Origin of the sequence: Acidovorax sp. SUPP3434, assembly GCF_030159015.1 — a bacterium.
In the GTDB taxonomy this organism is placed as follows: Bacteria; Pseudomonadota; Gammaproteobacteria; order Burkholderiales; family Burkholderiaceae_C; genus Paracidovorax.
In genome coordinates, this window is record NZ_BQXL01000003.1 from 448,414 (window position 1) to 504,137 (window position 55,724).

Annotated in this window: 52 protein-coding genes and 1 tRNA gene (2 of these 53 only partly in view); 29 read left to right on the top strand and 24 right to left on the bottom strand. The window is 67.0% G+C overall.

What is annotated here, in order from left to right; translation table 11 throughout:
• Positions 1-25, top strand: partial view of an NUDIX domain-containing protein gene (locus tag AVKW3434_RS08465; RefSeq protein ID WP_284405476.1) — the final stretch only. It extends 431 nt beyond the left edge of the window; only the last 25 of its 456 coding nucleotides appear in the window; the start codon falls outside the window, past its left edge; its stop codon occupies positions 23-25.
• A 40-nt stretch (positions 26-65) separates the two neighbouring features.
• On the opposite strand, the gene AVKW3434_RS08470 is transcribed toward AVKW3434_RS08465, so the two are convergent.
• The 8 genes from AVKW3434_RS08470 to AVKW3434_RS08505 form a co-directional block, all read right to left on the bottom strand.
• Positions 66-314, bottom strand: a complete 249-nt coding sequence (locus AVKW3434_RS08470; protein ID WP_272565521.1) for a DNA gyrase inhibitor YacG — start codon at positions 312-314, stop codon at positions 66-68.
• Positions 315-327: 13 nt separating this feature from the next.
• The gene (gene zapD / locus AVKW3434_RS08475; protein WP_272565520.1) at positions 328-1,083 is read right to left on the bottom strand and encodes a cell division protein ZapD; all 756 of its coding nucleotides are present in this window, start codon (positions 1,081-1,083) and stop codon (positions 328-330) included.
• Positions 1,084-1,146: 63 nt separating this feature from the next.
• On the bottom strand, positions 1,147-1,767 hold the full coding sequence (coaE, locus tag AVKW3434_RS08480) for a dephospho-CoA kinase (RefSeq protein WP_284405477.1): 621 nt from the start codon (positions 1,765-1,767) through the stop codon (positions 1,147-1,149).
• Positions 1,768-1,771: 4 nt separating this feature from the next.
• On the bottom strand, positions 1,772-2,656 hold the full coding sequence (locus AVKW3434_RS08485) for a prepilin peptidase (RefSeq protein WP_284405478.1): 885 nt from the start codon (positions 2,654-2,656) through the stop codon (positions 1,772-1,774).
• Positions 2,656-3,873 carry a type II secretion system F family protein gene (locus AVKW3434_RS08490; protein WP_272565514.1) on the bottom strand — a complete coding sequence of 406 codons (1,218 nt, stop codon included), beginning with the start codon at positions 3,871-3,873 and terminating at the stop codon, positions 2,656-2,658. Before AVKW3434_RS08490 ends, AVKW3434_RS08485 begins: the two co-directional genes overlap by 1 nt.
• Before the next feature lie 20 nt (positions 3,874-3,893).
• Positions 3,894-5,624, bottom strand: a complete 1,731-nt coding sequence (pilB, locus tag AVKW3434_RS08495; RefSeq protein WP_284405479.1) for a type IV-A pilus assembly ATPase PilB — start codon at positions 5,622-5,624, stop codon at positions 3,894-3,896.
• A gap of 113 nt (positions 5,625-5,737) precedes the next feature.
• Positions 5,738-5,814 (bottom strand) — tRNA-Pro (locus AVKW3434_RS08500).
• Positions 5,815-5,834: 20 nt separating this feature from the next.
• Complete coding sequence (locus AVKW3434_RS08505; RefSeq protein ID WP_284405550.1) at positions 5,835-6,764, bottom strand: polyprenyl synthetase family protein; 930 nt, start codon at positions 6,762-6,764, stop codon at positions 5,835-5,837.
• 256 nt (positions 6,765-7,020) lie between these two features.
• Between AVKW3434_RS08505 and rplU the strand changes: the two genes are divergently transcribed.
• The 4 genes from rplU (at position 7,021) to proB (ending at position 10,019) form a co-directional block, all read left to right on the top strand.
• Positions 7,021-7,332: a 50S ribosomal protein L21 gene (gene rplU, locus AVKW3434_RS08510; RefSeq protein WP_092741307.1), complete on the top strand. Its 312-nt coding sequence runs from the start codon at positions 7,021-7,023 to the stop codon at positions 7,330-7,332.
• 14 nt (positions 7,333-7,346) lie between these two features.
• Positions 7,347-7,604, top strand: a complete 258-nt coding sequence (gene rpmA, locus AVKW3434_RS08515) for a 50S ribosomal protein L27 (protein ID WP_272548923.1) — start codon at positions 7,347-7,349, stop codon at positions 7,602-7,604.
• A gap of 123 nt (positions 7,605-7,727) precedes the next feature.
• Entirely contained in the window at positions 7,728-8,798 is a 1,071-nt protein-coding gene (cgtA, locus tag AVKW3434_RS08520; RefSeq protein ID WP_272565511.1) for an Obg family GTPase CgtA, read from the top strand.
• Positions 8,799-8,879: 81 nt separating this feature from the next.
• Positions 8,880-10,019 carry a glutamate 5-kinase gene (proB, locus tag AVKW3434_RS08525; protein WP_272565509.1) on the top strand — a complete coding sequence of 380 codons (1,140 nt, stop codon included), beginning with the start codon at positions 8,880-8,882 and terminating at the stop codon, positions 10,017-10,019.
• A 55-nt stretch (positions 10,020-10,074) separates the two neighbouring features.
• Here the strand turns inward: proB and AVKW3434_RS08530 are convergent, their stop codons facing one another.
• Positions 10,075-10,782, bottom strand: coding sequence for an RNA pyrophosphohydrolase (locus tag AVKW3434_RS08530; protein WP_272565507.1), 708 nt, complete (start codon positions 10,780-10,782; stop codon positions 10,075-10,077).
• Between the two features lie 91 nt (positions 10,783-10,873).
• Between AVKW3434_RS08530 and AVKW3434_RS08535 the strand changes: the two genes are divergently transcribed.
• Both AVKW3434_RS08535 and AVKW3434_RS08540 read left to right on the top strand, forming a co-directional pair.
• Entirely contained in the window at positions 10,874-12,616 is a 1,743-nt protein-coding gene (locus tag AVKW3434_RS08535; protein ID WP_284405480.1) for a proline--tRNA ligase, read from the top strand.
• Positions 12,617-12,621: 5 nt separating this feature from the next.
• Entirely contained in the window at positions 12,622-13,302 is a 681-nt protein-coding gene (locus tag AVKW3434_RS08540; protein WP_284405551.1) for a lytic transglycosylase domain-containing protein, read from the top strand.
• Positions 13,303-13,337: 35 nt separating this feature from the next.
• On the opposite strand, the gene paeA is transcribed toward AVKW3434_RS08540, so the two are convergent.
• The 6 genes from paeA to hemA form a co-directional block, all read right to left on the bottom strand.
• A complete protein-coding gene (gene paeA / locus AVKW3434_RS08545; RefSeq protein WP_272565502.1) occupies positions 13,338-14,666 on the bottom strand; it encodes a polyamine export protein PaeA in 1,329 nt (442 codons plus the stop codon).
• 116 nt (positions 14,667-14,782) lie between these two features.
• A complete protein-coding gene (locus AVKW3434_RS08550) occupies positions 14,783-15,790 on the bottom strand; it encodes an AAA family ATPase (RefSeq protein WP_284405481.1) in 1,008 nt (335 codons plus the stop codon).
• Between the two features lie 158 nt (positions 15,791-15,948).
• Entirely contained in the window at positions 15,949-16,275 is a 327-nt protein-coding gene (grxD, locus tag AVKW3434_RS08555; protein WP_272565499.1) for a Grx4 family monothiol glutaredoxin, read from the bottom strand.
• A gap of 109 nt (positions 16,276-16,384) precedes the next feature.
• The gene (gene prmC / locus AVKW3434_RS08560; RefSeq protein ID WP_502869044.1) at positions 16,385-17,302 is read right to left on the bottom strand and encodes a peptide chain release factor N(5)-glutamine methyltransferase; all 918 of its coding nucleotides are present in this window, start codon (positions 17,300-17,302) and stop codon (positions 16,385-16,387) included.
• A gap of 44 nt (positions 17,303-17,346) precedes the next feature.
• Positions 17,347-18,453: a peptide chain release factor 1 gene (prfA, locus tag AVKW3434_RS08565; RefSeq protein ID WP_272565498.1), complete on the bottom strand. Its 1,107-nt coding sequence runs from the start codon at positions 18,451-18,453 to the stop codon at positions 17,347-17,349.
• A 102-nt stretch (positions 18,454-18,555) separates the two neighbouring features.
• Entirely contained in the window at positions 18,556-19,854 is a 1,299-nt protein-coding gene (gene hemA, locus AVKW3434_RS08570) for a glutamyl-tRNA reductase (RefSeq protein WP_272565496.1), read from the bottom strand.
• Between the two features lie 73 nt (positions 19,855-19,927).
• On the opposite strand from hemA, the gene AVKW3434_RS08575 reads away from it, so the two are divergent.
• Positions 19,928-20,203 (top strand): hypothetical protein, encoded by a 276-nt coding sequence (locus AVKW3434_RS08575; RefSeq protein ID WP_284405482.1) that lies wholly within the window; start codon positions 19,928-19,930, stop codon positions 20,201-20,203.
• 29 nt (positions 20,204-20,232) lie between these two features.
• Here AVKW3434_RS08575 and AVKW3434_RS08580 read toward each other — a convergent pair whose 3' ends face one another.
• Positions 20,233-20,871, bottom strand: a complete 639-nt coding sequence (locus tag AVKW3434_RS08580) for a LysE family translocator (protein WP_272565494.1) — start codon at positions 20,869-20,871, stop codon at positions 20,233-20,235.
• A gap of 158 nt (positions 20,872-21,029) precedes the next feature.
• Here AVKW3434_RS08580 and AVKW3434_RS08585 point away from each other — a divergent pair, with 158 nt between their 5' ends.
• Positions 21,030-21,995, top strand: coding sequence for a Bug family tripartite tricarboxylate transporter substrate binding protein (locus tag AVKW3434_RS08585; protein WP_284405483.1), 966 nt, complete (start codon positions 21,030-21,032; stop codon positions 21,993-21,995).
• 98 nt (positions 21,996-22,093) lie between these two features.
• Here the strand turns inward: AVKW3434_RS08585 and AVKW3434_RS08590 are convergent, their stop codons facing one another.
• From AVKW3434_RS08590 to ugpB, 7 genes are all read right to left on the bottom strand, one after another.
• A complete protein-coding gene (locus AVKW3434_RS08590; protein WP_284405553.1) occupies positions 22,094-24,553 on the bottom strand; it encodes a DUF3772 domain-containing protein in 2,460 nt (819 codons plus the stop codon).
• Between the two features lie 77 nt (positions 24,554-24,630).
• The gene (gene ugpQ, locus AVKW3434_RS08595; protein ID WP_284405484.1) at positions 24,631-25,413 is read right to left on the bottom strand and encodes a glycerophosphodiester phosphodiesterase; all 783 of its coding nucleotides are present in this window, start codon (positions 25,411-25,413) and stop codon (positions 24,631-24,633) included.
• 117 nt (positions 25,414-25,530) lie between these two features.
• A complete protein-coding gene (locus AVKW3434_RS08600; protein ID WP_284405485.1) occupies positions 25,531-25,893 on the bottom strand; it encodes a bleomycin resistance protein in 363 nt (120 codons plus the stop codon).
• Between the two features lie 8 nt (positions 25,894-25,901).
• Positions 25,902-26,906, bottom strand: a complete 1,005-nt coding sequence (locus AVKW3434_RS08605) for a sn-glycerol-3-phosphate import ATP-binding protein UgpC (RefSeq protein ID WP_284405486.1) — start codon at positions 26,904-26,906, stop codon at positions 25,902-25,904.
• Between the two features lie 42 nt (positions 26,907-26,948).
• Entirely contained in the window at positions 26,949-27,800 is an 852-nt protein-coding gene (ugpE, locus tag AVKW3434_RS08610) for a sn-glycerol-3-phosphate ABC transporter permease UgpE (RefSeq protein ID WP_284405487.1), read from the bottom strand.
• A 42-nt stretch (positions 27,801-27,842) separates the two neighbouring features.
• A complete protein-coding gene (ugpA, locus tag AVKW3434_RS08615; protein ID WP_284393763.1) occupies positions 27,843-28,724 on the bottom strand; it encodes a sn-glycerol-3-phosphate ABC transporter permease UgpA in 882 nt (293 codons plus the stop codon).
• 100 nt (positions 28,725-28,824) lie between these two features.
• The gene (ugpB, locus tag AVKW3434_RS08620) at positions 28,825-30,135 is read right to left on the bottom strand and encodes a sn-glycerol-3-phosphate ABC transporter substrate-binding protein UgpB (RefSeq protein ID WP_272565484.1); all 1,311 of its coding nucleotides are present in this window, start codon (positions 30,133-30,135) and stop codon (positions 28,825-28,827) included.
• A gap of 359 nt (positions 30,136-30,494) precedes the next feature.
• On the opposite strand from ugpB, the gene serA reads away from it, so the two are divergent.
• The 15 genes from serA (at position 30,495) to nudB (ending at position 49,723) form a co-directional block, all read left to right on the top strand.
• A complete protein-coding gene (serA, locus tag AVKW3434_RS08625) occupies positions 30,495-31,724 on the top strand; it encodes a phosphoglycerate dehydrogenase (protein ID WP_284393767.1) in 1,230 nt (409 codons plus the stop codon).
• Between the two features lie 236 nt (positions 31,725-31,960).
• Positions 31,961-35,875: a DUF3683 domain-containing protein gene (locus tag AVKW3434_RS08630; RefSeq protein ID WP_284405488.1), complete on the top strand. Its 3,915-nt coding sequence runs from the start codon at positions 31,961-31,963 to the stop codon at positions 35,873-35,875.
• On the top strand, positions 35,875-36,327 hold the full coding sequence (locus tag AVKW3434_RS08635; protein ID WP_284405489.1) for an HIT family protein: 453 nt from the start codon (positions 35,875-35,877) through the stop codon (positions 36,325-36,327). The genes AVKW3434_RS08630 and AVKW3434_RS08635 overlap by 1 nt, the downstream gene beginning before the upstream one ends.
• Positions 36,328-36,451: 124 nt before the next feature.
• A complete protein-coding gene (locus tag AVKW3434_RS08640) occupies positions 36,452-36,886 on the top strand; it encodes a gamma-butyrobetaine hydroxylase family protein (RefSeq protein ID WP_272565478.1) in 435 nt (144 codons plus the stop codon).
• A gap of 111 nt (positions 36,887-36,997) precedes the next feature.
• Entirely contained in the window at positions 36,998-37,729 is a 732-nt protein-coding gene (gene ubiE, locus AVKW3434_RS08645) for a bifunctional demethylmenaquinone methyltransferase/2-methoxy-6-polyprenyl-1,4-benzoquinol methylase UbiE (protein ID WP_284405490.1), read from the top strand.
• 53 nt (positions 37,730-37,782) lie between these two features.
• Positions 37,783-38,808, top strand: coding sequence for a Tim44 domain-containing protein (locus AVKW3434_RS08650; protein WP_284405491.1), 1,026 nt, complete (start codon positions 37,783-37,785; stop codon positions 38,806-38,808).
• 75 nt (positions 38,809-38,883) lie between these two features.
• Positions 38,884-39,450 (top strand): hypothetical protein, encoded by a 567-nt coding sequence (locus AVKW3434_RS08655; RefSeq protein WP_272565475.1) that lies wholly within the window; start codon positions 38,884-38,886, stop codon positions 39,448-39,450.
• Positions 39,447-41,012, top strand: coding sequence for a ubiquinone biosynthesis regulatory protein kinase UbiB (gene ubiB, locus AVKW3434_RS08660; RefSeq protein ID WP_284405492.1), 1,566 nt, complete (start codon positions 39,447-39,449; stop codon positions 41,010-41,012). Before AVKW3434_RS08655 ends, ubiB begins: the two co-directional genes overlap by 4 nt.
• A gap of 60 nt (positions 41,013-41,072) precedes the next feature.
• Positions 41,073-42,524 carry a high affinity choline transporter 1 gene (locus tag AVKW3434_RS08665; protein WP_284405493.1) on the top strand — a complete coding sequence of 484 codons (1,452 nt, stop codon included), beginning with the start codon at positions 41,073-41,075 and terminating at the stop codon, positions 42,522-42,524.
• A gap of 61 nt (positions 42,525-42,585) precedes the next feature.
• The gene (locus AVKW3434_RS08670) at positions 42,586-42,927 is read left to right on the top strand and encodes an FmdB family zinc ribbon protein (protein ID WP_284405494.1); all 342 of its coding nucleotides are present in this window, start codon (positions 42,586-42,588) and stop codon (positions 42,925-42,927) included.
• Between the two features lie 10 nt (positions 42,928-42,937).
• Complete coding sequence (locus AVKW3434_RS08675) at positions 42,938-43,558, top strand: DUF502 domain-containing protein (RefSeq protein WP_272565470.1); 621 nt, start codon at positions 42,938-42,940, stop codon at positions 43,556-43,558.
• 77 nt (positions 43,559-43,635) lie between these two features.
• Positions 43,636-45,450 carry an aspartate--tRNA ligase gene (gene aspS, locus AVKW3434_RS08680; protein ID WP_284405495.1) on the top strand — a complete coding sequence of 605 codons (1,815 nt, stop codon included), beginning with the start codon at positions 43,636-43,638 and terminating at the stop codon, positions 45,448-45,450.
• A gap of 104 nt (positions 45,451-45,554) precedes the next feature.
• On the top strand, positions 45,555-46,376 hold the full coding sequence (locus tag AVKW3434_RS08685; protein WP_284405496.1) for a CsgG/HfaB family protein: 822 nt from the start codon (positions 45,555-45,557) through the stop codon (positions 46,374-46,376).
• Between the two features lie 225 nt (positions 46,377-46,601).
• Positions 46,602-49,256: a chemotaxis protein CheW gene (locus AVKW3434_RS08690; protein WP_284405497.1), complete on the top strand. Its 2,655-nt coding sequence runs from the start codon at positions 46,602-46,604 to the stop codon at positions 49,254-49,256.
• Between the two features lie 5 nt (positions 49,257-49,261).
• The gene (gene nudB / locus AVKW3434_RS08695) at positions 49,262-49,723 is read left to right on the top strand and encodes a dihydroneopterin triphosphate diphosphatase (RefSeq protein WP_284405498.1); all 462 of its coding nucleotides are present in this window, start codon (positions 49,262-49,264) and stop codon (positions 49,721-49,723) included.
• A gap of 20 nt (positions 49,724-49,743) precedes the next feature.
• On the opposite strand, the gene AVKW3434_RS08700 is transcribed toward nudB, so the two are convergent.
• Positions 49,744-51,483 carry a response regulator gene (locus AVKW3434_RS08700; protein ID WP_284405499.1) on the bottom strand — a complete coding sequence of 580 codons (1,740 nt, stop codon included), beginning with the start codon at positions 51,481-51,483 and terminating at the stop codon, positions 49,744-49,746.
• A 130-nt stretch (positions 51,484-51,613) separates the two neighbouring features.
• On the opposite strand from AVKW3434_RS08700, the gene AVKW3434_RS08705 reads away from it, so the two are divergent.
• From AVKW3434_RS08705 to AVKW3434_RS08725, 5 genes are all read left to right on the top strand, one after another.
• Complete coding sequence (locus tag AVKW3434_RS08705; RefSeq protein ID WP_284405500.1) at positions 51,614-52,354, top strand: endonuclease/exonuclease/phosphatase family protein; 741 nt, start codon at positions 51,614-51,616, stop codon at positions 52,352-52,354.
• Positions 52,355-52,374: 20 nt separating this feature from the next.
• Complete coding sequence (gene clsB / locus AVKW3434_RS08710; RefSeq protein ID WP_284405501.1) at positions 52,375-53,595, top strand: cardiolipin synthase ClsB; 1,221 nt, start codon at positions 52,375-52,377, stop codon at positions 53,593-53,595.
• Between the two features lie 120 nt (positions 53,596-53,715).
• Positions 53,716-54,441 carry a GTP cyclohydrolase I gene (gene folE / locus AVKW3434_RS08715; RefSeq protein ID WP_272565459.1) on the top strand — a complete coding sequence of 242 codons (726 nt, stop codon included), beginning with the start codon at positions 53,716-53,718 and terminating at the stop codon, positions 54,439-54,441.
• Position 54,442: 1 nt separating this feature from the next.
• Positions 54,443-54,865 carry a BLUF domain-containing protein gene (locus tag AVKW3434_RS08720; protein WP_272565458.1) on the top strand — a complete coding sequence of 141 codons (423 nt, stop codon included), beginning with the start codon at positions 54,443-54,445 and terminating at the stop codon, positions 54,863-54,865.
• A gap of 100 nt (positions 54,866-54,965) precedes the next feature.
• Positions 54,966-55,724, top strand: the 5' portion of a protein-coding gene (locus AVKW3434_RS08725; protein WP_284405502.1) for an EamA family transporter. Its footprint extends 123 nt past the window's final position; only the first 759 of its 882 coding nucleotides appear in the window; the start codon lies at positions 54,966-54,968; its stop codon lies beyond the right edge, outside the window.

Below are 55,724 nucleotides of genomic sequence, written 5' to 3' on the forward strand. Positions count from 1 at the left end.
CCCTTCCACGATCAATAAGCTATAAAAATAATAGCTAAACGCCCTAGAAAAATATGCCCTGGGGGCTATTTTTCCCAGGCGCCCGGCGGAATGTGCGGAAGCCCGTCGCCCAGGTCGGGGTCTTGGGTCGGTGGTTCGGTAGGCACGCGGAATTCTTCGCTCGCCCAGGCCCCCAGGTCGATCTGCTTGCAGCGTTCGCTGCAAAACGGTCGGAAGGGATTGCTGGGGCCGTAGAGGCTTTCGCCACGGCAGGCCGGGCACGTCACGTACTTGGCGTTGGAGGGGGCCGGCGAACGCGGCTGAGAACGGCTCATGGTCAACGGGCGCTCAGGCGCACAAGGTCAGTTCGAACGCGGCATCTTCGTTGGCGGCATGCAGCTTGCCGTCGTCATGCTGGCGCATCAGCCGCACGGAGACGATCAGGCGGTTGCCGCTGATCTCCGGGATCAGGTCCAGGGAAGGATCGATGCGAAGGCGCAGCAGTTGGAAGGTGCGGCCCTGGGGCAGGGTCTGCTGGAACTGACCATGGTCCGCGGCCACCTTCTGGGGCACGCCCGAATCACGCAGCAGCTTCAGGAGGACATACAACGACTCCGCCAGGGGGGCGAGGGTGGTCGCCCAGGCTTCCAGATCCTGCTGGCGCTGCTGGGGGGCATGGTGCTGCCAGGCGTAGTAGGCCGGCAGATCGAAGCCGCACGTTCCCCCGGGAATGCCCACCCGGCTGCGGATGCTCATCAGCCAGTCGTTTTCCGCCAGGGCTTGGCCTGCCTTGCCCGTCTGCGCATTCAACCCGGCAAAGCACCGATCGAGCTGCGCGATGATGCCGTCCAGAACCGCTTCGGAAATCGAAGGGTTGCCCCGATAGCCATCCAGCTGGTGCTTCTGCTTTTCCAGATCCTTGAGCACATCCGACTTGAGATCGGCGCGCGCCGCGACATCCATGATTTCGAAGACCGTCACCAGTGCGTAGTGGTGGTCCAGAGGATGCTGGCGCGGAATCAACTCACCCAGGCGGCGAAACAGCTGCTCGAGCCGCAGGTAGGTTCTCAGTCGTTCGTTGAAGGGATATTCGTAAAGGATCACGCTGCAGGGTTCCTGGGGCACACGGCTGGCGCTGCCAGCTTCGCGCGTCCGATATGCCGGGCATCATAGCCCGAACCGCTGGGCGATCTGAAGGACGTCAGCTCGCAACCCTTGCAGCGAGATCCCGTCGTTGTAGACCACCATGTCCGCTGCCGCCTGCCGGATCGCCCGGGGGGCTTGGGACGCCATGATGCCTTCGATCGTCTCGCGCGTCAGGGCGCTGCGCTGCTGCACCCGGAGGATCTGGGTTTCGGTGGTGCAGTCCACCACGAGAACCTGGTCCAGCTGCTGCGCCCAGCGGGCAGACTCGACCAGCAGCGGGATGTCGAAGACGATCAGGGCCGCACCGCTTTGCACGGCGCGCGATGCGGCTTCCCGCGTTGCCAGGGCCACCAGCGGGTGGACGATGCGCTCCAGGCGCTGACGCGCCGCCGGGTCTGTGAACACGCGTTCCCGCATGCGGTCGCGGTCCATCGCGCCGTGCGCATCGATCAAGGCGTCGCCGAACGCGTCGCGGATGGGTCCGATGGCGGCCCCCCCTGGGGCAGTCACCTGGCGCGAAAGCCGATCGGCGTCGATGAGTGCGGCGCCGTGTTCCGCCAGCATTTGGCCCACCGTGCTTTTCCCGCTGCCGATGCCGCCGGTCAAACCCAGGCGCAGAGCGGGCCGCGATTCGGTCGCCATGGGCTCAAAGCCCCAGGCTGCGCAGTAGCCCTTGCAGGATCGTTTCCGGCCCGAACACCATGGCTGCGAGTCCCGAGCCGACCAGGAACGGACCGAAAGGAACGTATCCGCCTTCCCGCAACTGGCTGGCGAATTTCATGCCGATGCCAATGAACGCTCCGATGACGGACGCAATGAGAATGATCGGCACCAGCGCCGGCCAGCCGAACCAGGCCCCGAGCGCTGCAAAGAGCTTGAAGTCGCCATGGCCCATGCCTTCCTTGCCTGTCGCAAGCTTGAAGGCCCAATACACCGTCCACAGGGACAGGTAGCCTCCTACGGCCCCCATGACCGCGCTGAACAGCGGAACGGTGGTCCACTGCAGCGCAGAGGCGACGAGGCCCGCCCAGAGCAAGGGCAGCGTGATGTCGTCGGGCAGCAGCGTGGTGTCCCAGTCGATGAACGCCAGAGCGATCAGCGCGGCGGCGAATCCGCACCACGCCACTGCGGTGAGCGTCGTGCCCCAATGCCAGCCGCAAAAGAAGAAAAGGCCGCCCGTGGCCAGTTCGACCAGGGGATATCGGGGGCTGATCCGCACTTTGCAGGCGGAGCATCGCCCGCGAAGCCACAGATAGCTCAGGACCGGGATGTTTTCATACCATTGCACCGCATGGCCGCAGGCAGGGCACCGCGACGCCGGCGTCCAGAGGTTGAAGGGTTCCACCGGCGTCACTTCGGCCTGCGTGGACGCCGCATCCTTGTGGGCCATGGCGGCAAAGTCAGCGCATTCTGCGGCCCATTGCCGCTCCATCATCTTCGGCAAGCGATGGATCACGACATTCAGGAAGCTACCGATCAGCAGACCCAAAATGCCGAGTACCGAAGCGTCTCCCCAAGGTCCCAGTTCCATCAGACGACTTGACCCAGTTTGAAGATCGGCAGATACATCGAAACCACGATGCCCCCAATGATGGTGCCCAGGAACACGATGATGATGGGCTCCATCAGGCTGGACAGCCCCGCGACCATTTCATCCACTTCGGCCTCGTAGAAGTCGGCGGCTTTGCCCAGCATGTGGTCGATGGAGCCGGATTCTTCGCCAATGGCGCACATCTGGATCACCATGGAAGGGAACACGTTGGCATTGCCCATGGCAGCCGTCAAGCTCGTCCCTGTCGAGACTTCCTGCTGAATCCGTTCCGTAGCGAGGGCATACACGGAATTGCCAGAGGCGCCGCCCACCGAATCCAAGGCTTCAACCAGAGGAACCCCTGCGGCGAACATGGTGGACAGCGTCCGGGTCCAGCGAGCAACGCATGATTTATCGATCAAGGATCCGAACACCGGAAGCCGCAGCAACAGACGGTCCATGAACATCTGTACTTTTTCGCTGCGGCGCCACGCCTGCATGAAGAAATAAAATCCGCCGCCCAATACGCCAAAAATCAGCCACCACCATTTGACGAAGACCTCGCTCATGGCCATTACGAGGAGCGTAGGTGCCGGCAGTTCAGCGCCAAAGGAGGTAAATACTTCCTTGAATGCGGGGATCACAAAGATCATGATCACCGTGACCACGACGAATGCAACGATCACCACCGAAATGGGGTACATCAAGGCCGATTTGATCTTCGATTTGATGGCCTCGGTCTTTTCCATGTACATGGCAAGCCGGTCCAGCAGCGCCTCCAAGATACCCGCGGCCTCGCCGGCTTCGACGAGGTTGCAATAAAGGCTGTCGAAGTACATCGGGTACTTGCGGAAGGCTGCATTCAGCGACGTCCCGGTTTCCACGTCACTGCGAATGTCGTTGAGCAATTTCGTGACGCTGGCATTGGTATTGCCCCTGCCCACGATATCGAAGGATTGCAACAGCGGCACGCCAGCCTTCATCATGGTGGCCATCTGGCGCGTGAACAATGCGATGTCCTTGGGCTTGATCTTCTTGCCCGAACGCATGCGCCGCTTCTTGATCTTGGTAGGCAGCACACCCTGTCTGCGCAAGGTCGCCTGGACTTGGTTTTCACCTACGGCGCGCACTTCCCCGCGGACAATCTTTCCACTGCGATCCTTGCCCTCCCATTCAAAGACGAAGTCCTTGATATCCCTCGATGCGGCGGTTGCCATAATGATCCTCGCGATTGGCGCTATTCGTTGGTGACAGCCAGCACCTCTTCGAGAGAGGTCAGCCCCATCTTGGCTTTATGAAGGCCTGCTTCGCGCAAGGAGCGAACCCCCTCGGCCTTGGCCTGCTTGGCGATTTCCAAGGCGCTTCCATCGCGCAAAATAATGCGTTGAATTTCTTCGGAAATCGGCATGACCTGGTAAATGCCCAGCCGCCCCTTGTAGCCATTGTTGCAAGCGGAACAACCGACCGGACGATAGGTCACCCAGGTGCCATCGATTTCATCCTCTTTATAGCCTGCCTCGAGCAGGGTTTCATGTGGAATATCGGCGGGTGCTTTGCAGACCGGGCACAAACGGCGAGCCAGGCGCTGGGCTGTTATCAGAATGACGCTGGACGCAATGTTGAATGGCGCAATTCCCATATTGCGCATCCGGGTGAGCGTGGTCGGAGCATCGTTGGTGTGGAGGGTGGACAGCACCAAGTGGCCCGTCTGTGCCGCCTTGATGGAAATATCCGCCGTTTCAAGGTCGCGAATTTCGCCGACCATGATGATGTCAGGATCCTGGCGCAGAAACGACTTGAGTGCGGTGGCGAACGTCAGCCCCGCTTTCTCATTGACGTTCACCTGATTGACACCAGGCAAATTGATTTCCGAGGGGTCCTCCGCGGTCGCGATGTTGACGCCTGCCTTGTTCAGCAAGTTCAGGCAGGTATACAAGGAGACGGTTTTCCCTGAACCCGTTGGCCCGGTCACCAAAATCATGCCGTAAGGCCGGCCGATGGCATGCATCAGCCGTTCCTTTTCTTCCGGCTCATAACCCAGCGCATCGATGCCCAGCTTGGCACTGCTGGGATCCAAAATCCGGATCACGATCTTTTCGCCAAAGAGCGTAGGCAGCGTGCTCACCCGAAAGTCGATGACCCGGTCCGGGCCGACTTTGAGCTTCATGCGGCCATCTTGTGGGACACGCTTTTCCGAAATGTCCAGTCTGGAAATGACCTTGATTCGGGACGCCAGCTTGTCCTTGATGGCAATGGGGGGCGAAGCAATTTCGCGCAATTCGCCATCGATGCGAAAACGCACCCGGTACTGGTGCTCGTAAGGTTCGAAATGCAAATCGGAAGCGCGCATGTTGAACGCGTCCAAAAGCATTTTGTGAAGGAACTTGACGATTGGCGCATCTTCAACGTCGTTGGCGCTGTCGGAGTTTTCGGGAGCTTCTTCGACCTTGACATCGTCGAATTCGAAATCTCCCCCGCCCGACAGGCTTTCCATCGACTCGCTGACCGACTTGGTATTGGCCTCGATCAGCTTGATGAGCTTGTCGTATTCCGCAATGATCCAGTCCACCCCCATCTGGGTCGTGAATTTGATCTTTTCCGCGGCCTCTTGGTCGGTAGGGTCTGCGGTGGCTACGATCAGCCGGTTGTTGCGCTTGCTCAGGGCCACAACGCGATAGGCGAGGCAGATCTTCGGATCCAGGAGATCTTTGGGAATCCGAAGAGGATCGATGGCTTCCAGATCCAGCAAGGGCGCACCGAATACGGCAGAAACCGTGTGCGCCAGATCGGCAGAGGAAACAGCCCCCGACCCGGTCAACTCGGCAATGAAGCTTGTTTTGCCAACCTGTGACTTGCGAAAGATATCTTCGGCTGATTTTTGACTCAGCTTGCCGGCTGACATCAATGCCCGGCCTAGACCTGGCAGGGCAATTGCGGCGCCTTCTTTGGGTGCGGTATCAACAGCCATGTAACCAGCAGAATCAATGTGGATGGAAAGGAAACCATCCTAACATCGCGCGGATGTTCGGGCCATGGGATCAACGGGGTAGAGTGCGGCGAAACCACGAAGGTGTAACAACGTGGTCGGGGTGAGAGGATTCGAACCTCCGGCCTCTACGTCCCGAACGTAGCGCTCTACCAGGCTAAGCTACACCCCGATGTGTTGTTTTCAAGGCAATTACAGACGCCGCTCCAGTAATTGCGAGGCCAATTCTAGCAAACCTTCCGTGTAGCGATTGGAGGGCAATTGCCTTGCAGCATCGATTGCCTGCTGTGCTTGGGCCGCAGCGGCAAGTCGGGTTGCTTCCAGGGCCCCGGTGCTTTTCACAATTTGCACGATGGCTGGAAGCTCTTCCACCGCGCCCGTCTGTATGGCGTTCTCTATCAGGCGCCGCTGGTCCTGGGTGCCGCGCTGCATGGCGATGATCAAGGGCAGGGTCACTTTGCCCTCCCGAAGATCATCTCCCAGGTTTTTACCCATCTCCGAAGAGTCGCCGTCGTAGTCGAGCACATCGTCAATCACCTGGAATGCGGTGCCGAGCGCCTGACCGTAATCTGCGCAAGCTTTCTCCACATCAGGAGAGCTGCGAGCAAGAATGGCTGCCAGCCGGGCGCTTGCTTCGAAGAGTTTGGCCGTCTTCGACCGGATGACCTCCAGATAGCCCTGCTCGTCCAGCGATGCGTCATGGGTGTTCATGAGCTGCTGCACTTCCCCTTCGGCGATGACATTGGTGGCCTCTGAAAGAATCTGCATCACGCGCATGTCATCCGCATCGACCATCATCTGGAAGGCGCGCGAGTGCAGGAAATCGCCGACCAGCACGCTTGCCGGATTGCCGAAGTTCTCGTTGGCTGTCGGGCGCCCTCGCCGCAGCGTGGACTCATCCACCACATCATCGTGCAGCAAGGTCGCGGTATGGATGAACTCCACCACCGCTGCAAGATTGAAACGCTGAAGCCCCTTGTAGCCGAGCGCGCCGCACATCAGCAAAAGCAATGCAGGACGCAGGCGCTTGCCACCTGCGGAAATGATGTAGCGGGCAATGTCTCCCACAAGAGAGACTGACGAATTCAGCCGGGCGGCAATGACTTTGTCCACCTCGTGCATGTCGTCGGCGATCAAGGCGAGGGTTGCTGAGGTGCTGGAGGTGGTGGTGGACAAGATGAGCGTGTGCAGCGACGAAAAATGGATTATAGGAATCGCTTCGTACCGACTCGGGCGCTCCTGGCTTGCCCACCGCAAAAGACGACTTTTCCGGTTGCGGCCTGATCGGATGCTGCCGGCTGGCTAAAAAGGTTGCCTCGTGCTATAGTCGCCGGCTCTGCGGAAATTCGTCCGCAGAACTCCATTCAAAGAGGTTCACATGTACGCGGTCATAAAAACCGGCGGCAAGCAGTATCGCGTTGCTTCCGGCGAAAAAATTAAAGTAGAACAGATTGCTGCGGACGTAGGCCAGGAAATTGTGATCGACCAGGTTCTGGCAGTCGGAAACGGCGCTGAAATCAAGGTTGGCACCCCCCTGGTGTCCGGCGCAACCGTCACGGCAACCGTCGTGGCGCACGGCAAGCACGACAAAGTGCACATCTTCAAGATGCGCCGTCGCAAGCACTATCAGAAACGCCAAGGCCATCGCCAGCAGTTCACCGAACTGCAAATCGGTGCGATCGCCGGTTAAAAGGAGCTGATGTCATGGCACAGAAAAAAGGCGGCGGCTCTACGCGAAACGGGCGCGATTCCAAGCCCAAGATGCTCGGTGTGAAGGCTTTCGGCGGCGAATTGATCAGCGCGGGCTCGATCATCGTTCGCCAGCGCGGTACGCGTTTCCACCCCGGCACGAACGTCGGTGTGGGCAAGGACCACACGCTGTTTGCGCTGGTCGATGGCCACGTGTCCTTCGGCACCAAGGGCGCACTGTCCAAGCACACCGTCAATGTGACGCCGGCCTGACGCCTGCCACTTGATGCTTTCGAAGCCCCGACCTGTCGGGGCTTTGTCGTTTTGGAAGTGTTGGCTGCCGGATGAATCGGCATCGCGTCGCTTTCCGAACCCTGTTTTGTAAACTGGATCCCCATGAAGTTCGTCGACGAAGCCTTTATCGACATTGCCGCCGGCGACGGCGGCAATGGTTGTGTGTCGTTCCGGCACGAAAAGTACAAGGAGTTCGGCGGTCCCAATGGGGGCGACGGCGGCCGGGGCGGGCATGTCTTTGCCGTGGCCGATCCGAATCTGAATACGCTGGTGGATTTCCGCTATTCCCGCCGCCACGAGGCCAAGCGCGGTGAGCACGGCATGGGCTCCGACATGTTCGGTGCCGCTGGCGATGACATCACGTTGAAGATGCCGGTGGGCACCATCATCACCGATGCCGAGACGGGTGAGGTGCTGTATGAACTGTTGGTGCCGGGTGAGGTGATCACCATCGCCAAGGGTGGCGATGGCGGTTTTGGCAACATGCGGTTCAAAAGCGCCATCAACCGTGCGCCGCGCCAGAAAACACCAGGATGGCCTGGCGAGAAGAAAAATCTCAAGCTGGAGTTGAAGGTGCTTGCCGATGTCGGCCTGCTGGGCATGCCCAACGCCGGCAAATCCACCTTGATCGCTGCCATTTCCAATGCGCGGCCCAAGATCGCCGACTACCCCTTCACGACGTTGCACCCCAATCTGGGCGTGGTTCGGGTGGGGCCGGAACAGAGCTTCGTCGTCGCCGACATTCCTGGGTTGATCGAAGGCGCTTCTGAAGGGGCGGGGCTCGGGCACCAGTTCTTGCGTCACCTGCAGCGCACGCGTTTGCTGTTGCACGTGATCGATTTGGCGCCTTTCGACGACGCTGTCGATCCTGTCGCGCAAGCCAAGGCCATTGTGGGCGAGCTCAAGAAATACGACGCAGGCCTCTATGACAAGCCGCGCTGGCTGGTGCTCAACAAGCTGGACATGGTTCCCAAGGAAGAGCGTGAAGCGCGCGTCCGGGATTTCGTGAAGCGGTTCAAGTGGAAGGGGCCCGTTTTCGAGATTTCGGCCTTGACGCGCGAGGGCTGCGAGCCGTTGATCCATGCCATTTACCGGCATGTGCAGGTTCAGCAGAAGGCCGAACAGACGCCGGAAGAGGTGGATCCACGTTTCGTGGGCGATCGACCCGAGTGATCCGTCTGCTTCGCTACTCCTGCTACTTATTCAATAGCGTTCATCGCTTGTCCATCCAGCGCTGACGCCAATACTGTCCATATGGTTTCCAGCATATTGCGCGACGCGCGCCGCATTGTCGTCAAAGTAGGGTCGAGTCTCGTGACCAACGAGGGCCGTGGCCTGGATGAGGCTGCCATCGGTGAATGGAGTCGCCAACTGGCGGCGCTGGCGCGCGGTGAATCGGGTGGGCGGCGCGAGGTGGTCATGGTGTCCAGCGGCGCGATTGCGGAGGGCATGAAGCGCCTGGGTTGGGCGACGCGTCCGCATGAGATCCATGAACTCCAGGCGGCTGCAGCAGTGGGCCAGATGGGGCTGGCGCAGATGTACGAGACCAAGTTGAGGGAGCAAGGGCTGGGCAGCGCGCAAGTGCTTCTCACACATGCCGATCTGGCGGATCGGGAGCGATATTTGAATGCCCGGTCCACGCTGCTCACCCTGCTGCGCCTGGGGGTGGTGCCTGTGATCAACGAGAACGATACCGTGGTCACGGATGAGATCAAGTTCGGCGACAACGATACGCTCGGTGCGTTGGTGGCCAATCTGGTGGAGGCCGATGCCTTGATCATCCTGACGGATCAAAAAGGGCTTTACACGGCAGATCCAAGGCGCAATCCGGACGCACAGTTCGTGCACGAAGCCCAGGCGGGCGATCTCGCCCTGGAGGCGATGGCGGGGGGCGTGGGCTCCAGCATCGGCCGGGGCGGCATGATCACGAAGATCATTGCCGCCAAGCGGGCCGCGGGCTCAGGCGCCTCCACCGTGATCGCGTGGGGCCGCGAGACCGATGTGCTCGTTCGCCTGACCCAGGGCGAAGCCATCGGAACGCTGCTGGTCGCGCAAACGCAGAAAAAGCAGGCGCGCAAGCAATGGATGGCGGACCATCTGCAACTCCGTGGCGCCGTGACCGTGGACATGGGAGCGGCGGTCAAGCTGCGAACTGAGGGAAAAAGCCTTCTGCCGATCGGCATGACCGCCGTGGAGGGGGATTTTTCTCGCGGTGACGTCATCGCCGTGCGTGATGAGACCGGGGCGGAAGTGGCGCGGGGGCTTGCCAACTACGCCAGTGCGGAGGCGCGATTGCTGTGCCGCAAGCCCTCGGCGGAATTCGAACGGTTGTTGGGGTATGTCGCCGAGCCGGAGATGGTGCACCGGGACAACATGGTGCTGGCAAACGCCTGACGCACAGGCATGGGCTTGCGGGCTGCCCTTTCCTTACGGAGAAGGCAGCGGCGCGTCAAACCAATTTGGGCAGGAACTGCGAAGGCGACAGAGGAATGCCAGCTCCCTGTTCCGAAGGGGGCGAGGTGGCTTTGCTCTTTTGAGGGTCGGGGTCGAAGCTGGCACCCGGGGGCATTTCCATGCCAGGACTGACCAGCAGGGAGCCTGCCCTGTGCATGGGCATGCCGCTGGGCAAGCCTTCGCCTTCACGGGAGCGCATGCCGCTGCGCAGATAGCGATTGCGTTGCTCGTGGCGCGGCAGAAAGCGTGCCAGCTCGGTGAGCGCCATTTCATACACGCCGCGCTTGAACTCCACCACCACATCGAGCGGCACCCAGTAATCATTCCAACGCCAGGCGTCGAACTCGGGGTGGTTGGTGGCGCGCAGATTCAGGTCCCAGTCATGGCCCAGCAGCTGCAGCAGATACCAGATTTGCTTCTGGCCCTTGTAGTGTCCGCGCGCATCGCGGCGGATGTACCGGTCAGGCACCTCATAGCGCAACCAGTCCCTGGTGCGGGCAACCACGCGCACATGGCCCGGCTGCAATCCCACTTCTTCGTGCAGTTCGCGGTACATTGCCTGTTCGGGAGTTTCCCCCCTGTCGATGCCGCCCTGCGGGAACTGCCAGCTGTGGGTGCGGATCCGCTTGCCCCAGAACACCTGGTTTTTCTGGTTGAGCAGGATGATGCCGACGTTCGGCCGAAAGCCGTCCCGGTCAAGCATAATCTAACCCCAATTTTTTAAACTGTGACCATTATGCACGGCGCCTTGTGCGCAGCAAGCAGACCGGGCGCAATTGCATGAAATCCCCCCAATGAAAGCGTCCCAATTCTTCGTCTCCACCCTCAAGGAAGCCCCGGCCGATGCGGAAGTGGTCAGCCACAAGCTCATGACGCGGGCGGGCCTCATCAAGAAGCTGGGGGCGGGCATCTACAACTACATGCCCATGGGACTGCGCGTCATCCGCAAGGTGGAGGCCATCGTGCGGGAAGAGATGAACCGGGCCGGCGCCGTCGAGGTCGCCATGCCCGTGGTGCAGCCGGCAGAGTTCTGGCAGGAGACCGGCCGCTTCGACAAGATGGGCCCGGAACTGCTGCGCATCCAGGACCGGCACGGGCGCGATTTCGTGATCCAGCCCACGAGCGAAGAAGTGGTCACTGACATCGCACGCCAGGAGCTGCGCAGCTACAAGCAGCTGCCCAAGAACCTGTACCAGATCCAGACCAAGTTCCGCGACGAGCGCCGCCCGCGTTTCGGGCTGATGCGGGGCCGTGAGTTCATCATGAAGGATGCCTACTCCTTCGACCGCGACCAGGATGCCGCCAAGGCCAGCTACCAGGTGATGGCCCAGGCCTACCGACGCATTTTCGACCGCTTCGGCCTGACCTACCGGGCCGTGGCCGCGGACAGCGGCGCGATCGGCGGCGACCTGAGCGAGGAATTCCAGGTCATCGCCGCCACGGGCGAGGACGCCATCGTCTACTGCCCGCAGAGCGACTACGCTGCGAACATGGAAAAGGCCGAGGCGCTGGCCCCGGCAGGCCCGCGTCCGGCGGCGGCCCAGGTCCTGGCCAAGACGCCCACGCCGGGCAAGAGCACCTGCGCGGATGTGGCGCAACTGCTGGGCGTGGCGCTGCAGATTACCGTGAAGTCGCTGGTGCTCGCCACCGACGAGACCAACGAGGCTGGCGAGATCGTCAAGACGCAGGTCTGGCTGCTGCTGCTGCGCGGCGACCACGACATGAACGAGATCAAGGTGTCCAAGGTGCCGGGTCTGGCGGGTTTCCGCTTCGCCACCGTGGGCGAGATCGAAGACCACTTCGGCTGCAAGCCGGGCTACCTGGGCCCGCTGCAGTTGAAAAAGCCCGTGAAGCTGGTGGTGGACCGCGAAGTGGCCGTGATGGCCGACTGGATCTGCGGCGCCAACGAAATCGATGCCCACATGACGGGCGTGAACTGGGGCCGCGATCTGCCGGAGCCCGAGGTGGTGGCCGACCTGCGCAACGTCGTGGCGGGCGACCGCTCGCCGGACGGCCAGGGGGAACTCGCCATCGAGCGCGGCATCGAAGTCGGCCATGTGTTCTACCTCGGGACCAAGTACAGCAAAGCCATGAACGCGACCTTCCTGGGCGAGGATGGCAAGCCCGCATTCTTCGAGATGGGCTGCTACGGCATTGGCATCACCCGGCTGCCGGCCGCCGCCATCGAACAGAACCACGACGACCGCGGCATCATCTGGCCCGATGCCATCGCCCCTTTCACGGTGGTGGTGTGCCCGATCGGCATGGACCGCAGCGCGGAGGTCAAGGCCGCGGCCGAACAGCTCTACGGCGACCTGCTGGCGGCTGGCGTGGACGTGCTGCTGGACGACCGCGGCGAGCGCCCGGGGGCGATGTTCGCCGACTGGGAGCTGATCGGCGTGCCCCACCGCGTGGTGATCTCCGACCGTGGGCTCAAGGAAGGCCAGCTCGAATACCAGCACCGCCGCGATACCGCCGCGACCAAGGTCGCCACGGCCGACATCCTGGCGCACATCAAGGGCCGGCTGACACCATGAGCGCGATGAAAGACGAGGCTGGGGCGGTTTCGCGCCGGGCCTGTCTGGTGTCCTTGTCCGCCGGGCCGGCGGCCTGGCTGGCGGCCCCGCAGGCCGCCCATGCCGGGGGCCAACTGGAAGAACCCCTGATCGACTCCGTGCGAACCGCCTTGAGTTCCGCAGTGCTCAACCAGGCGCCGCCCGAACCCCAGTTCGGCACGACGGAAGCGCGGCTGCTGTACCTGCGCTGGCTGGGCACCATGAGCGACCGGCTGCGCCGCCGCAAGCCGGATTGGGAGGTGCGCCGGGATTTCCTGCAGACCGTCTGGTACGAGTCCAAGAGGGCAGGGCTCGATGTGTCGCTGGTGCTCGGCCTGGTGCAGGTCGAAAGCGCGTTCCGCAAGTTCGCCGTGTCCAGCGTGGGCGCGCGGGGCTACATGCAGGTGATGCCGTTCTGGACGCGGGTGATCGGCGACGGCGATCCGGGCAAGCTGTTTCACATGCAGACCAACCTGCGTTTCGGCTGCGTGATCCTGCGCCACTACCTCGATCGGGAGCGTGGCGATCTGTTCATGACGCTGGGCCGCTACAACGGCAGCCGCGGCCGGCCGCAGTACCCCGACGCGGTGTTCGCTGCGCAGCGCAACTGGGTGTTCCAGGACCGCATCACCACCGCAGCCGAGGGCCTCGCACCGGCCGGAGGATAGCCCGGTCGGGCTTGGCCGATGATGCCGCCGCGCCTTCAGATGGCGCTGGCCGCGGCGATGGGCACGCCGTTCGCATCCTGCAGGCGCGACACCATGATCTGGTCGATGCGGTAGCTGTCCACGTCCAGCACCTCGAACTTGTAGCCGCCCCAGTTCACGCTGTCGGTGCGCCGGGGCACGCGGCGCAGCATCACCATGAGGAAGCCGGCCAGCGTTTCGTACTCTTCGGCGTGGGGCAGTTCGTCCAGGTTCAGTGCGCGCAGCACGTCTTCGACCGGGGTCACGCCGTCGATGAGCCAGGAGTTCTCGTCGCGGCGCACGATCTGCTCCTCGTCCGCCGGGCCCATGACGAGGTCGCCCATGACGGTGCTCATCACGTCGTTCAGGGTGACGACCCCCACCACCAGGCTGTATTCGTTCACGATGACCGCAAAGTCTTCGTGCACCTGGCGAAACTGCTCCAGCACTTCGGACAGGGACAGCCGGTCCGGCACGATGAGCACCTTGCGCACCAGGCCTTCGTCGGCCAGCGAGATGGGCTGGTTGTTCAGCACGCGCTGGAAGAGGTCCTTGGCGTCCACGTAGCCGACCACGTGGTCGATGTCGCCGTCGCACACGGGATAGGTCGAGAACGGCTCTTCCGCGATGCGCGCACGGATCACGGTGTCGGGATCGTCGCGCAGGAAGTACGCGATGCGGTCGCGTTGCGACATGGCGCTGCCGACGGTGCGCGTGTCCAGTTCGAACACGTTCTCGATCACCTGCTGCTCCCGCGCGGCCAGCACGCCGGCGCGGGCACCGGCTTCCATCATGGCCAGGATGTCGTCGGAGGTCACCCGGTCGTCCCGCAGCGACGACAGCCCCAGCATGCGAAACAGCAGGTCCGCGCTGCGGCTGTAGAGCCAGACGACGGGCCGCAGCACGGTCATCAGCAGCTTCATCGGCGCCGACACCCGCAGCGCCAGGCGTTCGGGATTGGCCATGCCCAGCCGCTTGGGGAACAGGTCGGCGAGCAGGATGAACAGCGAGGTGATGATGGTGAACGACGCCAGGAAGCCCGCGGTCTCCGCCCGGGCGTTGCTCAGCCAGTAGGCGAACAGTTCGGTGAAATGGGGACTGAGCGCGCCTTCGCCCACGATGCCGCCCAGGATGGCGACGGCGTTCTGGCCGACCTGCACCACGGTGAAATAGTCGCCGGGCTGCTCCTGCATGCGCATGACCCGGTCGGCGCGGGTGTCGCCTTCGTCGGCCATCTGGCGCAGGCGCAGGCGGCGCGAAGCCGCCAGGGAGATTTCCGCGATGGAGAAGAACGCGCTGGCCACGATGAGGAGGCCGATAACGAAGAGACTTTGGGACAGGGTCATGGGACGGCGGGCGCCACCATGATCGTGCTGTGCGCCAGCGTGCCGAGTGTAGCCGCCCTGCCACGCGCCTTCGCGCGCCCACATGCAGGGGATGCAAGCTGGCGGCGAGGGCTAGTTCACTGCAGGAAGCCAATGCGCGATTTGCCGCCTGCGCTGCGCGGCAGGTCGCCCACTTCGACCGCGCTGCGGTGCTGCAGGCGCGCATTGCCGAAGCCGGTCATCAGGGCTCGGCGCATTTCGCGCGGGGGCATCTGCGCGAGCAGGTCCAGCACGTCGGACTGCGGCTCGGGATCGAGCATGCGGCCCCAGTCGTGGCCGTTGCGGATGCCCTGGTAGAGGTTGCGCGCGATGGCGCGGGCCTGCTCCGGCGTGGGCGCCTGCACCTCGAACACGTTCATGCGGTTGAGGATGGGATCGGGAATGCCGCGCTCGTCGTTGGCGGTGGTGATCCAGATGACCTGGCTCGCGTCGATGGCGACCTCGGCGAACTCGTCGGTGAAGCTCTGCGCCGTGTCGTGCTCCAGCAGGCCATACAGCGCGCCCAGCGGGTCGTACTGCGCGTCGCTCGCGGCCTTGTCGATCTCGTCCACGACGATGACAGGGTTGGCGTATTCGCCCTCCACCAGCGCCTCGAACACCTTGCCGGGCCGCGCGCCCTTCCACTGCGATGACGAGCCCGACAGCAGCCAGCCAGCAGTCATCGAGCTCATGGGCACGAGGTTCATGCCGGTGCCCAGCAGCTCGGCCAGGTGCCGTGCGAAGTGGGTCTTGCCGATGCCGGGAGGGCCCAGCAGCAGCATCGGCGTGACTTCGAGCCCGTCGCGGCTGTCCTGCGCCAGGGCCACGTGGCGCTTCACATCGTCGAGGACGTCGGTGAAGTTGGGCAACTGGTCGTAGAGGTGGGCCATGTCCGGCACGCCGGAAGGCTTGACCTGGAAGCGTTCGGGCCCGCGTTCCAGCATGCGTTCGTACACCGCGCGCAGATTTTCGTATTCGCGCTGGCTGCCGCCGTCCTGCAGCCGCGTGAGCTTGCGCTCGACGTCGCAGGGGTGGAACACGTTGCGCAACTGGGCCACCGGCAGGCTCAGGGCCGGCGTTTGCGGAACAAGGCTGTGTGTCGTCATGGCGCGCTCCTGTGTGAGGAAGTCACGCACCCATTCAAGCACACAACATGCCCGGTCTCAACGGCGGAAAAACCCCGTCAACCCGCCCCTGTTGTTCCCATGCAAAAGGCCGCCCGGGGGCGGCCTTCGGTCGATGCAGCCGCCAGGGCCTGCCGGCGTCACTCGCCCTGCGTGCCCAGCACCTGCTTGAGTTCGCCCGACTCGTACATCTCCATCATGATGTCCGAGCCGCCGATGAATTCGCCCTTGACGTAGAGCTGCGGGATGGTGGGCCAGCTGCTGTATTCCTTGATGCCCTGGCGGATCTCCGGGTCGTCCAGCACGTTCACCGTGGCCACGCTCTTGGGGTCCACGCCGCAGGCCTTCAGGAGCTGGATCGCGCGGCCCGAGAAGCCGCACATCGGAAAACTCGCGCTGCCCTTCATGAACAGCAGGATGTCGTTGGATTTGACGAGGGCGTCGATGCGTTGCTGGGTGTCGCTCATGGGTTGCTCCTGAAAGTGGCCGTGGATCGGCGGCAAGGCGTGATTATTTCACTGTCGGCCAAGGCTTTGGGGCGCTGCGGTCATCCGCGGGCGGGCTGAATCGGCAGCGTTACCGCTCAAGTGGGGACGGAACAAGGCTTTCCAATGCTGCAGAGGCGCTCATCCCCGCGACCGGCCGGCGGCCGCCGGTACAGCGGGCATGGCCGGCCAGATCGGTTCGGCTTTGCACCTCGGCGAAGCCAGCCCTGCTCAGCAGCGCCCGCACGGCCCCGGCCTGGTCCCAGCCGTGCTCCAGCAGCAGCCAGCCGCCCGGCACCAAATGGGGCAGGGCTTGCCCCGCAATGTTGCGAAGGTCGTCCAGCCCGTCGGCGCCGCTGGCCAGGGCGTTCAGGGGCTCGTGCGTGAGCGCGGCCAAGTGCGGATCGTCCGCCGCGATGTAGGGGGGATTGGAGACGATGGCATCGAACCCCGCGCCTTCCCCCAGGCCGGAAAGCCAGTCGCCCATCACGAAGCGCACGGGCAGGCCCAGCCGTTCGGCATTGGCGCGGGCCACGTCCAGCGCGGCGGGGCTGGCATCGACCGCCAGCACCTGCGCGTCGGGCCGCTGGTGCTGCAATGCGAGGGCGATGGCGCCACTGCCGGTGCCCAGGTCGGCCACGCGCGGGGCGGCGACGGACTGCAGCACCTGCAGCGCCCAGTCCACCAGGGTTTCGGTGTCCGGTCGCGGGTCCAGCACGCGGGCATCGACCTGTAGCGCCAGGCCGTAGAACGCCTTGCGGCCCGTCAGGTAGGCCACCGGCTCGCCGGCCGCGCGGCGCCGGCACAGTGCCAGGAAGGCGTCCATCGCCGGCGGGGGCACGGCGTCGGTGTCGTGCGCCAGCAGCCAGGCGCGGCCGGCCTCGGGGCGGCCGAGCGCGTGCAGCAGCAGCAGCTGGGCGTCGATGCGTGCCAGTCCCAGGGTGTGGGCCTGGGCCAGCGCCTGGGCCAGGGTCGGCGAGGCGTTTGCTATTGAATTGGTAGCATCCAAGGCAATGAATCCTTCGGCATCGGGGCGGTTGGTCTTGAAGCCGATCAGGCCGTGGTTTCCAGCTCGGCCAGCTGCTCGGCCTCGCGCGCATGGCGCAGGGCGTCCAGCACGTCGGCGAGGTCGCCTTCCATGATGGCCAGCAGCTTGTAGAGCGTGAGGTTGATGCGGTGGTCGGTCAGGCGCCCCTGCGGGAAGTTGTAGGTGCGGATGCGGTCGCTGCGGTCGCCCGAGCCGATCAGGCCCTTGCGCAGGGCGGCCTCCTTGGCGGCGCGCTCGCTGCGTTCCTTTTCCTGGATGCGCGCCTGCAGCACCTGCAGGGCCTTGGCCTTGTTGCTGTGCTGGCTGCGCCCGTCCTGGCATTCGGCCACGATGCCGGTGGGCAGGTGGACCACGCGCACGGCCGAGTCGGTCTTGTTGATGTGCTGGCCGCCGGCGCCGCTGGCGCGGAAGGTGTCGATGCGCAGGTCGGCGGGGTTCAGGGTGATGGCCTGGTGCTCGTCGGGCTCGGGCATCACGGCCACGGTGCAGGCGCTGGTGTGGATGCGGCCCTGCGTTTCGGTGGCGGGCACGCGCTGCACGCGGTGGCCGCCGGATTCGAAGCGCAGCGCGCCGTAGGCGCCGGACCCGGAGGGGCCGTCACCAGCCCCGGCCTCCACGCGCAGCACCACTTCCTTGTAGCCGCCGATCTCGTTCTCGTTGGCGCTCAGGATCTCGATCTTCCAGCCCACGTTGGCGGCATAGCGGGTGTACATGCGCGCCAAGTCGCCCGCGAACAGGGCCGACTCGTCGCCGCCCGTGCCCGCGCGGATTTCGAGGAAGGCATTGCGGGCGTCGTCGGGGTCCTTGGGCAGCAGCAGGCGCTGCAGTTCTTCTTCCAGCTGCGCCAGCTCTGCCTCGGCGGCGGCGATCTCCTCCTGCGCCATCTCGGCCATGTCGGGGTCGGCGAGCATCTCGCGGGCGCCGGCCAGATCGGCCTCGCGCTGCTGGTGGCGTGCGTAGCGGCCCGCGATCTGCGTGACCTCGGCGTGCTCGCGGGAGATGGTGCGGTACTGCGCCATGTCGGACATGATGTCCTCGCGCGAGAGCAGGAAGTCGAGCTCTTCGAGGCGCTGCGCATAGCGCTCCAGCTGGGTTCTGAGAAAGGGCTTCATCGTCGGGGGAAAGAAATTGCTACGTTTTTTGTAGCTGATAGCGCTAGTGGAATCTGCGCTGGAGGCGTTTTTGGCCTGAGGGCAGGCCGCGCAGCCGCGTCGCTACAGGCCGGTCTTGCTTTGCGAGCGCAGGAACAGGCGCGAGACGGTCTGGGCCGTCTGGGCACGGGTCTCGGCGTCGCCGGCCCGCAGTTCGGCCAGGGTGCCGTGCAGCATCTTCTGCGTGAGGCCGCGCGACAAAGCCTCCAGCACCGCATCCATGTCCTCGCCCTTGGCCAGGAGCTTCTTGGCGCGGGCGATCTCCAGCGCGCGCCACTCGTCGGTCTGGGCGTTGAGCTGCTGGATCAGCGGCACCACGCCGCCGGTGGGGCTGCGCTGGTCCATCCAGTGCATGAAGCTCTGCACGCCCGCGTCGATGATGGCCTCGGCCTGGGCCACGGCGGCCTGGCGGTGGGCCTGGGCGGTCTGCACCACGCCGGCCAGGTCGTCCACGGTGTAGAGGTAGATGTCCTCCAGCGCCTTGACCTCGGGCTCGATGTCGCGCGGCACGGCGAGGTCGACCATGAACATGGGGCGGTGGCGCCGCTTTTTCAGGGCGCGCTCCACGGCGCCCAGGCCGATGATGGGCAGGCTGCTGGCGGTGCAGCTCACCACGGCGTCGAACTCGTGCAGGCGGTCGGGCAGGTCGGCCAGGCGCATGACCTCGCCGCCGAAGCGCGTGGCGAGCTTTTCACCGCGCTCCAGCGTGCGGTTGGCCACGGCGATGGCCTTGGGGTTCTTGGCCGCGAAATGGGTGGCGGCCAGCTCGATCATCTCGCCCGCACCGACGAACAGCACGCGGATCTCGGACAGGTCTTCGAACAGCTGGCCGGCCAGCCGCACGGCCGCGGCGGCCATGCTGATGCTGTGGGCGCCGATCTCGGTGCTGGTGCGCACTTCCTTGGCGACGGCGAAGCTGCGCTGGAAGAGCTGGTTGAGCGTGGTGCCCAGCGCGCCGGCGGTTTCGGCGGCGCGCACGGCGTCCTTCATCTGGCCGAGGATCTGCGCCTCGCCCAGCACCATGGAATCGAGCCCGCTGGCCACGCGGAAGGCATGGCGGGCCACCAGGCCGTCTTCCAGCGCGTAGGAGTGCGAGCGCAGCAGCGCGGGGCTGACGCCGCCGCTCTGGGCGAGCCAGCCCAGCGTGTGGTCCAGCGCGGATTCATTGCCGGCGCAGTAGATTTCGGTGCGGTTGCAGGTGGAGATGATGGCCGTCTCGACGCTGGGATGGCGGCTGGCGCCGCCCAGCGACTGGCGCAAACCCTGCAGCGTGGGCGCGATCTGATCGAGCGCGAACGCAAAACGACCGCGCAGATCGAGCGGCGCGGTCGTGTGGTTGATGCCAAGGGCCCAGACTGCCATAAGCGGCGATTATAAAATTGCCGGCCCGATGCAGGGGGCTATGCCTGTAATAGTCTTGATCTGGGTCATGTCCATGGATGCTTTGTCCGCCGTCAACCATCTGCTGAATTTCGTGCTGCCCGCGTTCGCCGTGGCGCTGCTGCTGGTCGCCGGCTGCAAGGTCTTCCTGCGAAAGCGGGCGGCCACGCGTGGAACGCTGGCCCAGCTGGGCGTGCTGTTCGGGGTGGGCTGCCTCGTGCTCGCGGCCGGTCTGGCGTGGTGGGGACGCGACGGAAAGATGCTCACCTACGCGGCGCTGGCGGTGGGCTGCGCGACCGCGCAGTGGGGGCTGCTGCGCGGCTGGCGCTGAGAAAGACGCGCCCCCGAAGGCCCGGGCCCTCAGCCCAGTTTGTGCCGGGTCTGCAGCAGGCCCACGCCCAGCGCCATGAAGGTGCCGCCCACGATGCGGTTGAACAGCTTGGCGCGCGCCACCACGTGGCCCTTCACCAGCGAGATCAGCACCACATAGAAGGCGTGCGAGATCAACGCGCAGACGGCGAACGTCGTGGTCAGCAACAGATACTGCGTGAACAGCGGCTCGCCGGGCACGATGAACTGCGGGAACAGGGCCGAGAAGAACAGGATGGCCTTTGGGTTGGTCAGCGACACGCCCAGCCCCTGCGCCACCAGCTGCCAGTTCTTGCGCTCGCGTCGCTGGGCGGGCGCCAGGCCGGCATCGCTGGCGATCAGCGCGTCCTGGCTGCGCCAGCGCTTGATGCCCAGCCAGATCAGGTACAGCGCGCCGACGACCTTCATCACCAGGAACGCGTTCGCCGACAGGCTGAGGATGGTCCCCATGCCGACCATCGCGAGGCCCGAGACGGCGAAGATGCCGGCCGAGCTGCCGAGCGAGCTGAACGCCGTGCGCCGCGCCCCGACATCCACCGAGTTCGACACCGCCAGCAGCACGGCCGGGCCGGGGGTGAAACACATCAGCAGCGAGACGCCGCAGAAAACGAGCCAGTGGGCGAGGGTCATGGTGGGGGGCTTTTAGAGGCGGCGGACAAGCGGGTATTTTCGCCGAGCAGGGCCTGCCGTGAAGGAGGCTTTTGCGGGTAAGACCCCGTGCCGGGCGAGGCAGGCCGGCCCTAAGCTGCAGCTGATCCCATCCAGACACAAAAGAAGGAGACTTTCGCATGCGCCTGCGCACCTGCCTGGCGGCCGCCACCCTGGCCTGCCTGTCCGTGGCCGCCCTGGCCCAGGGCTTTCCCTCCCGGCCCATCCGCATCGTGATCGGCTTTCCAGCGGGCGGGCCGCTGGACCAGCATGCCCGCCTGCTCACCGACAAGCTGCAGGCCGTGCTCGGCCAGCCCGTGGTGGTGGACTACAAGTCGGGCGCGGGCGGCACCGTCGGCGCGCAGGACGTGATGAAGGCGCCGCCCGACGGCCACACGCTGATGCTGGCCAACACCGGCGTGATGGTGATCAACCCGGCGCTGTACAGCCGGCTGCCCTACCAGACGCTCAAGGATTTCACGCCCGTCGCGCGCACCGCCATGCAGCCGCTCGCGCTGCTGGTCAACCCGAAGCTGCCGGCGAAGACGCTGCCCGAATTCATCCAGTACGCACGGGCCAAGCCGGGCCAGGTGAACTTCGGTTCGGCGGGCAACGGCGGCATCAGCCACCTGGTGCCGGAGATGTTCAAGACGGCCACAGGCCTGTTCATGGTGCACATCCCGTACCGCGGCAGCGCCCCGGCCTTCACCGACCTGATGGCGGGCCAGGTGCAGTTCATGGCCGAGAGCATTCCGCAGGCGGCCGCGTACCACAAGCAGGGCAAGGTGCGCGCCCTGGCCGTGACCAGCCGGCAGCGCAACCCGGCGCTGCCGGACGTGCCCACGGCGATCGAGACCGGGCTCAAGGGCTTCGAGGTGGTGGGCTTCTACGGCTTTCTCGCGCCGGCCGGCACGCCCAGGGACGTGGTCGCCAAGCTGAGCGATGCGTTCGGCCAGGTGCTGCAGTCGCCCGAGGTGCGCGAGCGCATGGTGTCGCAGGGCGCCGATCCGGCCTTCCTGGGGGCGGATGCCTTCGCGGCCTTCCTCGCGACCGAGATGCCGCGCTGGGCCTCCGCCGTGGCGCAGTCGGGCGCGAAGCTGGATTGAGGAATTCGAGCCCAATCGCCATCCAGCACATATTCCACTAGGGCATTGTGCTATTGAATTTATAGCGAATCGCTGCGGCCGGGGTGGCCGCACCCCGGTCAGACCACCGTCGTGCCCGGCCCGTTGCCGCCCTGCGGCTGCGGCACCGCCACGGTCGGCGAGGTCGGCGTGGGGTGGGTGAGCGACGTGGTCGCTGGCGGCGACAGCGCCAGGCCCGCGCCGCGCAGGTTGTCCAGGATGGTGAACAGCAGGTCGCTGCGCACGCCGCCCGAGTTGCGGGGATTGCTCACGTAGCCGATGGCCAGGAAGGTGAGCGTGCCGTTCAGGATGCCTTCGAGCTGCACGATGGGTTCGGGGTCTTCCATGATGCCTTCGTGGGCGTGGAAGGCCTGCAGGATCACCTCGCGCATGCGCTGCGCATCGGTGTCCAGCGGCGCGGGCAGGCGCAGCAGCACGCGGCCGGGCGCGCCGGTCAAAGTCATGTTGCGCACGGTCTTGGTGATGAACTCCGAGTTGGGCACGATCACGGTGGACCGGTCGCCCAGCTGGATCTCGGTGGCGCGCACGTTCACGCGGCGCACGTCGCCCTCGGTATCGCCCAGCACCACCCAGTCGCCCACCTTCACCGGCCGCTCGGCCAGCAGGATCAGGCCCGAGATGAAGTTCTGCACGATGGCCTGCAGCCCAAAGCCGATCCCCACCGACAGCGCGCTGGCCACCCAGGCGATGCGCTCCACGCTGATGCCCAGCGCCGCGAGCGCCGCGGCCACCACCAGCACGCCGCCCACGTAGCCCAGCAGCGAGACGATGGAGCTGCGCATGCCGGGCTCGAGCGACGTGTTGGGAAAGTAGCGGTCGCTCAGCCAGCGCTTGAGCACGCGGATGGCCACGAACCCCGCCGCCACCACGGCCAGCGCGGTGAGCAAGGCCTGGGGCGCGAGCGCGAAATTGCCCACCTGCAGGCCGTTGTTGAGGCTGCTGCCGCGCCGGAAGACCTCGTCCGGTCCGGTGCCGAACGGCGCCATCAGCGCGATCACCATGTAGAAGAACAGCACCACGCGCAGCACGCCCGAGCCCAGCACGGCCGCCTGGTCGAGCAGGCCCGCGTCGATGCCCATGCCGGAATGCAGGCGGCGCCCGAAGCTGCCCTTGGACGACAGCACGGCCTCGCACACGTCGTCGGCCAGCTGGTAGAGCAGGTAGGCGGTGGCGAAGACGATGGCGCTCCACACCATCTGCCGCGCCAGCGTGCTGGCCAGGGCGACGAAGCCCAGCGCCACCAGCACCAGGGTCGCCACCGAGGCGAAGCCCGCGCAGGCCACGAGCAGGCCCACCCACAGCGGGCGCGGGGGCGCTGCAGCGGCCTCGGCGGGCTCGCTGCCGCCCTCCGCCGCGCCGTCCTTGGCCGTGGTGCGCGGGGTGTGCAGGTGGCGCAGGCAGGCGATGGCGATGAGCGCGACCAGCAGCGCCGTCACGGCCTGCGTCGTCACCTCGGCCGCGAGGCTGGCGCCCACGGCGGTGTTGATTTCGGTGATGAGTCCGCTGGTGATGGCGACCAGGGCGATCCACCAGGGGTAGGGGCTCAGCCGCCGCGCCAGGTCGTCCGACAGCGAGGGCAGCCGCCAGGAGCTGCGCCGGCGCGACAGCAACGCGTGCCCCAGGCCGATGGCGAACGAGGCGAAGATGGCCAGGCGCACCGCCGTGCTGCCCAGGCCGTGCAGCCGGTCGCCGAGGTTGTCGCCCACGTCGACGCCGCTGAGCGCCAGTTGCGCCGCCAGCCCGATCAGCAGCACGTGTACCACGACCGACACCGCCGCGAGCAGCGAGCGCCGCAGGCGCCCGGACGGCAACCGCGTGGGCGCCACGCGCACCAGCACGCGCTTGGCCAGCCAGTTGCCCAGCACGGCCAGCAGCAGCGCGCCGGCCAGGCTGCCGAGGAAGGTGGCACGCCGGGCAGGCTCCATCGCCCGCTCCAGGGCCTGGCGGATCTCGACCGCCAGCATCGACAAGCGGGCGGTGTCGGAAGGCCAGGCGTTGCGCAGCGCGCGCCAGTAGGTGGGGCCCAGCGGCGAGTCGATGCGGGCGGTCAGCGCATCCTGGAACTGCTGGCGGCGCTGGCGCACGAGGTCGGCGCTGCGCTGGTCGGCATCGACCACGATGAGGCGGGCGAGCTTGAGGTCGGCGTCCACGACGGCGCGCTGCTTGGCCAGTCCGGCACGCTGCTGCGCGACGTCGGGGGAGTCGGCGGGCGCGCCTTTCTCGGGCGAGGGGCCGAGCCCGGCCAGGCGCGTGTCCAGGTCGGCCAGCTCTTCGGTGCGCTGTGCGACGAGTTGCTCGGCGGCCGTGCCGATGGCATAGACCTCGTTGACGCGCTTGCGGCCGTCGTCGTCCGGGTCGAGCTTTTTCGGGACGGCGTCGAGCTGCTTGCGCAGGTCGTCCACAGAACGAGGGGCCGGATCGCCGGCCCGGGGGGCCGTGGCGCTGGCGGCCGGGGCCGGGGCGGATGCCGCCGCGGTCCGGTCCTGCGCCGCCGCGGGGTGGGACAGGGCCAGGCCCATGAGCAGGCCGGCCAGCAGGGTTCTAAAAAATGAGGGAAGCAAGGGCGAGTCCGTGCGTACAAGGACCCGAAAGCGTATCACTGCCCCGGGCTGAACAGGTCCACCCGGTCGGTGATGATGCCGTCGGTGCCCAGGTCGATCAGGCGCTGCGCGGCCCACTCGTCGTTCACCGTGTAGCTCAAGGCGCGCAGCCCGGCGCCTTTCACCTGGGCCACGGTCTCGGTATTCCACAGCGCGTGGTTGCAGACCACGGCCACGCAGCCGAGCTGCTGCGCGGTGTCCAGCCAGCCGGCGCCCAGCGTGTCCAGCAGCAGGCCGCGCGGCAGCAGCGGCGCCGCGTCGCGCGCACCGGACAGCGCGCGCACCTGGAACGAGGTGAGCAGCGGCGGCACCGCGGCGCCCTGCCACAGGCGCGCGGCGTGCGCGGCGACCACGCGGCCGGTTTCCTCCTCGGTGCCGGGCGTGGGCTTGATCTCGATGTTCAGCAGGTGGCCGTTGGCCCGGCAAAAGCGCGCCACGGCGTCCAGCGTGGGCAGCGGCTCGCCGGCGTGGGCGCGCGAATGCCAGGCACCGGCGTCCAGGCGCGACAGGTCGCTCCAGGTGTGATCGCCCGCCGTGCCCTGGCCGCAGGTGGTGCGCTCCAGCGTGGCGTCGTGCAGCAGAAAGGGCACGCCGTCGCTGCTGAGCTTGGCGTCGCATTCGAACATGCGGTAGCCGTGGTGCGCGCCCAGGCGGAAGGCGGCCAGCGTGTTCTCGGGCGCGAGCTTTCCGGCGCCGCGGTGGGCGATCCAGCGGGGATAGGGCCAGTCGGACGCGGAAAAGGCTGGCGCAACGGCAGCAGCAGCGGAAGGGGCGGTCATGTCAGTGAACGAGGGTTGGGAATGCTGTCGCGGTGTTCGAAACCGGCACGGCCCGTGCTGTCCGATGGCCGCGGAGCAGGCCGCGCCCGCAGGCGCCGGTGGCGACTGCGGGGGGCTTCATAGGCTTTCGCCGAACTTGAGCAGGTTGCCGTGCGGGTCGATCACGTACAGCTCGCGCATGCCCCAGGGCTGCTCGCGCGGGGGATCGACGGCCAGCCCGCGCGCGGCGAAGTCGGCATGCAGCGCACGGGTGTCGCCCCGCACGTAGCAGGAGGTGTTCTCGGCGATGTGGCGCTCGGTGCAGAGCCAGAAATGCAGCTCGCAGCCGTCGCGCTCGGCGATGAGGTAGTCGCCCGTGCGCAGCCGGGGCGCGAACCCCAGCCGGTCGGCGCAGAAGGCCGCGCTCTCATCCAGGTCGAGCGAGGCCAGCACGGGAACGGTCGCGTGCACGAGCCCGGCCGGCGCGGGTGGGCGGCTCACGGCGCCGCTCACATCCGCTTGCCGGTGGCGGCGTCGAACCAGTGCAGGCGCGACGGGCGCGGCGCCACGTGGATGGTGTCGCCCGGCTGGGGCGAGTGCGTGCCTTCTTCCACGCGCACGATGAGGGATTCGCCGTTCATGCGGGCGTACACCAGGCGTTCGGCGCCCAGCAGCTCGACGGTTTCGACCTGCACGGCCCAGCCGGTGGCGCCGGTGTCCAGGTGCTCGGGGCGGATGCCGAGGATCGCGCCCTGCTTGCCGCCTTCCGCGTTCTTGAGCAGGTTCATGGGCGGAGAGCCGATGAAGCTGGCCACGAAGGTCGAGGCGGGCGAGTGGTACACCTCCTCGGGCGTGCCGAACTGCTCCATCACGCCGCCGTTCATGACGATCATGCGTTGGGCGAGCGTCATGGCCTCGACCTGGTCGTGGGTGACGAACAGGCTGGTGATGCCCAGCTCGCGGTGCAGCTTCTGGATCTCCAGGCGGGTCTGCGCGCGCAGCTTGGCGTCCAGGTTGGACAGCGGCTCGTCGAACAGGAACACCTGCGGCTGGCGCACGATGGCGCGGCCCATGGCCACGCGCTGGCGCTGGCCGCCGGACAGCTCGCGCGGCTTGCGCTCCAGCAGATGGCCCAGCTCCAGGATCTTGGCGGCCTTGTCCACGCGCCGCTTGATCTCGTCCTTGGGCACCTTGGCGATCTTCAGGCCGTAGGCCATGTTGTCGAAGTTCGTCATGTGCGGGTAGAGCGCGTAGTTCTGGAACACCATGGCGATGTCCCGCTCGGCGGGCTCGAGGTTGTTCACCACGCGCGGGCCGATGGCGATCTCGCCGCCGCTGATCTCTTCCAGGCCCGCGACCATGCGCAGCAGGGTGGATTTGCCGCAGCCCGACGGGCCGACGATCACGATGAATTCGCCATCCTGGATTTCGGCGCTGACGCCGTGGATGACCGGGTTGGCCTTGGGGCCGGCGCCGTAGCGCTTGATGACGTTGCGAAGCGAGAGGGATGCCATATCTTTGGGATTCTTGTCAGATCGATCGGTGGTCGTTGACCGTTATTTCTCGGTGTCCACGAGGCCCTTGACGAACCACTTCTGCATGAGCATCACCACCACGGCCGGCGGCAGCATGGCCAGGATGGCCGTCGCCATGACGATGTTCCATTCGTTCTGGCCGTCCCCGCCGGCGATCATGCGCTTGATGCCGATCACCACCGGGTACATGTCTTCGCTCGTGGTGGCCAGCAGCGGCCACAGGTACTGGTTCCAGCCGTAGATGAACTGGATCACGAACAGAGCGGCGATCGAGGTCTTGGACAGCGGGATCAGGATGTCCTTGAAGAACAGCATCGGGCCCGCGCCGTCCATGCGCGCGGCCTCCACCAGCTCGTCGGGCACGGTCAGGAAGAACTGGCGAAACAGGAACGTGGCCGTGGCCGATGCGATCAGCGGCACGGTCAGGCCCGCGTAGCTGTTGAGCATGCCGAGGTCGGACACCACCTGGTACGTTGGGCCGATGCGCACTTCCACGGGCAGCATCAGGGTGATGAAGATCAGCCAGAAGCACAGGCCCTTGAAGGGAAAGCGGAAGTACACGATGGCGAAGGCCGACAGCAGCGAGATGGCGATCTTGCCGAAGGTGATGACCAGCGCCGACACCAGGCTGACCCACATCATGCGGGCCACCGGGGCCGTGGAGCCCGCGCCCGCGTCGCGGCCGAACAGGGCGGCCTTGTAGGTCTCCCAGAAGTGGCTGCCGGGCAGCAGCGGCATGGGGGCCTGCACGATCTCCTGCGCGGTGTGCGTGGAGGCGACGAACGCCAGGTACAGCGGAAAGGCGACGATCAGCACGCCCAGCACCATGATCACATGGGCCAGGATGCCGGCGGTCAGGCGGCGCTCAACCATGGGCGGCCTCCATCGAGGAAACGCATTGCATCGGGCGTTGCATCAGTAGTTCACTTTCTTTTCGACATAGCGGAACTGCACCACGGTGAGCGCGACGACGATCAGCATCAGTACCACCGATTGCGCGGCCGAGCCGCCCAGGTCCATGGCCTTGAAGCCGTCGTAGTAGACCTTGTAGACCAGGATGGCCGTGTCCTTGCCCGGGCCGCCCTGCGTGGCCGCATCGACGATGGCGAAGGTGTCGAAGAAGGCATAGACCACGTTGATCACCAGCAGGAAGAACGTGGTGGGCGACAGCAACGGGAACTGGATGGTCCAGAAGCGGCGCCACGGGCGCGCGCCGTCGATGGCCGCGGCTTCGATGAGCGACTTGGGGATCGACTGCAGCCCGGCCAGGAAGAACAGGAAGTTGTAGGAGATCTGCTTCCACACCGAGGCCATCACGATCAGCGTCATGGCCTGGCCCGAGTCGAGCAGGTGGTTCCAGTGGATGCCGACCTTCTCCAGGCCGTAGGCCACCACGCCGAGCGACGGCGAGAACATGAACACCCACAGCACCGCGGCCACGGCGGGCGCGACGGCGTAGGGCAGGATCAGCATGGTCTTGTAGAACATGGCCGCCTTGACCACGCGGTCGGCGAAGATCGCCAGCATCAGCGACAGGCTGATGCCGATGCCCGCCACCAGCACGGAGAACATGGCCGTGGTCTTGAACGACTCCACGTAGCTGCCGTCGTTGAAGAGCTGGCGGAAGTTGGCCAGGCCCACCCATTCGGTGGAGGTTCCGAAGGCGTCCTGCAGCTGCATCGACTGCACCAGCGCCTGGCTGGCAGGCCAGAAAAAGAAGACCAGGATGATGGCCATCTGCGGCGCGATGAGCAGCCAGGGCAGCCAGGCAGATTTGAAACGGACGCGTTTTTCCATGGGGCGGAAGGTTGGGAGAAATAGGCGCTTCCCAAAGCAAAAAGCAGATGGATGACCCATCTGCTTTTTACGGTTGGCGAAACGGTCAGTTTAAGCCGTATTACGACTTGTTCGCCTTCTGGAAGCGTTCCAGTTGCTCGTTTCCACGCTTGACGATCGTGTCCAGCGCTTCCTTGGCGGTCTTCTTGCCGGACCACACCTGTTCGAGCTCTTCGTCCTCGATCGCGCGGATCTGCACGTAGTTGCCCAGGCGGATGCCGCGGCTCTTGTCGGTCACCTTGCGGATCATCTGCGTCACGGCCACGTCGGTGCCGGGGTTCTGCTGGTAAAAGCCCGACTTCTCGGTCAGCTCATACGCAGCCTTGGTGACGGGCAGGTAGCCGGTGCGCTTGTGGCTGGCGGACTGCACTTCGGGCGTGGAGATGAACTGGAAGAACTGCGCCACGCCCTTGTATTCGGCAGGCTTCTTGCCGGCCATGACCCACAGGCTCGCGCCGCCGATCACGGTGTTCTGCGGTGCGCCGGGTACATCGGGGTAGTAGGGCAGGGGAGCCAGGCCGTAGGCGAACTTGGCGTTCTTGGCCACGTTGCCGTAGAAGCCCGACGACGTGTTGATCATGGCGCACTCGCCGGACACGAAGCTGGCCTCGGGCACGTTGCCGCGGCCCTTGTAGACGAACAGGCCCTGCTTGGCCATGTTGGCCAGGTTCTCGATGTGGCGCACGTGCAGGGGCGAATCGACCTTCAGGCGCGCGTCCAGGCCCTGCAGGCCGTTGGACTTGCTGGCGAACTCCACGTTGTGCCAGGCCGAGAAGCTCTCGACCTGCGTCCAGTTCTGCCAGGCCGTGGTGAACGGGCACTTGTGGCCCGAGGCCTTGAGCTTGGCTGCCGCGTTGACCACTTCGGGCCAGGTGGCGGGCGCCTTGTCGGTGGGCAGGCCGGCTGCCTTGAAGGCGTCCTTGTTGAAGTAGAAGATGGTGGTGGAGCTGTTGAACGGGAAGCTCAGCATCTGGCCGTTGGGGGCCGTGTAGTAGCCGGCCACGGCGGGGATGTAGGCGGCCGGGTCGAACTTGGCGCCTGCGTCCTGCATCACCTTGCCCACGGGCACGATGGCGCCCTTGCTGGCCATCATGGTGGCCGTGCCCACTTCGAACACCTGCAGGATGTGCGGTGCGTTGCCGGCGCGGAAGGCGGCGATGGAGGCCGTCATGGACTCGTCATACGTGCCCTTGTAGGTCGGCACGATCTTGTATTCCTTCTGGCTCTCGTTGAACTGCTTGGCCAGGTCGTTCACCCACTCGCCGTTGACCGCGGTCATCGAATGCCACCATTGGATCTCGGTCTGTGCCTGCGCCGTGGCGCAGAGCGAAGCGGCGATGGCGGCAGCGGCCGCCAGGTGCTTGAATTGCATGAAAACTCCTCGAATCGATACGAAATGCACGAAGCGCCGATGGTAGGACGCATTTCGTGACACGAATATGTCGTTGTCGCATAGGCCCACGCAGCGATCAAGCGGGGAAACCCGTCGCGGCGCAGGGCCCCGCCATGGCCACCAAACGGGCGCCAGCGCTGGCGATTTCGTGACAATTTCGTGACAGATCGGCGGTGGCCGGAGTCGCCTTCGCGACTCGTGCCGCGCACCATTTCAGCGAATTGCAAGGATGCCAGCAGGGTTTTGTGCGGTGCACAATGATCTCGCGTCCCCATTTCGGGGCTGATCGCGGGGCTGAATCCCGCGCCTTTTCCTTTTCCGATCCTCCGGACCTTTCCATGGCCAAAACCTCTCTGGACAAAAGCAAGATCAAGTTCCTGTTGCTCGAGGGCATCCATCCGTCCGCGCTCGACGTGCTGCGCGGTGCGGGCTACACGCAGATCGAGGCGATCTCCGGCGCGTTGCCCGACGATGAACTCAAGCGCAAGATCGCCGATGCGCATTTCGTGGGCATCCGCTCGCGCACCCAGCTCACGGCCGAGGTTTTCTCCCACGCGCACAAGCTCGTGGCCGTGGGGTGCTTTTGCATCGGCACCAACCAGGTGGACCTGAACGCCGCGCGCGAGCGCGGCATCGCCGTGTTCAACGCGCCTTACTCCAACACCCGCTCGGTGGCCGAACTGGTGCTGGCCGAGGCCATCCTGCTGCTGCGCGGCATTCCCGAGAAGAACGCGGTGGCGCACCGCGGCGGCTGGCTGAAGTCGGCCGACAATGCCTACGAGATCCGCGGCAAGACACTGGGCATCGTGGGCTACGGTTCCATCGGCACGCAGCTGTCGGTGCTGGCCGAGGGCCTGGGCATGCACGTGATCTTCCACGACGTGGTCAACAAGCTGCCCCTGGGCAATGCGCGCCAGGCGCCCTCGCTGCACGCGCTGCTGGGGCAGGCCGACATCGTGAGCCTGCACGTGCCCGAGCTGGCGTCCACGCAGTGGATGATCGGCGCGGCCGAGATCGCGGCGATGAAGCCGGGCGGCATCCTCATCAACGCCGCGCGCGGCACGGTGGTGGAGATCGAGCCGCTGGCCGAGGCGCTCCGCGCCAAGAAGCTGCTGGGCGCCGCCATCGATGTGTTCCCGGTCGAGCCGCGCACCAACAAGGACGAGTTCCTGTCGCCGCTGCGCGGGCTGGACAACGTGATCCTCACCCCGCACATCGGCGGCTCCACCATGGAGGCGCAGGCCAACATCGGGCTCGAAGTGGCCGAGAAGCTGGTCAAGTACAGCGACAACGGCACCTCGATCTCGTCGGTCAACTTCCCCGAGGTGGCGCTGCCCGCGCACCCGGGCAAGCACCGGCTGCTGCACATCCACCAGAACGTGCCGGGCGTGCTGTCGCAGATCAACCAGATCTTCTCGGACAACCGGATCAACATCGCCGCCCAGTACCTGCAGACCAACGAGAAGGTGGGCTACGTGGTGATCGACATCGACGCCCAGTCGTCCGACCTGGCGCAGGACGAGCTGGCCAAGGTGCCGGGCACGATCCGCAGCCGCGTGCTGTTCTGACCGGCCGGGCCGGCCGTCAGGGGCTCCGCCGGCCTGCCTTGGGATTGGGTGCCAAAACGGCCTCCAGCACAATAAAAGCGCCGGCATGATGCTATAGAAATAGTAGCATCCGGGGTGCGGTCGTTGCCGCAGCGGCTGGCGGGGCCGTCCCGGCCCCCGGGACCGCCCGGAGGCTGGCATAAAATCGCGGCCCCGAGGCACAGGGGCGCCCCACGCGCCCGACCCAGGTTGACCCCATGAACGTTCCCATAGCGCTGGCTGCCCTGCAGGCGCAGGCCGCCGAGCCCGCCCGCCTGCGAGAGATTCCCTACAACTACACCTCGTTTTCCGACCGGGAAATCGTCATCCGCCTGCTCGGGTCTCCTTCCTGGGACGTGCTCGACCAGCTGCGCCGCGAGCGCCGCACCGGCCGCTCTGCCCGCATGCTCTATGAAGTGCTGGGCGACATCTGGGTGGTGCAGCGCAACCCCTATCTGCAGGACGACCTGCTGGACAACCCCGACCGGCGCAAGCTGCTGGTCGAGGCGCTGGAGCACCGCCTGGCCGAGATCGGCAAGCGCCGCACGCCGGCCGACGACTCCGGCCGCGACCAGCTCGTGGGCCAATTGGTGGAGGCCGCCCGCCGCGCCATCGCCGAGTTCGACGCCACCTTCATCGAGGCGGCGCAACTGCGCCGCCAGGTGCAAAAGCGCCTGGGCCGCCACACGGCCAAGGACAACATCAAGTTCGACGGCCTCTCGCGCGTGTCCCACGTGACCGACGCGACCGACTGGCGCGTCGAATACCCGTTCGTGGTGCTCACCCCCGACACCGAGGCCGAGATGGCCGCGCTGGTCAAGGCCTGCATCGACCTGGAGATGACCATCATCCCGCGCGGCGGCGGCACCGGCTACACCGGCGGCGCCATTCCGCTCACCTGGCGCAGCGTGGTCATCAACACCGAGAAGCTCGAAGCCATGACCGAGGTGGAAATGCGCCGCCTCCCGGGCATGGACCGCGAGGTCGCCACGGTGTGGACCGAGGCCGGCGTGGTCACCCAGCGCGTGGCCGATGCGGCCGAGCGCGCGGGCTACGTGTTCGCCGTGGACCCGACCAGCGCCGAGGCGTCTTGCATCGGCGGCAACATCGCCATGAACGCCGGCGGCAAGAAGGCCGTGCTGTGGGGCACGGCGCTCGACAACCTCGCCAGCTGGCGCATGGTGACGCCCGACGCCCAGTGGCTGGAGGTGACCCGTGTGAACCACAACATGGGCAAGATCCACGACGCCGAAGTGGCCAGCTTCGAGCTGCAGTACTTCGAGGCCGACGGCAGGACGCCGATCCGCACCGAGCGCCTGGACATCCCCGGCAAGACCTTCCGCAAGGAGGGCCTGGGCAAGGACGTGACCGACAAGTTCCTGTCGGGCCTGCCCGGCATCCAGAAAGAGGGCTGCGACGGCCTCATCACCAGCGCGCGCTGGGTGGTGCACCGCATGCCCGAGCACACGCGCACCGTGTGCCTGGAGTTCTTCGGCAACGCCAAGGACGCGGTGCCCAGCATCGTGGAGATCAAGGACTTCATGTTCGCCGAGCAGCAGCGCAGCGGCGTGCTGCTGGCAGGCCTGGAACACCTGGACGACCGCTACCTGAAGGCCGTGGGCTACGCCACCAAGAGCAAGCGGCACGGCGGCGGCCTGCCCAAGATGGTGCTGTTCGGCGACATCGCGGGCGACAACGCCGACGACGTGGCGCGCGTGACCAGCGAGGTCGTGCGGCTGGCCAATTCGCGCTCGGGCGAGGGCTTCGTCGCCATCAGCCCCGAGGCGCGCAAGAAGTTCTGGCTGGACCGCAAGCGCACGGCCGCCATCAGCCGCCACACCAACGCCTTCAAGATCAACGAAGACGTGGTGATCCCGCTGCCGCGCATGGCCGAGTACACCGACGGCATCGAACGCATCAACATCGAACTGTCGCTGCGCAACAAGATCGCGCTGTGCGATGCGCTGGAAGACTTCTTCCTGCGCGGCAACCTGCCGCTGGGCCGCCAGGACGACGCGCACGAGATCCCGTCGGCCGAGCTGCTGGAAGACCGCGTGGGCCAGGCCGTGGCGCTGGTGGGCGAGGTGCGCGCGCTGTGGACCGGATGGCTGCGCGACGTGGAGCCGCTCTTCGCCCAGCTGCAGGACCACACGCTGCGCGCCAGCTGGAAGACCCAGCTGCGCGAGCCGCTGGCCAAGATCTTCGCCGGCGCCGCCTTCCAGCCCATCATGGACGAGGCCCAGGCCATCCACCAGCGCGTGCTCAAGGGCCGCGTGTGGGTGGCGCTGCACATGCATGCCGGCGACGGCAACGTGCACACCAACATCCCGGTCAACAGCGACGACTACCGCATGCTGCAGACGGCCCATGAGGCCGTGGCGCGCATCATGGTGCTGGCCCGCCAACTCGACGGCGTGATCTCGGGCGAGCACGGCATCGGCATCACCAAGCTGGAGTTTTTGACCGACGACGAGCTGCGGCCGTTCGCCGACTACAAGCAGCGCGTGGACCCCGAAGGGTGCTTCAACAAAGGCAAGCTGCTACGAAATCAGGAGCGTGGTGCCCTAGTGGATATTGCCCGGGAGCCCGGTTCGGCCCGCAACTCGCTGATGTTCGCCGACCTGACCAACGCCTACACGCCGAGCTTCGGCCTGATGGGGCACGAGTCGCTGATCATGCAGCAGAGCGACATCGGCGCCATCGCCGATTCGGTCAAGGACTGCCTGCGCTGCGGCAAGTGCAAGCCCGTGTGCGCCACCCACGTGCCGCGCGCCAGCCTGCTGTACAGCCCGCGCAACAAGATCCTCGCCACCTCGCTGCTGGTCGAGGCCTTCCTGTACGAGGAGCAGACGCGCCGGGGCGTGTCGATCAAGCACTGGCAGGAGTTCGAGGACGTGGCCGACCATTGCACCGTGTGCCACAAGTGCTACACGCCGTGCCCGGTCAAGATCGACTTCGGCGACGTGACCATGAACATGCGCAACCTGCTGCGCAAGATGGGCAAGAAGACCTTCCGCCCGGGCAACGCGCTGGCCATGACCATGCTCAACGCCACCAACCCCGACACCATCAAGCTGATGCGCAGCGCCATGGTCGGCGTGGGCTTCAAGGCCCAGCGCATCGCCGTGGACCTGCTGCGCAAGGTGGGCCGCCGCCAGACCGCGCGGCCGCCGGCCACGGTGGGCACCGCGCCGGTCAAGGAGCAGGTGATCCACTTCATCAACAAGAAGCTGCCCGGCGGCCTGCCCAAGAAGACGGCGCGCGCGCTGCTGGATATCGAGAACAAGGACTACGTGCCCATCATCCGCAACCCGGCCACGACCACGGCCGAGACGGAGGCGGTGTTCTACTTTCCCGGCTGCGGCTCCGAGCGCCTGTTCAGCCAGGTGGGCCTGGCCACGCAGGCCATGCTGTGGCATGCGGGCGTGCAGACCGTGCTGCCGCCGGGCTACCTGTGCTGCGGCTACCCGCAGCGCGGCAGCGGCCAGTTCGAGAAGGCCGAAAAGATGATCACCGACAACCGGGTGCTCTTTCACCGCGTGGCCAACACGCTCAACTATCTCGACATCAAGACCGTGGTGGTGAGCTGCGGCACCTGCTACGACCAGCTGCAGGGCTACGACTTCGGCAAGATCTTCCCGGGCAGCCGCATCATCGACATCCACGAATACCTGCTGGAAAAGGGCGTGACCCTGCAGGGCAAGGGCGCCTACCTGTACCACGAGCCCTGCCACAACCCCATGAAGCTGCAGGACTCGGTCAAGACCGTGAAGGCGCTGGTGGGGCCGCAGGTGCTCAAGAGCGAGCGCTGCTGCGGCGAATCCGGCACGCTGGGCGTGACGCGGCCCGACATCTCAACGCAGGTGCGCTTTCGCAAGGAAGAGGAAATCAGGAAGGGCGAGGCCGCACTGCGGGCCAGCGGCGCAGCGGGCGCGCAGGACAACGTGAAGATCCTCACCAGCTGCCCCAGCTGCCTGCAGGGCCTGAACCGCTACCAGGACGACCTGAACAACGGCCTGCTGGAGGCCGACTACATCGTCGTCGAGATGGCGCGCGAGATCCTCGGCGACCAATGGATGCCCGAATACGTGCAGCGCGCCAATGCGGGCGGCATCGAGCGGGTGCTGGTCTGATGGGGGCCGGCGCAGCCACCGTTTCGAACCCTTGCCCGCTGTGCGAGGGCGACGGCGGCGCGCTGGTCTGGCGCGGCCCGAAGCTGCGCGTGATCCGCGCGCAGGAGGCCGGCTTTCCGGCCTTCTACCGCGTGGTATGGAATACGCACGCGACGGAGTTCACCGACCTGGACGCGGGCGACCGCCTGCACTGCATGGAGGCCGTGGCGGCGGTGGAGACCGCGCTGCGCGCCCACGTGCAGCCGGACAAGATCAACCTGGCCGCGCTCGGCAACATGGTGCCGCACCTGCACTGGCACGTGATCGCGCGCTTTGCCTGGGACAGCCATTTCCCCGGCGCCGTGTGGGCCACGCCGCAGCGCGACCGCGCGCCCGAACGCGAGGCCGAGGTGGCCGCCCGCCTGGCCGCGGCCGAGGCGGCGATGGCCGCGCGGCTGGCGCAACTGGCCTGACGCCCAGGCGCGTGAGCCCTGGCAGGGCGCGCTGACGGCCCGGCCAGGGCGCGGTGGGACAATCGCACTCCGGCTCCATCGGGCCGCCCGCAGCGGGCACAACGCAAACGCACAGAGGATTTCCATGGCAGGTTTGAAAGCCGGCGCACCCACGCCGCAGTCGATCACGGTGCACGAGGCATCGCGCGTGCTGGAGGTGGTGTTCTCGGACGGTGCGGCCTTCCGCATCCCGTTCGAGCTGATGCGCGTGTACTCGCCCTCCGCCGAGGTGCAGGGCCACGGCCCAGGCCAGGAGGTGCTGCAGACCGGGCAGCGCCACGTCACGCTCGCGGGGCTGGAGCCGGTGGGGAACTACGCGGTCAAGCCCACGTTCTCCGACGGCCACGACACGGGCATCTTCTCGTGGGATTACCTCTACGAACTCGGCCAGCGCCAGGACGCGCTGTGGGCCGACTACCTGCGCCGGCTGGACGAGGCCGGCGCCGATCGCGACACGCCGATGCCACCCCGGCGCGGCGGTGGCGGCCATTCGCACGGTTCTGGCGGCTGCGCGCACTGACGGCGGCGGGCCCGCTCGGCGCGCGCCGCAGCGTCCAAATTGCGACAGATGCCCCATGCAGGTGCGGGGTTGTCGCTGTACGAGCGGGGCCCGCGCCCCTAGCATCGCGGAATGAGCACCACGCATTTCGGATTCCAGTCGGTCGATGAAGCGGAAAAGGCGCGCCGCGTGCGCGGCGTTTTCGACTCCGTCGCATCGAAGTACGACGTCATGAACGACCTCATGTCCGGTGGCCTGCACCGCGCATGGAAGGCCTACACGGTCATGGTCGCCAACCTGCGCGAGGGCCACCGCGTGCTCGACATCGCGGGCGGCACGGGCGATCTGGCGAAGGCCTTCGCCAAAAAGGTCGGCGCATCGGGCGAGGTGGTGCACACCGACATCAACGAAGCCATGCTGCGCGTGGGGCGCGACCGCCTCATCGATGCCGGCGTGGTGCTGCCCACGCTGGTCTGCGACGCCGAGAAGCTGCCCTTTCCCGATGGTCACTTCGACGTGGTGAGCGTGGCCTTCGGCCTGCGCAACATGACGCACAAGGACCAGGCCCTTGCCGAGATGTGCCGCGTACTCAAGCCGCGCGGCCGCCTGCTCGTGCTGGAGTTCTCCAAGGTGGCCAAGCCGCTGGAGAAGGCCTACGACTGGTATTCCTTCAAGGTGCTGCCCCAGCTGGGCCGGATGGTGGCCGGCGACGACGCGAGCTACCGCTACCTCGCCGAGTCGATCCGCATGCATCCGGGGCAGGAAGAACTCAAAACCCTCATGCAGAAAAATGGCTTTGGGCATGTGGACTATCACAACATGACGGGGGGAATCGTTGCTTTGCATGTTGGAATCAAGTGCTGAGCCGCCTTGCGTTTTCGTTCGCAGCCGGCACCTATCTATAAATTGGAGATGACATGATGAAACTGTGGTCCGTGGCGCTGGTCGCCATGTTGTTGGTGGTGCATGCCGATGCGGATGCGCGCCGCATGGGCGGCGGCAAGTCCGTTGGCAAGCAGTCGAGCAATGTGACGCAGCGCGAGGCGGCTTCGCCTCCGCCCGCTGCGCCCGGCGCACCGGCGCAGAACGTCAACAGCGCGGCGGCCGCCAAGCCCGCCGCCGCACCGGCGGCCGCTCCCGCGGCGGCCGCCAAGAAGCCCTGGGGCGCGATGCTCGGCGGCCTGGCCGCGGGCCTGGGCCTGGCCTGGCTGGCCCACTCGCTCGGTCTGGGCGCGGGCTTTGGCCAGTTCCTGCTGATCGCGCTGCTGGCGCTGGGGGCCTTCGCCGTGTTCCGCATGTTCATGCGGTCGCGCAAGCCCGCCGAAGGCGGTGGCGCAGGCCACTCGCCCTTCGCCTTCCACGGCGCCGGCGTCGGTGCCGCTTCGCCGGCCGAGGCGCAGATGCCCCGCCAGTACAGCCCGCAGAACGTGGGCAACGATGCCTCCGCTCGGCCCTTCGAGCGCAGCAGCATGGCCTTCGACGCCTCGCGCCAGAGCGGCGGTGGCTCCGGCGTGGTGATCGGCTCGGCGCTGGCAGGCTCGCAGAACTGGGGCGTGCCCGAGGGCTTCGACACCGAAGGCTTCCTGACCGCAGCCAAGCGCAACTTCATCACGCTGCAAGGCGCCTGGGACCGTTCCGACATCGCCGCGCTCCGTTCGATGATGACGGACAGCATGGTGGAGGAGATCCGCACCCAGCTGAGCGAGCGCGAGTCGCTGCGCGGCGCCAGCCAGCCCAACCACACCGACGTGGTCATGCTGGAGGCACAGCTGCTGGGCATCGAGGACCTGGGCGATGGCTACATGGCCAGCGTGGAGTTCTCCGGCATGATCCGCGAGGAACTCTCGGCCGGCCCGAGCCCGTTCCGCGAGGTGTGGAACATGACCAAGCCCAAGAGCGGCGGCAGCGGCTGGCTGGTGGCCGGGGTGCAGGCCCTGCAGTAACCGGCCGCAATGGCGCGGCGGGCGCGGGGGTAAAGCCCTCGGTGCCGCGCCCAGTTCGGGGAATAATCGGGGACTATGGCAACACAGTCCCCTTTTTCATTCCTGGATGGGCTTTTCGAGCGCATCGCCGCAGGCCCGCAGCCACCGCAGTGGCTGGTGCACGAGGTGCAGCACCGCCTGGTGCTGTTCCTCAACCACGTGCTCATGCAGGAGCCCGAGGCCATGGACCGCCTCGTGCGCCAGAAGGGGCGCGTGGCGCGGGTGCAGTGGCGGGTCTATTCCATGGCCCTGCAGATCACCCCGGCCGGGCTGCTCGACCTGGCGCCCGAGGGCCAGGTGCCGGACCTGCGCCTGGAGGTGATCGAAACCTCCCCCCTGTCGCTGGCCCAGACCGCGCTGCGCGGTGACAAGCCCGGCATCCGCATCGAAGGCGACGTGCAACTGGCCGCCGACATCAACTGGCTGGTGGACCATGTGCGCTGGGACGTCGAGGAAGACCTGGCCCGCGTGATCGGCGATGCGCCGGCCCATGCCATCGGCTCGGCTGCCCGCCGCGCCGCGCAGGCGCTGCGCCAGTTCGTCGGCGCACGCCGGGCGTCCTCCGCCGGCGAGGCCGGCGGTACCGACCGATTCGCACCATGAGTCGTTTCCTTCGCGGCGTCACCATCGTCTGGGTGGTGCTGCGCTATGGGCTGGACGAGCTGGTCCTGACGAGCTTCCAGAAGCCCTGGCTGCGCCTGGTGGCGCGCATCGTGTCGATCGGCCGCAACCTGGACGCCCCGCGCGGACAGCGCCTGCGCGAGGCGCTGGAGCGGCTGGGCCCGATCTTCGTGAAGTTCGGCCAGGTGCTGTCCACCCGGCGCGACCTGATGCCGCCCGACATCGCCGACGAGCTGGCGCACCTGCAGGACCGCGTGCCGCCCTTCGATCCCGACGTGGCGGTGGCCACCATCGAGCGCGCCTTCCGCCGCCCGCTGGCCGAGGTGTTCGTGTCGTTCGACCGGGTGCCGATCGCCAGCGCGTCCATCGCCCAGGTGCACTTCGCGGTCGTGCGCGACCGCAAGGGTGTCGAGCGCGAGGTGGCCGTCAAGGTGCTGCGCCCGGGCATGCTGCCCGTGATCGAGAACGACCTGGGCCTGATGCGCCTGATGGCCGGTTGGGTGGAGAGCCTGTCGGCCGACGGCAAGCGGCTCAAGCCCCGCCAGGTGGTGGCCGAATTCGACAACTACCTGCACGACGAGCTGGACTTGGTGCGCGAGGCCGCCAATGCCGCGCAGCTGCGCCGCAACATGCAGGGGCTCGAACTGGTGCTGATCCCCGAGATCCTCTGGGACTTCTGCCACGCCGAGGTGCTGGTGATGGAGCGCATGAAGGGCGTGCCCATCAACCAGATCGAACGCCTTCGGGCCGCGGGAGTGGACATCCCCAAGCTGGCGCGCGACGGGGTCACGATCTTCTTCACCCAGGTGTTCCGCGACGGCTTCTTCCACGCCGACATGCACCCGGGCAACATCCAGGTGAGCCTGGAGCCGGAGACCTTCGGGCGCTACATCTCGCTGGACTTCGGCATCGTCGGCACGCTGACCGAGTTCGACAAGGAATACCTCGCGCAGAACTTCACGGCGTTCTTCCGCCGCGACTACAAGCGCGTGGCGGAGCTGCACATCGAAAGCGGCTGGGTGCCGGCCCACACGCGCGTGAACGAGCTGGAGGCGGCCATCCGCACCGTGTGCGAGCCGTACTTCGACCGCCCGCTCAAGGAGATCTCGCTCGGCATGGTGCTGATGCGGCTGTTCCAGACCTCGCGGCGCTTCCATGTGGAGATCCAGCCGCAGCTGGTGCTGCTGCAAAAGACGCTGCTCAACATCGAGGGCCTGGGACGCCAGCTCGACCCCGACCTGGACCTGTGGAGCACCGCCAAGCCGTTCCTCGAAAAGTGGATGCTCGACCAGATGGGGCCGCAGCGCCTGTGGCGCGAGCTGCGCGCCGAGGCGCCGCGCTTTGCCAAGATGCTGCCCGAGCTGCCGCGCCTGCTGCACGGCTACCTGCGCGAGCGGCCGCACGACCACCGGCGCGAGCTGCTGGAACTGCTGGCCGCGCAAAAACGCACCAACCGCCTGCTGCAGAGCCTGATCTACGGTGGCATGGGATTTGTATTGGGGCTGCTGGCGATGCAGTTGCTGATCCGCGTGCGGCTCTTCTAGCCTTTTTCCGACACCTCCCTTTCCCCTACCCCTCCCTACGCGACATACGAGGAGCATGCCGTGCTGTTGACCCTGGTCATTGTCTATCTGCTGATCACCATCGCCATCGGCCTGCTCGCGGCGCGGCGGGTCAAGAACTCGGCGGACTTCGCCATCGCCGGGCGGCACCTGCCGTTGTACATGATCGTGACGACCACGTTCGCCACGTGGTTCGGTTCCGAGACGGTGCTGGGCATTCCGGCCAAGTTCATCGAGGGCGGGCTGGGCAACGTGGTGGAAGACCCGTTCGGCGCGGGCTTCTGCCTGATCCTCGTGGGGCTGTTCTTCGCGGCGCGCCTGTACCGCATGACGCTGCTGACCATCAGCGACTACTACCGCGAGCGCTACGGCCGCGCGGTCGAGATCGTGTGCTCGCTCATCATCATGCTGAGCTACCTGGGCTGGGTGTCGGCGCAGGTGACGGCGCTGGGCCTGGTGTTCAACCTGCTGTCCGGCGGTGCCATCAGCATTCCGATGGGCATGACCATCGGGGTGATCTCCATCCTGGCCTACACGCTGTTCGGCGGCATGTGGTCGGTGGCGGTGACGGACTTCATCCAGATGATCATCCTGGTGGGCGGGCTCACGATCATCGCGGTCTTCGCCGGCAACATGGCCGGCGGGGCGGACAAGGTGATCGAGCTGGCCAGCAGCCGCGACCTGTTCCGCTTCCTGCCCGAGCCCAAGCTGCACGACATTCTGTTCTTCATCGCGGCGGGCATCACGATGATGTTCGGCTCCATTCCGCAGCAGGACGTGTTCCAGCGCGTCATGTCGGCCAACAACATCCGGGCGGCCACGCGCGGCCCGGTGATTGGCGGCATCTGCTACATCCTGTTCGCCTTCGTGCCCATGTTCCTGGTGGCCAGCGCGCTCATCATCATGCCGACCGAAACGGCCGAACTGCTCAAGGACGACCCGCAGAAGGTGCTCCCCACGCTGGTGCTGCAGAAGATGCCGTTCATCATGCAGGTGTTCTTCTTCGGTGCGCTGCTGTCCGCCCTCAAGTCCACGGCCTCGGCCACGCTGCTGGCGCCCAGCGTCACATTCACCGAGAACATCTGGCGCCAGTTCCGCCCGAACGGCACCGACAGCGACCGCCTGCGCACCATGCGCATCAGCACGCTGGTGTTCAGCGCCCTGGTGCTGGCCTATTCGATCCACATGCAGGGCACGTCGATCTACGAACTGGTGTCGGGCGCCTACCAGGTGCCGCTGGTGGGTGCCTTCGTGCCGCTGGTCTTCGGCCTCTATTGGAAACGCGCGACGACCCAGGGCGCCATCCTGGCCATCATCGCGGGCCTGTCGTCGTGGCTGCTGTTCCTGGCCACGCCGGCCGGCGCCGTGTTCCCGGCCCAGCTGGCGGGCGTGCTGGCCGCCACGGCGGGCATGCTGATCGGTTCGCTGGCGCCGCAGGGGCTGCGCAACGTGCGCGCTTCGCACCACCCGGTGGCAGGGGCGGAGCAGGCGTGAAGGGACTTGGGTGCGGTGCCTATAATTGAAGGTTTTGCACTTTCCATCGCACACGCTCAAGATGCCTATCTATGCTTATAAATGCGGTTCCTGTGGCCACGCCAAGGATGTGCTGCAAAAAATGTCCGACGCGCCGCTCACGGTGTGCCCGGCCTGCGGGGCCGAGGCCTTCTCCAAGCAGGTGACCGCAGCCGGTTTCCAGCTCAAGGGCTCGGGCTGGTACGTGACCGATTTCCGCGGCGGCAATACCGGCGGCGCCAGCGCCAAGCCCGATGCGGCGGCCTCCGACGGTGCAGTGCCTGCCGCTGCGTCTGGCGGCGACAGTGCCTCCAAGAAGGAAGCGGTGGCTCCCGCGCCAGCCCCCGCGCCGGCCGCCAGCAGTTCCGACACCAAGAAGAACTGAACGGCCCCGGATGTCCGCTTTGCGCAAATGGCTGTTCACCGGCCTTCTGGTCATCGTTCCCGGCGTCATCACGGCCTGGGTGCTGAACTGGATCGTGAGCACGCTCGACCAGACCCTGCAGATCCTGCCCGGCTCCTGGCAGCCCGACAAGCTGCTGGGCTTTCACATTCCCGGCTTCGGGGTGCTGCTCACCCTGGGCATCCTGCTCGCGGTCGGCGCGCTCACCAGCAACTTCGCGGGGCGCAAGCTGGTGGAGTGGGGCGATGCCCTGGTGAGCCGCATCCCGGTGGTGCGCTCGATCTACTCCAGCGTCAAGCAGGTGTCGGACACGCTCTTTTCCGAGGGCGGCAACGCCTTTCGCACCGCCGTGCTGGTGCAGTGGCCGCGCGAGGGCGTGTGGACGGTGGCGTTCATCACCGGTACGCCGAGCGGTGAAGTGGCGGCCTACCTGCGCGATGAATACGTGAGCGTCTATGTTCCCACCACCCCCAACCCGACGGGCGGTTACTTCGTGATCCTGCGCAAGAGCGATTGCATCGAACTCGAAATGAGCGTCGATGCGGCACTCAAGTACATCGTCTCCATGGGGGTGGTCGCACCCCCGGATCTCACGCCGCCCGATTCCCGATAACACCTCGTCGCATGCCCGCTTGCCGCGGGCGTGCGGAAACCTTGTCGCGCTCCACGAGGGCGCAGGAAGACTCTCCAATGGCCATGCGTTCCCACTACTGCGGTCTCGTCACCGAAGCCCTCCTGGGCCAAACCGTCACCCTCGCGGGCTGGGTGAACCGCCGCCGCGACCATGGCGGCGTGATCTTCATCGACCTGCGCGACCGCGAAGGCTACGTGCAGGTGGTGTGCGACCCCGACCGCGCCGAGATGTTCAAGACGGCCGAAGGCGTACGCAACGAGTTCTGCGTGCAGGTCAAGGGCCTGGTGCGCGCGCGCCCCGAGGGCACGACCAACGACAGCCTCAAGAGCGGCAAGATCGAGGTGCTGTGCCATGAGCTGAACGTGCTCAACCCCTCGGTCACGCCACCCTTCCAGATCGACGAGGAGAACCTGTCGGAAACCACGCGCCTCACGCACCGCGTGCTGGACCTGCGCCGCCCGTACATGCAGAACAACCTGATGCTGCGCTATCGCGTGTCGATGGAGGTGCGCAAGTTCCTCGACGCCAACGGCTTCGTGGACATCGAAACCCCCATGCTCACCAAGAGCACGCCCGAAGGCGCACGCGACTACCTGGTGCCCAGCCGCGTGCACGACGGCCAGTTCTTCGCGCTGCCGCAGTCGCCCCAGCTGTTCAAGCAACTGCTGATGGTGGCCGGCTTCGACCGCTACTACCAGATCACCAAGTGCTTCCGCGACGAAGACCTGCGCGCCGACCGCCAGCCCGAGTTCACCCAGATCGATATCGAAACGTCGTTCATGGAAGAGCAGGACATCCGCGACATGTTCCAGGGCATGATCAAGACGGTGTTCCAGAACACGCTGGGCGTGGACCTGGGCGAGTTCCCGGTCATGACGTACCAGGACGCGGCCTACCGCTACGGCTCCGACAAGCCCGACCTGCGCGTGAAGCTCGAATTCACCGAGCTGACCGAGGTGATGAAGGACGTGGACTTCAAGGTGTTCTCGGGCGCGGCCAACATGAAGGGCGGCCGCGTGGTGGCCCTCCGCGTGCCCGGCGGCGCGCGCGAGACCGGCGGCCTCTCGCGCGGCGAGATCGACGGCTACACCGAGTTCGTGAAGATCTACGGCGCCAAGGGCCTGGCCTACATCAAGGTCAACGAGCTGGCCAAGGGTCGCGACGGCCTGCAGTCGCCCATCGTCAAGAACATCCATGACGCGGCCATCGCCGAGATCCTCAAGCGCACCGGCGCGCAGGACGGCGACCTGCTGTTCTTCGGCGCCGACAAGGAAAAGGTCGTCAACGACGCCATCGGCGCGCTGCGCATCAAGATCGGCCACAGCGAGTTCGGCAAGAAGAACGGCCTGTTCGAGGACCGCTGGGCGCCTCTGTGGGTGGTGGACTTCCCGATGTTCGAGTTCGACGAGGACTCCCAGCGCTACACCGCCGTGCACCATCCCTTCACCGCGCCCAAGGACGGCCACGAGGACTGGATGGTCACCGCGCCCGAAAAGTGCATCTCCAAGGGCTACGACATGGTGCTCAATGGCTGGGAGATGGGCGGCGGCTCCGTCCGTATCCACCGCGCTGACGTGCAGCAGAAGGTGTTCGACGCCCTCAAGATCACGCCCGAGGAGGCGCAGCAGAAGTTCGGCTTCCTGCTGGACGCCCTGCAGTACGGCGCGCCACCGCATGGCGGCCTGGCCTTCGGCCTGGACCGCATCGTCACGCTGATGACGGGCGCCGAGTCGATCCGCGACGTGATCGCCTTCCCCAAGACGCAGCGTGCGCAGTGCCTGCTGACGCAGGCGCCGAGCCCCGTGGACGAGAAGCAGCTGCGCGAGCTGCACATCCGCCTGCGCAACCCCGACGCCGTCAAGGCGGCCTGATCCGTCCAGGCGCACGGCCGATCCCCCGGGACCGCTGAAGCGATGGACCCCCAAGCGGCAGGAGCGTCATGTTCCTGCCGCTTTTTTCATTGAAGGACGCGTTGATGCAAACCCGCAAAGTGACCCGGCTCTCCGTGACCCTGCTGGCCCTGGTGGCTGCGCTGGCCGGCTGTGGCGAGAAGAAGACCGAGCTGGGGCAGGGCGGCTCCGTCGTCACCGGCTCGGCCGGCCCGGAAGGGGCGCGCAACGCCGCGCGCGAACTGGTGCGCTGCGACGCGCCCGTGGCCACGCTGGCGCTGGCCGAGAACCCGAACGGCTACATCATGGGGTCGGGCTACCAGTTGCCGGCCTCGCCCGTGCCGCTGATCAAGCTGCTGGCGCAGCAAAGCGGCTGCTTTCGCGTGGTGGACCGTTCCGCCGGCCTGCGGGGCACGGTGCAGGAGCAGGACCTGAAGGACGCGGGCGTTCTGCGCAAGAACTCCACGGTGCAAAAGGGCCGGGGCTACGAGGCGCAGTACACGCTCACGCCCAGCCTCACGTTCAGCGAGCAGGACGCGGGCCGCGGGCTGTCCGGCGTCATCGCCATGATTCCGGTGCTGCGCGACATCGCGGGCCTGGCCGGCCTAGTGGAGCAGGTCAAGTTCAAGGAAGCGCAGACGGCCCTGCTGCTGTCCGACAACGAGACCACCGAGCAGGTGGCGGCCTCCACCGGCGCGGCGCGGTCCACCGACCTGGGCGTGGGCGGGCTGGTGTTCGGCAAGCTGGGCGGGGCGGCCGGCGCGGGCTGGAGCAATACCAACGAGGGCAAGGTGATCGCCGCGGCCTTCCTGGATGCGCACAACCAGCTCGTCACGCAGGTGCGCGCGCTGCAGGCCAAGGAAATGCCGCCGCCCGTGGCCACGGCACGCCAATCCTCGGGACGCTGACGCACCGGGCGCAGCGACTCGGGGGGCACCGGATCGCCCGAGTGGGTGATGGGGCAGGGAAGGCGGAACAGGGTGCGGGGGTGTGGCACGCATTGTGCTGCTGTCTTCGGCCCCGTCGTGCAGGCCCTGCCTGGATGGCAGAGGGCAAACCCCATGCCGATGGCATGCGGTTTGCGCCATGCATGCATCACAATCTGGGCCATCGCCCAGGCAAAAGGACTTCCTGTGTCTCACGCGTCTCCCTTTCTGGCCACCCCCGAGCAATGGTTACGGTACATGCCGGCGGCGCAGCACCAGCGACAGGAATTGAGACTGGTCGAGAACGCATGGGACCACCTGTCCTTGCTGTCATCCCTGTCGCTGTTGTCGTCCAAGGCCTCCTCCGGCCATGATCTGGCGCAGGCCCGCAGGGACTTCGCCGCGCTGTCGGCCGACCTGATGCGCGGCCTGGCCGGCGAGGCGCTCAAGAACCGGATCAGCGATCTCGCCTCGCGCGCCCAGGTCTGCATCGATGTGCTGGTGCGCAACCTCTTCGAGCGCACGGCCGACATCGGCTTTTTCGCCACCGACGTGGGCGTGGCCGAATTCCTGGGACATCCCGACCCCGGCACCCGCCCCGCCATCGCCGCCCGGCTGCGCGAGTACGCCGACAAGTACACGGTCTACGGCAACATCTTCCTGTTCGACACCGCTGGCCGGCCGTGCGCCCAGTTGCATGCGGTGGAGCCGATTGCCTCCGAGGCGCAGCGGCAGGCTGACCAGGCGTTTCTGCTGTCGGTGCTGCAAAGCCATGCGCCCTATGCCGAGCACTACGCGGTGCACGGTTTCAGCGGCGAGGCTGGCAAGACGCTCATGTACGCCCGGCGCGTGGATTTCGAGGGGCATGCGGCGGGTGTGCTGTGTCTGCAGTTCAAGCTGGCCGACGAAATGCCGGCCATCTTCGCCTCGGTGCAGGACGGCGGTCGCCCGCAGGGCCAGGGCTGCGACGCCGTGCTCGCGCTCACGGACGGCCAGGGCCGCGTGCTGGTGTCCAGCGACCCGCTGCAGCTGCCGGCCGGCTGGCCGGTGCCGCAGGCCGCGGCCGCCGGTGTGCAACCGATCCACCATGCGAGCCGGCGCTACCTGATGGTCGTGCGCGACGCCGAGGGCTTCCAGGGCTATGCCGGGCCGGGCTGGCGCGGCGTGGCGCTGCTTCCCCTGGACGTGGCCTTCGACGAGGCGGCCCAGAGCGATGCCGGCGCTTTTCCCGTCGAACTGGCAGGCCACGCCGATGTGCTGTCGCAGGAACTGCGCGATATTCCGGCGCGCTCGGCCACCATCCAGTCGGCGCTGGAGCGCTCGGTGTGGAACGGCCTGCTGGACCTGCACCAGCTCGGTGGCGACGCGGCGGCGCCCCGCGAGCTGCAATTCGCCAAGACCTTGCTGTCCGAGATTGGCGCCACCGCCCGCAAGACGGCGCTGGCCTTCGCCGGTGCCCTGCAGGACCTGTACGGCGTGGTCATGCGTTCGCTGCTGAGCGATGCCCGGGGCCGCGCGTCGCTGGCGATGCAGATCCTGGACCGCAACCTGTACGAGCGGGCCAACGACTGCCGCTGGTGGGCGTTGACGCCGCAATTCGCCCGCACCCTGGAGGCCGGCACGCCGGGCTGCGAACAGGCCACCGCGGTGCTGCAGGGCATCAACCGGCTCTACACCGTGTACGCCTGCCTGGTGCTGTTCGACCGCGAGGGCCGCGTGGTGGCCGTCTCCCAGCCTGGCCAGGCGCGGCAGGTGGGCACGTCACTGGACGAGGAATGGGTCGGCCGCTGCCTGCGCCTGCAGGGCAGCCAGGGTTACGTGGTGAGCCGCTACGCGCCGAGCCGGTTCTACGGCCAGGGCCCGACCTTCGTCTATGCCGCAGCGGTGCGGGGCGAAGCACGCGGCGAGGGCAACGGCCGCGGCACCCCGGGACCGCTGCTGGGCGGCATTGCGATCGTCTGGGATGCGGCCGAGCAGCTGTCGTCCATCCTGGCCGACTGCGCGGTGGGTGCGGGCGGGCGCGACGTCCTGGCGTTCGTCGATGCGCAGGGCGCGGTGGTCTGCGCCACGGGCAGCGAGGCGCAGGCGGCGCTGCCCGCCTGGACGGCCGGCCGCACCGAGCCCCGCATGGCGGTCCTGGGCCGCCACCTGTACGCCACGGGGTTCGCGCGGGGCCAGGGCTACCGCGAGTTCCGCGCGCAGGACGGCTATGACCACGGCCTGGGCTGCGCGGTGCTGCGCCACGTGTGCGAGCACCAGGCCGCCGCGGCGCTGGCGCCCGCGCTGGCGACATTGCCCGGCGCGCGCATCGAGGCCGCGCAGGGTTTGCAACTGGCATCGTTTCGCATGGGCGCGCAGTGGTTCGGGCTGGAGGCCGCCTCGGTGGTGGAGGCCGCACCCGACGTGACCGTGCTGCACGCGGGTGGCCTGCGCGCGCCGTTCCTCGGCCTGGCGCAGATCGGCCACCGCGTGTGCCCGGTGGTGGACCTGCGCAGCGTGATCGCCGCGCCGGCAGGCCAGGCGCACGTGCCGGCCCCGCGCGAGGGCGACCCCAACCGCCAGATTGTGGTGGTGCGCGCGACCCTGGACGACGGGCGCCTGCAGGAGTTCGCGCTGCGGGTGGATGCGCTCGGCGCCATCCTCGAACTGGACCGCCGCACGCTGCAGCCGGTGGGCGTGGGAGCGGTCGCCGGGGCGGCGCCCTTGATCGATGCCGTGGTGCCGGTCGCCACGGCGGGCGAGCCGGCCGGCCGGGCCATGCTCTGCCGCATCTCGCCGCAGTGGCTGCAGCAGTGCGCGGCCGGTGCGCTGGCGGACGCGCCCCGGCAGGACCTGCAGTCCTTGCTCGCCGCGGCGGCCTGACCCCGTTGCCGGGCGCGTTCAAGATCCCCGAGTCGGTGCTGGTGGTGGTCCACACCCCGGCACTGGACGTGTTGCTGATCCACCGGGCGGGCGGTGGCGACCACTGGCAGTCGGTCACTGGCAGCAAGGACTGGCCCGAGGAGCCCTTCGAGGATGCGGCGGTGCGCGAAGTGCGCGAGGAAACCGGCATCGATGCCCGCGCCCCCGGCTGCGTGCTGACCGACTGGGCACTGGAAAACGTCTACGACATCTGGCCGCAGTGGCTGCATCGCTATGCGCCGGGCGTGGTGCGCAACCGCGAGCGGCTGTTCGGCCTGTGCGTGCCGCAGGGCATGCCGGTGGTGCTGAGCCCGCGCGAGCATGTGGCGTGGCGCTGGCTGCCTTGGCGCGATGCGGCGCTGGCCTGCTTTTCGCCCTCCAATGCCGAGGCGTGCCTGATGCTGCCCCGGTTCACGCCGCCCGCCTGACCGCGGCCTCCCGGCCAGCGCTACATCGGCCGCAGGCGCAGCACCGCCGCGAGATCGGCCGGTTCGGGCAGTGGCGAGGCGGGTGACGAAGGCGAGGCGGGCGTGGCGGCGGGCGTGCTGGCGGCGCTGGACGTGCGCAGCACCAGCTCGCCCGGCTTTCTTTCGGTGGCCTGGCCCAGCACGGCGCGCGGCGTGGTCGGGCCGCAGCGCGAGCGCAGGGCGTCGATGGCCGCTTGCCGCGCTGCAGCGTCGTCGATGCGGGCGGCGTGCCGGGTCAGCATCTGCTGCGCCAGGTCCAGCAGCTTGGTGTTGAGCGTGGTGCCTGCCGCTTCGAGCAACTGCGCCACCGCGCCGCCGGGATCGCCCGACAGGCTGAGCGCCACCGCGTTCTCGGCGGCCTTGTTGATCTGGGGCAGGCAGCCGCGCACGATGTCCGAGTAGTCGGGGTGGACCAGGCAGGCATTGGCCATCAGCTCGCACAGGCCGCGCGTGTTGGCGTAGCGCATGCCGATGGCGGTGACCCACGCCGGTCCCTCCTGCAGGTCGATCGAGGTGGCCGCCAGCACGGCCAGCAGGCTGCTCAGGTTGCAGGCGGCTTCGTAGTCGAAATCGCCGATGCCGATCTCGCGCGCCATGGAGCGCACCCCCGCCACGGCCTGGGCGAACTGGCGCTGCTGGATCTGCTGCAGCGCCGCCACGATTTCGCTGAAGCGCTGCACGCGGCGGCTGTCGCCATGGCGCTCCAGGATGCGCACGAAGTCGGCCATGCAGCGCTCCAGGCCCTTGCGGTCGTTGCCCGCGAAGTGCGCGAAGGCCAGCAGCACCAGCGACTGGTAGTCGAACAGCTTGGAGTCGATGCCCAGCACCGCGGCGCGCGACAGGGCCTTGGCCGCCGTCTCGCGGTCGCCCATGTAGTGAGCCATCATGCCGAGCTTTTGCAGCCGCACCACCGAGTCCGGCGTGAGGCCGCTGGCCGTGCGGTAGGTGGCCATGGCGTCCTCGAAATGGCCCATCTCGACCTGCGCGCGCCCCAGCACGTCATACGCGTCGGCGAACGAGGCGTCCTCCCCGATCAGGCCCTGCAAGGTGGTGATGGCCCGCGGCGCCTGGCCGGACTCGATCTGCGCCCGCGCCACCCCCAGTTTGGCCCAGGGCAGGGCGCGCGCCTCGATCACCGCCTCGAACAGGGTGCGGGCCTCGTCGTGCCGCGCCAAGCGCAGCAGCAGTTCGGTGCCGATGCGCGCGGCATACAGCCAGTAGGGCTTGCGCGCCTCGAAGCGCTCCACGCACAGCTGCGCGGCGGCCTCGAAGTCTTCCCGCCCGATGGCATCGAAGATCGGGCGCAGGTGCGTCTTGCGCAGGCGCGCCAGGCCCAGCCGCTCGAACAGCGCGCTGGGCGTGAAGGGCTTGAGCAGGTAGCCGTCCAGCGCGGATTCCGCCGCCTCGGCCACGGCGGCGTAGGAGGCCTCGGCGGTGACCATGAAGAACACGGTGGAAAACGGCAGCATCTGGGCGCGCCGCAGGTCGTCCAGCAGCGTCTGGCCGGACTGCCCGGATTCGGCGAAATACTGCTCGCACAGCACGTAGTCGAACACGGTGTGCTCCAGCCGGCTGCGCGCGTCCTGCACCCTGCTGCACTGCACCACGCGGTGGATGCCGTACTCGCGCAGCTGCGCCACCAGGATGCTGCGCGAGGTCGCGTTGCTGTCGATCACCAGCGCCTGGGATTCCGTGGAGTCTGGTTCTTTGGCGGTGGCCATGGCGGTGCGGCGCGCGTCCCGTTGAGCAAAGAGCACAGTGTAGGCCGGGCGGCGCGGGCCCGAGGGTGGAAAAAAGCCCCTTCCCGCAGGCTGACACCGGAACGACGCGCGCCTGCGACACAATCGCGCCATGGACCCCTCCGACATCCTGCGCGTTGCCACCTACAACATCCACAAGGGAGTACAGGGCCTGGGCCCAGCCCGCCGCCTGGAGATCCACAACCTGGGCCATGCCGTCGAGCAGCTCGACGCCGACATCGTCTGCCTGCAGGAGGTGCGCAAGATGCACCGCCGCGAGCAGCAGTACTTCCAGCGCTGGCCCGACATGCCCCAGGCCGAGTTCCTGGCGCCCGAGGGCTACGAGGCGGTGTACCGCACCAACGCCGTCACCCGCCATGGCGAGCACGGCAATGCGCTGCTGTCGCGTTGGCCGGTGATCGGGCACCGGCACGAGGACATCTCCGACCACCGCTTCGAGCAGCGCGGCCTGCTGCATGTCGAGGTCGAGATCCACGGCCGCCGCGTGCATGCCATCGTGGTGCACCTGGGCCTGATCCCCGGCAGCCGCGTGCGCCAGGTGGCGCAGTTGCAGCGTTTCATCGCCCGCGAGGTGCCGCCGGACGAGCCACTGGTGGTAGCCGGCGATTTCAACGACTGGGGCCTGCAGGTCAAGCGCGCGCTGGCGGCCTGCGGGCTGTACGAGTACGAGGAGGCGCCCCGCACCTTCACCTACCCGGCACGCCTGCCCATGGTGCAGCTCGACCACGTGTACGTGCGCGGGCTCACGCCGCTCGGCCTGCACGTGCCGCGCGGGCGCATCTGGTGGCGCATGTCGGACCACCTGCCGCTCATCGCCGAGTTCCGCCTGTGAGCCGCGGGGGGCTTTGAGCCATGTCGCATGCCGCCGTGCTCGGCGCGGACCACCGCGTCCGCTTGCTGCAGGGGTCCGAGGAGCTGTTCGCGGCCCTCGTGGCCGACATGGACGCCGCCACGTCCGACATCCAGTTCGAGACCTACATCTTCGACTGCACCGGCACCGGCGCCGCCATTGCCGAGGCGCTGGTGCGTGCGGCCGAACGCGGCGTGCGCGTGCACCTGGTGGTGGACGGCGTGGGCACCGGCTCGCTGCCCGGCCCGTGGCCCGAGCGCTTCCAGGCCGCGGGCGTGCAGATGCAGGTGTATTCGCCGGTCGGCACGCTGGGCCTGCTGCTGCCGCACCGCTGGCGCCGGCTGCACCGCAAGCTGTGCGTGGTGGACGGCTGCGTGCTGTTTTGCGGCGGCATCAACGTGCTGGACGACCTGCACGACCCCAACCACGGCGTGCTGGAAGCCCCGCGCTTCGATTTCGCGGTGCGTGCCGAGGGCCGGCTGGTGGAGCAGGCCGACGAGGCCATGCAGCACGTGTGGTGGCGGCTCAAGGCGGTGCGCGACGCGCGCCGCCACCGCCTGGCCGATGCGCTGCGCGACCTGCGCGCGGCCGCCCGGGCCCGGCGCGCGCAGGAGGACGCGGACGACGCGGGCCCCCGCATGCGGGCCGCGCTGGTGCTGCGCGACAACCTGCGCAACCGCAGCCGCATCGAACGCGCCTACCGCCGCGCCATCGCCAACGCGCGGCACGAGATCATCATCGCCAACGCCTACTTCGTGCCCGGCGGCAAGCTGCGCCGCGCGCTGGTGCTGGCCGCGCGCCGCGGCGTGCGCGTGCGCCTGCTGCTGCAGGGGCGCTACGAATACTTCATGCAGTACCACGCGGCCCGGCCCGTGTACGGCGCGCTGCTCAAGGCCGGCGTGGAGATCCACGAGTATTCGCCCAGCTTCCTGCACGCCAAGGTGGCGGTGGTCGATGCGCTGGGCGAACACCCCTGGGCCACCGTGGGCTCGTCCAACCTGGACCCGCTGTCGCTGCTGCTGGCGCGCGAGGCCAACGTGGTGATCGAGGACGCGGGCTTCGCCGCCGACCTGCGCGAACGCCTGGTGCACGCCATGGAGCATGCCGGCCAGCGCATGGACCCGCGCGCCTACGCCGAGCGCCCCTGGCGCCAGCGCGCGCTGGACCGCATCGCCTTCGCCATCATGCGCGCCGCGCTCTGGGTGACCGGCAACCGCTACTGAGCCGGTGCGGCCTGGGTTTGACGCTATTATTTTAATAGCTATACGCCCTAGAGGAATATGCGTTGGGGGCCAAAAACACTCGGCAAGCCGGGGCGGGCATTCGCTGGTACGATGCCGCCCATGTTCAGACAACTCGCCGCCGAATCGAACGACGCGCCGCCCGAAGAGGGCACGCCCGTTTCCGTCAAAATCCGCGAAAGGCTGGCCGCGGCACGCAAGCGCTTCAATGCGAACGACAACATTGCCGAGTTCATCGAGCCCGGCGAGCTGGAACTGCTGCTCGACGAGGTCGAGGCCAAGATGCAGGGCGTGCTCGACAGCCTGGTCATCGACACGGCGACCGACCACAACACCCAGAACACCGCGCGGCGCGTGGCCAAGATGTACCTCAACGAGGTCTTCAAGGGCCGCTACGCGCAGCAGCCGGCCATCACCGAGTTCCCCAACGCCGAGCACCTGAACGAGTTGATGATCGTCGGCCCGATCACCGTGCGCAGCGCCTGCAGCCACCACTTCTGCCCCGTGATGGGCAAGATCTGGATCGGCGTGCTGCCCAACGAGCACACCAACGTCATCGGCCTGTCCAAATACGCGCGGCTGGTGGACTGGGTCATGGGCCGCCCCCAGATCCAGGAAGAGGCCGTGGTGCAGCTGGCCGACCTCATCATGGAAAAGACCCAGCCCGACGGCCTGGCGATCGTGATGGAGGCCAGCCACTTCTGCATGTCCTGGCGCGGCGTGCGCGAGATGGACAGCAAGATGCTCAACTCCGTCATGCGCGGCGTGTTCCTCAAGGACCCGGCCCTGCGCCGCGAATTCCTCTCGCTCATTCCCGGAAGGAACTGACATGCTCGTCCGACTGCTTTACGCCAGCCGCGCCGTGGACACCTCGCCCGACGCCATCGAAGCCATCCTCAGCCAGTCGCGCCAGCACAACCCCACCTGCGGCATCACCGGCGTGCTCTGCTACGGCGGGGGCGTGTTCCTGCAGGCGATCGAGGGCGGCCGTTCCGCGGTGAGCGCCCTGTACGGCCACATCCAGAAGGACCCGCGGCACAAGGACGTGGAGCTGCTGCACTTCGAGGAGATCCACGAGCGCCGCTTCGGCGGCTGGACCATGGGCCAGGTCAACCTGACCCGGATCAACCATTCCATCTTGCTCAAATACTCCGAAAAGCCCGAGCTGGACCCGTACTCGGTGTCGGGCCGCGTGTCGTTCGCGCTGCTGGAAGAACTGATGGCCACGGCGTCCATCATCGGCCGCGCCTAGGCGGGCCTGCCTCCCCCGTCCCCCACCCGTCCTCTGAGGCCGCAGGCGCCATGCGCTGCGGCCTTCTGCATTCAGGCTTCCTCTCCCCCGTTTCACCACCGTGACCTTCAACGCCTTCGCCCTCATCCTGCTGGCCGGGCTCATCCACGCATGCTGGAACATCGCGGCCAAGAAAGCGGGCGGCGATTCGCGCTTTGCCTTCTTCACCTCGGTGCTGATGATGCTGGGCTGGGCGCCGCTGGGCTGGTGGCTCGGGCGCGACGCCGTGCCCGAATGGGGCGCCAGGGAATGGGGCTTCGTCGTGGCCAGCGGGCTGCTGCACGTGGCGTACTACGTCATCTTGCTGCGCGGCTACCGCCAGGCCGACCTGACCGTGGTGTACCCGCTCGCGCGCGGCTCGGGGCCGCTGATGTCGTCGCTCGTCGCCATCACGTTCCTGGGCGAGCAGATCTCGCTGCTCGGGGGCCTGGGCATCGCGGGCGTGGTGGGCGGGGTGTTCCTCATCGCCGGCGGCCCCGCGCTGCTGCGCGCCGCGCACGACCCGGCCGCGCGGCAGCGGGTGCATGCGGGCATCCGCTACGGCGTGCTCACCGGCGCGTTCATCGCCAGCTACACGGTGGTGGACGGCTACGCGGTGAAGGTGCTGCGCATGTCGCCCATCCTCGTGGACTACATGGGCAACTTCGTGCGGGTGGCGGTGCTCGCGCCCGTGGTGCTGCGCGACCTGCCGGCCGCGCGCGTGCTCTGGCGGGTGCAGTGGCGCTTCGCCCTGCTGGTGGCGGCGGTGAGCCCGGTGGCCTACGTGCTGGTGCTGTACGCCATGCAGGAGGCGCCGCTGTCGCACGTGGCGCCGGCGCGC

Excerpts from the sequence above, each read along its gene's own strand:
- AVKW3434_RS08605 (WP_284405486.1), bottom strand. The coding sequence starts at position 26,906 with ATGGCATCCCTCTCGCTTCGCAACGTCATCAAGCGCTACGGCGCCGGC.
- AVKW3434_RS08700 (WP_284405499.1), bottom strand. The coding sequence starts at position 51,483 with ATGGCCACCGCCAAAGAACCAGACTCCACGGAATCCCAGGCGCTGGTG.
- AVKW3434_RS08530 (WP_272565507.1), bottom strand. The coding sequence starts at position 10,782 with ATGCTTGACCGGGACGGCTTTCGGCCGAACGTCGGCATCATCCTGCTC.
- AVKW3434_RS08705 (WP_284405500.1), top strand. The coding sequence starts at position 51,614 with ATGGACCCCTCCGACATCCTGCGCGTTGCCACCTACAACATCCACAAG.
- AVKW3434_RS08540 (WP_284405551.1), top strand. The coding sequence starts at position 12,622 with ATGAAAGACGAGGCTGGGGCGGTTTCGCGCCGGGCCTGTCTGGTGTCC.
- AVKW3434_RS08630 (WP_284405488.1), top strand. The coding sequence starts at position 31,961 with ATGAACGTTCCCATAGCGCTGGCTGCCCTGCAGGCGCAGGCCGCCGAG.
- paeA (WP_272565502.1), bottom strand. The coding sequence starts at position 14,666 with ATGACCCTGTCCCAAAGTCTCTTCGTTATCGGCCTCCTCATCGTGGCC.
- AVKW3434_RS08505 (WP_284405550.1), bottom strand. The coding sequence starts at position 6,764 with ATGCACGAGGTGGACAAAGTCATTGCCGCCCGGCTGAATTCGTCAGTC.
- aspS (WP_284405495.1), top strand. The coding sequence starts at position 43,636 with ATGGCCATGCGTTCCCACTACTGCGGTCTCGTCACCGAAGCCCTCCTG.
- AVKW3434_RS08675 (WP_272565470.1), top strand. The coding sequence starts at position 42,938 with ATGTCCGCTTTGCGCAAATGGCTGTTCACCGGCCTTCTGGTCATCGTT.
- AVKW3434_RS08535 (WP_284405480.1), top strand. The coding sequence starts at position 10,874 with ATGAAAGCGTCCCAATTCTTCGTCTCCACCCTCAAGGAAGCCCCGGCC.
- rplU (WP_092741307.1), top strand. The coding sequence starts at position 7,021 with ATGTACGCGGTCATAAAAACCGGCGGCAAGCAGTATCGCGTTGCTTCC.
- clsB (WP_284405501.1), top strand. The coding sequence starts at position 52,375 with ATGTCGCATGCCGCCGTGCTCGGCGCGGACCACCGCGTCCGCTTGCTG.
- AVKW3434_RS08590 (WP_284405553.1), bottom strand. The coding sequence starts at position 24,553 with ATGGGCCTGGCCCTGTCCCACCCCGCGGCGGCGCAGGACCGGACCGCG.
- AVKW3434_RS08670 (WP_284405494.1), top strand. The coding sequence starts at position 42,586 with ATGCCTATCTATGCTTATAAATGCGGTTCCTGTGGCCACGCCAAGGAT.
- AVKW3434_RS08720 (WP_272565458.1), top strand. The coding sequence starts at position 54,443 with ATGCTCGTCCGACTGCTTTACGCCAGCCGCGCCGTGGACACCTCGCCC.
- cgtA (WP_272565511.1), top strand. The coding sequence starts at position 7,728 with ATGAAGTTCGTCGACGAAGCCTTTATCGACATTGCCGCCGGCGACGGC.
- AVKW3434_RS08655 (WP_272565475.1), top strand. The coding sequence starts at position 38,884 with ATGGCAACACAGTCCCCTTTTTCATTCCTGGATGGGCTTTTCGAGCGC.
- AVKW3434_RS08635 (WP_284405489.1), top strand. The coding sequence starts at position 35,875 with ATGGGGGCCGGCGCAGCCACCGTTTCGAACCCTTGCCCGCTGTGCGAG.
- AVKW3434_RS08685 (WP_284405496.1), top strand. The coding sequence starts at position 45,555 with ATGCAAACCCGCAAAGTGACCCGGCTCTCCGTGACCCTGCTGGCCCTG.
- ugpB (WP_272565484.1), bottom strand. The coding sequence starts at position 30,135 with ATGCAATTCAAGCACCTGGCGGCCGCTGCCGCCATCGCCGCTTCGCTC.
- hemA (WP_272565496.1), bottom strand. The coding sequence starts at position 19,854 with ATGGCAGTCTGGGCCCTTGGCATCAACCACACGACCGCGCCGCTCGAT.
- ugpA (WP_284393763.1), bottom strand. The coding sequence starts at position 28,724 with ATGGAAAAACGCGTCCGTTTCAAATCTGCCTGGCTGCCCTGGCTGCTC.
- pilB (WP_284405479.1), bottom strand. The coding sequence starts at position 5,624 with ATGGCTGTTGATACCGCACCCAAAGAAGGCGCCGCAATTGCCCTGCCA.
- folE (WP_272565459.1), top strand. The coding sequence starts at position 53,716 with ATGTTCAGACAACTCGCCGCCGAATCGAACGACGCGCCGCCCGAAGAG.
- ugpE (WP_284405487.1), bottom strand. The coding sequence starts at position 27,800 with ATGGTTGAGCGCCGCCTGACCGCCGGCATCCTGGCCCATGTGATCATG.
- rpmA (WP_272548923.1), top strand. The coding sequence starts at position 7,347 with ATGGCACAGAAAAAAGGCGGCGGCTCTACGCGAAACGGGCGCGATTCC.
- ubiE (WP_284405490.1), top strand. The coding sequence starts at position 36,998 with ATGAGCACCACGCATTTCGGATTCCAGTCGGTCGATGAAGCGGAAAAG.
- AVKW3434_RS08650 (WP_284405491.1), top strand. The coding sequence starts at position 37,783 with ATGATGAAACTGTGGTCCGTGGCGCTGGTCGCCATGTTGTTGGTGGTG.
- AVKW3434_RS08640 (WP_272565478.1), top strand. The coding sequence starts at position 36,452 with ATGGCAGGTTTGAAAGCCGGCGCACCCACGCCGCAGTCGATCACGGTG.
- AVKW3434_RS08580 (WP_272565494.1), bottom strand. The coding sequence starts at position 20,871 with ATGACCCTCGCCCACTGGCTCGTTTTCTGCGGCGTCTCGCTGCTGATG.
- ugpQ (WP_284405484.1), bottom strand. The coding sequence starts at position 25,413 with ATGACCGCCCCTTCCGCTGCTGCTGCCGTTGCGCCAGCCTTTTCCGCG.
- AVKW3434_RS08585 (WP_284405483.1), top strand. The coding sequence starts at position 21,030 with ATGCGCCTGCGCACCTGCCTGGCGGCCGCCACCCTGGCCTGCCTGTCC.
- serA (WP_284393767.1), top strand. The coding sequence starts at position 30,495 with ATGGCCAAAACCTCTCTGGACAAAAGCAAGATCAAGTTCCTGTTGCTC.
- AVKW3434_RS08550 (WP_284405481.1), bottom strand. The coding sequence starts at position 15,790 with ATGACGACACACAGCCTTGTTCCGCAAACGCCGGCCCTGAGCCTGCCG.
- AVKW3434_RS08490 (WP_272565514.1), bottom strand. The coding sequence starts at position 3,873 with ATGGCAACCGCCGCATCGAGGGATATCAAGGACTTCGTCTTTGAATGG.
- grxD (WP_272565499.1), bottom strand. The coding sequence starts at position 16,275 with ATGAGCGACACCCAGCAACGCATCGACGCCCTCGTCAAATCCAACGAC.
- AVKW3434_RS08485 (WP_284405478.1), bottom strand. The coding sequence starts at position 2,656 with ATGGAACTGGGACCTTGGGGAGACGCTTCGGTACTCGGCATTTTGGGT.
- proB (WP_272565509.1), top strand. The coding sequence starts at position 8,880 with ATGGTTTCCAGCATATTGCGCGACGCGCGCCGCATTGTCGTCAAAGTA.
- AVKW3434_RS08575 (WP_284405482.1), top strand. The coding sequence starts at position 19,928 with ATGGATGCTTTGTCCGCCGTCAACCATCTGCTGAATTTCGTGCTGCCC.
- AVKW3434_RS08470 (WP_272565521.1), bottom strand. The coding sequence starts at position 314 with ATGAGCCGTTCTCAGCCGCGTTCGCCGGCCCCCTCCAACGCCAAGTAC.
- coaE (WP_284405477.1), bottom strand. The coding sequence starts at position 1,767 with ATGGCGACCGAATCGCGGCCCGCTCTGCGCCTGGGTTTGACCGGCGGC.
- prfA (WP_272565498.1), bottom strand. The coding sequence starts at position 18,453 with ATGAAGCCCTTTCTCAGAACCCAGCTGGAGCGCTATGCGCAGCGCCTC.
- ubiB (WP_284405492.1), top strand. The coding sequence starts at position 39,447 with ATGAGTCGTTTCCTTCGCGGCGTCACCATCGTCTGGGTGGTGCTGCGC.